Source organism: Picosynechococcus sp. NKBG042902, from assembly GCF_963864045.1.
In the GTDB taxonomy this organism is placed as follows: domain Bacteria; phylum Cyanobacteriota; class Cyanobacteriia; order Cyanobacteriales; family MRBY01; genus MRBY01.
This window is the reverse complement of sequence record NZ_CAWLTV010000056.1, coordinates 1-42,394: the sequence shown is the minus strand read 5'-3', so window position 1 is coordinate 42,394 and position 42,394 is coordinate 1. Positions and strand designations below refer to the sequence as shown.

Sequence of the window (42,394 nt, the reverse complement as noted above, 5' to 3'; positions counted from 1 at the left end):
TGAAGTTTCGTCAGGCTGTGGCCTATGGCATTGATCGCCAGCGCATGGTGAACAATATTTACCGGGGTTTGGGGGAAGTGCAACATTCGCCGATTTCGGTGCAATCTCCTTTCTATAATGATCAAATAAAAACCTACGATTACGACCCAGACAGGGCCAAGGCGCTTCTCGAAGAAGCGGGTTTTTCCTACAACGCCCAGGGACAATTAATCGATGCCGACAATAATCTTGTGCGTTTTTCCTTGATTACCAATGCGGGCAACAAAATTCGCGAAGCAATGGCGACTCAAATTGAGCAGGATCTCGAAGCCCTGGGAATGCAGGTGGACTACAGCCCGATTGGTTTTAATATTCTCGTCGATAAGTTGAGCAACTCCCTCGATTGGGATTGTTTCTTGTTGGGCTTAACGGGGGGCAATGAACCCAATGGGGGCGCAAATGTGTGGTTCCCGGAGGGGAATTTGCATATGTTTAACCAAGCGGCGCGGCCAGGCACCACCCCCCTGACGGATCGGGTGATCAATGACTGGGAACAAGAAATTGCGGATCTCTACATCCAAGGGGCCCAGGAGCTGGATCTCGACAAACGCAAGGAGATTTATGCTAAAACCCAAGAACTTGCAGCGGAATATTTACCGTTTATCCATCTGGTAAACAATTATTCCCTCGCGGCGGTGCGTGACAAAATTGAAGGGGTACAACATTCGGCCCTGGGTGGCCCCCTCTGGAACCTAGAAGATTTAACGATTGCGGCTGAAATTAAGGAGTAAAGATCGATGACGACCCTCACCATGCAACAAATTACCGATGCCCTCAAGGGGGCGATCGCCACCCATCAAGAGGCTGTGGACTACCTAGAAATTCGGGTGCAGCAGAGTGAATCTACCAGTCTGGCCTTCCGGGGGGCGCAGTTCGACGGCAGTAACCGTAGTTTTGCCCTCGCCGGCGGGATTCGGGCCTGTCACCAGGGGGGTTGGAGTTTTGTCACGTTCAATGGCCTTGCCGAATTAGGCGATCGCGTTGCAGAAGCGGTTTCCCAGGCGAAGTTGGTGGGCAAAGAATCAACTCAGTTGGCTCCCAGTGGGGCCATCGAGGACTATGTACCAGTAGAGATTAAAACCGACCCCCGCACCATTTCCCTCAAGGAAAAACGGGATCTACTGGCGAAATATAACCAAATTTTGCTGGATTATGACCCCCGGATTCAAACGACGATGGCTAGCATTAGCGATAGTTTTGTCACCACCTACTTCGTCAATTCCAATGGCAGTTGCATCATCCAAGAACGCCTCGATGTGAATGGTAGATTTGGGGCGATCGCCAGGGGAGAAAATGGTGTCGTGCGCCAGGGCTTTGAATCGATTAATTCCCGCTGTGATTTCGATGCGCTCATTGGGATCGAAGACCGTGTTAAAGGTGCCGCAGAACGAGCGATCCGTCAACTAGAAGCCAAGCCCGTCAAAGGCGGACAATATACCGTCGTCCTTGATCCTTACCTCGCAGGGGTCTTTATCCACGAAGCCTTTGGCCACCTATCTGAAGCCGATTTTGTCTACGAAAATCCCCGGATGCAGGAACTCCTAACCATCGGCAAACCCCTCGGCATTTCCCAACTAAATGTGATCGATGATGCCACCCTCCCTGATCTGCCCGGCACGATGAAATACGATGATGAAGGGGTGCCCGGCCAACGCAAATATTTAATCAAAGACGGTGTGCTCACCCAACGACTCCACTCCCGGGAAACCGCAGGGAAAATGAGTGAAGCGCCCACAGGGAATGCCCGCGCCATTCAAGCTGGTTATCCGCCCCTCGTGCGCATGACGAATACGGCCATTGAACCGGGCGATACGCCCTTTGCAGAAATGATCCAAGATATCCAAGAAGGGGTCTATGCAGTGCGGATGATCGGTGGTCAAACCAATGGTGAAATGTTTACCTTTGCGGCGGCGGAAGGCTACATGATCCGTGATGGCAAAATCGCCGAACCTGTCAGTGATGTCACCCTCTCTGGGAACGTCTTCCAAACCTTAAAGGACATTGAGGCGATCGGTAACGACACCCTCTATACCAACGGCGGCTGTGGTAAAGGTGGCCAAGGAGGTTTACCTGTCAGCGTTGGCGGCCCGCACTTGCGCATTAAAAATGTTGTCGTCGGTGGCCGTTAAATAGAATTTAAAATCTCAAGCTATCTGCAATCTGCGATGCCCTGCTTAAATATAGAGAAAATTAGCAGGGTTTTTTGTTGGTTTTATTTTGAAAGCTCAGGCAAGAGTGTCAATAGTTTTGATGATGAAGCTCGTGAGCTGTGTTTAAACTTTTGCAGCGAGCATGACGATTGTAGAAGCTATATAAAGAGTCCGTTATTCGCACTTGAGCAGAGCATCTAAATCCGCTGCGACAATTTTTTCTAAATTGCGGGTAATTTTCTCGATCTCCCAATCCCACCAAGCCACTGATAGTAAGGTTTTAATCACTTCATCGGTAAAGCGTTGTCGAATACATTTGGCGGGGTTGCCGCCCACAATGGTATAGGGAGGAACATTGTTAACCACGACTGATTTGGCGGCAATAATCGCACCATCTCCCACGTGTACACCGGGCATAATCACGGCTTCATAGCCAATCCAAACATCATTGCCGATGACCGTATCGCCTTTGTAGGGGAAGTCACTAGGTTGCAGAGGAAGTTTGTCCCAACCATTGCCAAAAATCTGAAATGGATAGGTGGAAAAACCATCGATTTTGTGGTTGCCCCCGTTCATGATGAACTTGACCCCCCTGGCCAAGGCGCAAAACTTGCCAATGATTAGGCGATCGCCAATAAAGGGAAAGTGATACAAAACATTACGCTCAAAGTTTTCTGAATCCTCTGGATCATCGTAGTAAGTGTAATCGCCGATGATGATATTCGGATTTGTCACCGTGTTGCGGATAAAACAAATCTGTGGGAATCCTGCCATGGGATGCGGATCATTGGGGTCGGCTCCATACACAGCCAAGTGCTCCTATTGCTAAAAAAATTCGTAGTTCCTTGAATCTTAGCGAGGAATTGAGAGCGAAGTTACAGCAAATGCGCAAAATCTGTCCAAACTTAATCGCTTTGCCAAAATTCTTTAGCGGCTCAACTGCCAACCGGCGATCGCCAAACAGATCTAGCCAATCAAAAATGCTGCCCCACCGAGCGGTGTAATGGCCCCCAAGATTTTCACTCCACTTAAACTCAAGGCATAGAGGCTACCGGAAAAGAGCACAATCCCGACAATAAAGGCAATGCCAGCCCCATTGAGCCAACTTTTGGGGAACGATCCCTGGACAGAAAATAGGCCCACCAGCAGTAAGGCGATCGCCTGATACATTTGGTATTTAGCGGCAGTTTCCCAGATATCAAGGGCATTGGCGTCGAGGGTTCCTTTAAGGCCATGGCTGGCAAAGGCACCAGCAGCAACGGCGAGACCAGCAAGGATGGGGGCAATAACTAAGAAAAAACGGGTCATAGTCTTTGTTTAATTGAGTTGTAGAGTCGCTTTAACCACTTCAAAATTTTGGCGCTTGAGGGTAAAACCAGCTTTTTCTGAAACCCGCTGCATCCCTTTATTTTCTGAGAGAATGTCGGCGGTAATGGCAGTCAGCCCTTCATTGCGACCAATTTCCACCAGACGCCGGAGTAATTCGGTACCGAGTCCTTGGCGTTGGATCGGGTCGCTGACAATCATCGCAAATTCCCCCTCCGTGGTGCCGTGGAGTTGACTCAAACGGGCCACAGCATAGACTTCTTTTTCTTGGGTATCAGGGTCGGTGTATTCGGCAACCAGCGCCATTTCCCGGTCGTAATCAATGAAACAAAGCCGCGTTAACCGTTCGTGGGCGATGCGACTTTGCAGGGTGACGAGGTGAAAATAACGAAAATAAACGCTTTGTTCAGACAAAGTTTGGTGAAATTTGACGAGCATTGGCTCATCTTCGGGGCGGATCGGGCGAATCATAAACTCCCGTCCATCGGCGCTTGTCCAGGGTTTTTCGTACTGCAGCGGGTAGGGGCGAATGGCCGGTTTGGGTAAATCTTTTTCGGCTAAGTCGAGGGGATGCAGCACAATCCGCGCATCGAGGGCAACGAGGCGATCGCCGGAGGCAAAGAGGGGATTAATATCCATTTCTTTGATCCAAGGTTGCTCGACAATTAAACGGCTAAAACGGATTAAAATTTGCTCTAGTTCGTCTAAATTGACCGCTTTTCGCCCCCGGACTCCCTTGAGAGCTTTATAAATTTTGGTTTGCTCCATCGTACGGCGGGCGAGGGTACTATTTAGCGGCGGCAAGGCGATCGCCCGATCCTGAAAGACTTCGACGAGTTGTCCACCACTGCCAAAAACTAACACTGGCCCAAACTGCCCATCGATACTGCTGCCGAGGATTAGCTCATAACCGTCCTTGAGGTTGAGCATCGGTTGCACTGTCACCCCGTGGAAATGCTCTGCACCGACTTTTTCGGTGACGCTCTGGCAAATCCGCTCAAAGGCACGCTCGACACTCGCCGCACTGTTTAAATTGAGTTCCACACCCCCCACATCGGTTTTATGGGTGATCGTGGTGGACAGTAATTTTAAAACCACCGGATAGCCAATTTCATCGGCAAGGGCGATCGCCATTTCTGGGGTACTGGCATTGCCCGTTGGCACAATGGGAATGCCGTAGGCGGCGAGGACTTTTTTCGACTCGGATTCCGTCAGGAGTGTCCGCCCTTCGGCGCGAATAGAATCAAGGATCACTTTGACATTGTGGCGATCAATAATCCCATCGGTATCGGGGGCGAGGGTCGGCGTTTCGTAGATGCCCTCCAGGGTGTATTTATAGCGCCAGAGCAATTGAAATAAATAGGCGGCAGAATCAGGGTAACGGTAGGTGGGCACTTGAGAGCGATTTAAAAACAGCTCCCCCTCGGTCACTGCATCACCCCCCATCCAACTAGCCAGCACGGGTTTATCGGTTTTTTCGACACACTTCTGTAAGGCGATCGCCGTGGCGGTGGGGTCAGTCATCGCTTGGGGGGTCAGGATCACCAGAAATCCGGCACTGTTCGGGTCAGCGATCGCCACATCAAGGGTTTTGGCGTAGCGTTCCGGTTCCGCGTCTCCCAAAATATCAATCGGATTACTGTGGCTCCAGTGGCTCGGCAAAAATTCATCCAAGGCGGCGATCGTTTCCGGAGCCAATTCCGACAGTTCTCCCCCCCGCTGAATAATTGCATCGGTCGCTAAAACCCCAGGCCCCCCCGCATTAGTGATAATTGTTAACTTCGGTTTTTTCGGTAAACGGGGCTGTTTCGCGAGAATTTCCGCCAAATTAAATAATTCTGAAATGCGATCCACCCGCAACACCCCGCAGCGTCGAAATGCCGCATCTAGCACCGCATCACTCCCCGCCAAGGAACCCGTATGGGAAGCCGAAGCCTTTGCTGCCGCCTCCGTCCGTCCCGCCTTAATCACAATAATCGGTTTAGTAATGGCCACCTCCCGCGCCGCCGAGAGAAACGACCGGGCATCCCCCACCGACTCCATGTAAATCACAATGCTTTTGGTGTTCGGGTCATCGCCGAGGTAGGTGATCAAATCACCCCAGTTCACATCCAGCATCGACCCCAGCGAGATAAAGGCACTAAAGCCCACATTCTCCGGAAAACTCCAGTCCAACACCGCCGTACAAAACGCCCCACTCTGGCTGATAAACCCCACATGACCCGGTTGCGCCATCGCGTGGGCAAAGGTGGCATTTAACCCACTATGGGGATTCATTAACCCCAAACAGTTCGGCCCAATAATCCGCAACTTCCCAGCGGCGATCGCCATAATTTCTTGTTCCAGCGCCTTCCCTGCCTCACCAATTTCCTTGAAGCCCGCCGAGATAATAATTGCGGCTTTTACCCCCACATCAACACATTCTTGAACCACTTGGGGCACAAACTGTGCTGGAATTGCAATCACTACTAACTCCACCGTTTCGGGGACTGCGGAAATATTGTCGTAGGCTTTAATCCCCAACACACTATTGCGCTTCGGGTTCACCGGATAGACCGTCCCGCCAAAGGGATGACTAATCAAATTCCAGAGCAACGTCCGCCCCACGCTACCCTCTTTGTCCGTGGCACCAATGACAGCAACAGATTTGGGATTAAAAAAATAACTGAGGGGTTGTTTTTCCGAGCGAAGAATATCGTATGCCGGATCAATCGTGATCGTCAGGGGAGAGCTTGCCATGGGAACTCGCTAAACTGCTGTTGCCGCTATGCTACTGTGAACCATCCAAATTTTTACGGTTTTTTTACAGAATATTTCTCCAGGAAAATTGAGCAATAAAAAACCCCACCGACTGGCAGGGTAATTCTAAAATTTTATGTTCTCAGTATTCAGCTTTTAAAGATTGAGACTGAATATGGCCTAGCGGATATATTCTTTCAGGATGCTGTTGCGGTTCGGGTGACGCAGTTTACGCAGCGCTTTTGCTTCGATCTGACGAATCCGTTCACGGGTTACGTTAAAAATTTGGCCAATTTCTTCGAGGGTTTTCATGCGGCCATCATCCAAGCCATAACGGAGACGGAGGACATCACGCTCACGGGCACTGAGGGTATCAAGTACATTTTCAAGATCTTCCCGCAGGAGGCTCTTGGAGACTTGATCCTCGGGGGTTTCCCCATCGGCTTCGATAAAGTCACCCAAGCGAGAATCTTCTTCTTTACCAATCGGCGTTTCGAGGGAGATCGGTAACTGGGCAGACTTGGCGATGAAGCGCAGTTTTTCGATGGTCATTTCCATGCGCTCAGCAATCTCTTCCTCGGTGGGTTTGCGGCCTAATTCCTGGGAAAGAATCTTGGTGGTTTTTTTGATGCGGGAAATGGTTTCGTAGAGGTGAACAGGCAGACGAATGGTACGGGATTGATCGGCGATCGCCCGCGTAATGGCCTGACGAATCCACCAGGTCGCGTAGGTAGAGAACTTATAACCCTTTTCGTGATCAAACTTTTCGGCAGCACGGATCAGACCCAAAGAACCCTCTTGAATCAAGTCCTGAAACGAAAGGCCGCGGTTCATATACTTTTTCGCAATGGAGACCACCAGACGGAGGTTTGATTGCACCATTTTGTCTTTGGCACGGCGACCATGGAACAAGCGACGCCGAAAATCTTTGAGGGGCATCCCCGCGGCTTCGGCCCACTCTTTGTCCGTAGGAACACGAGACTCATGCTCGGTGAGTTGTTCCCGCATCCGCTCTAGTTCGAGCAAATCAGCAATTTTCCGGGCCAGCTCAATTTCTTCTTCAGCCCGCAGCAGACGAATCCGGCCAATTTCTTGGAGGTAAATCCGAATCGAGTCTTCGGTGTAGGGTTTTTTCTTGGTGGCAGTTTCCTTACGACGACTGGTTTTTGCTTTCCGACTTTTTTTCGTGGGGAGGGTAAGTTCTACATAGTCGGTACCTTCTTTAATTTGCGCTTCCGCAAGGGCACTGTAATCAATATCACCCTCATTCCGAGTCTGATCCAGTACGGGGTTCGTCGCTTGGGTCATGCCTATTTCCTCTTGTTCGTTTAAAAAAGCAACTAAATGGACATTCAATGGGGACTTCTAGCAAACAGAATGATTCTGTCGAAGTCGAGGTTTTCCCTACCAAAGGCTATGTTTGATAGAAAAAAACTGTGGGTTTTGATTGTACTAGTAGATGGGAACTTTCCTGCTACCTTTTGGGGGTTTTATTCCGTCTCTAAAACTAGTCAAAATCTGTAATGAGCTTCTCCGACGAGATAGCTTGGAGCAAATCCTTAGCCATTTTAGTGAATTTGTCTTTTATTGCCCACATGGTTATAGCAAAATCTGTAAACTTCGCCTACCCATAGGTTTTTGTTAAGTACAAATGTTCTAGTGCCCAAGTAAAGCGACTGATGGATGGCGATCGCCTCTAGCATCGCCAGTCGCAAAAACTACTCCAGGTGGGATGCAACCTTTGTCAAGGGCTATCCAGAAACTTGATGCTAATAGGTTAACTGATCTTTTCTGAAAATGTTCACCATGGGCAAAATTTTCTGCGCTAAAGGTTTTCAAACCGAGACATCTGTGTTTTGGTAATGCGATCGCCGCAAGATTTCCATGCCAATGATTCACAGCCTCCAGCATTTTTGATCATCCACTCAAGAAAGGTATGCTGCAAAGCCCGTCTCGAAGCGATCGCCCCATGTTGGTGGGGAAAGATTCTGCTATGGTATTAAACCAGTTTAACCATCAAAACTTCTGGTTGACGGTTTTCCCAGATCCCTATTTCTAAAAACATCTCAGGCCATATGAAATCCTATCTCGCGGCAGCGATCCAAATGACCAGTAAGCCCGACTTAGACCACAACTTGGGCGAAGCAGAAGACTTGATTCAGTTGGCTGTCAACCAGGGGGCGAAACTTGTGACGCTTCCGGAAAATTTTTCTTTCCTCGGCGAAGAAGCCGCTAAGCTTGCTCAGGCCGATGTCATTGCCCAAAAAAGCGAGAAATTTCTCAAAACTATGGCCCAGAGATTTCAAATCACCCTCCTCGGTGGTGGTTTTCCGGTGCCTGGCGGTGACAATAAAGTCTTTAACACGGCCCTGTTGATTTCCCCTGATGGCCAAGAATTGGCCCGCTATCACAAGGTGCATTTGTTTGATGTGAATTTGCCCGACGGAAATACCTACAAAGAATCAAGCACAGTCCAGGCGGGCGATACGCTCCCCCAAATCTTTGCTTCGCCGGAGTTGGGCAAAATCGGTTTATCCGTTTGTTATGATGTGCGCTTTCCGGAGCTATATCGTTCGTTATCAAAGCAAGGGGCGGATATTCTTTGCATTCCCGCCGCATTTACCGCCTATACCGGTAAAGATCACTGGCAAACCTTGATTCAAGCCAGAGCCATTGAAAATACCTGTTATGTAATCGCACCAGCACAAACAGGCAACCATTACGGCATGCGTTATTCCCACGGCCACGCGATGATCGTCGATCCTTGGGGAACTGTGCTGAATGATGCGGGCGTTCACCCAGGGGTGGCGATCGCCGAAATTAATCCAAATCGCCTAGCCCAAGTGCGCCGTCAAATGCCCTCCCTCGAACACCGGGTTTTCGGTTAGGCTGCAACCAAGACAGCGGTGGGCTTTGGTAAAGTTTCTCCTGCCGCTTCGTAGTCTTCAATTAAGCTTTCTAGGCATTCAACACCATTTTGAACAGCTTCTTGATAACTCTCACCATGGGTACGCCAGGTTTGACCAATAAAATCCGGAAAGCCAACCAGATAACAATTATCAGGGTCACTCCACTGAATTACCATTTGATATTTGAGTTTATCCATCGTCTTTTGCTTCGTTAACCTGTTGAATGGCATCTAGAATAGTTTGTTCCTGATAGGGCTTTGCGTCTGTTCCATCTTTTCCGGCTAAGGTGATCCTGCCTGCATATTTTGGATGTGTCCAGTTGGTATGACTTCCTTTGCCAGGTCGCATCGTAAATCCAGCCCGACGCAAGAGTTTTTTTAACTCACGAATCTTTTTAGGCATCCTTCACTGCTTATATTTTAGGTGTCAGCATAATCAATTGTCTGGCCTGGAGCGATCGCCCTAGATCGAGTCCGACTCCCAGAGCTTGGGAAATTTCACCAATCGTTTTTGTGCCGTCGCAAGCCTGCATAAACTGAAACTCAGTGTCGTTGAGGCTAACGAGTTGGTAGTCGTAGTCAAAGAGAGACTGGCTAGGCCAGCCATTCAGACAAGGATGAACCTCTGCTGTTGCTTCGGTAAGAGTTTGATCGTCAGACCAATCCATTTTTTTCAGGGGCGGTTTGCAGAGGAAAAATTCGTAGTGGCTAATGGTGGTATCCAACAATTCGATTAAACGATAACGGGAACGTTCATCTAAGTTTTTTGCCCGCTCGATTAACTCTGGTTCCTTGCCCACGAGTCGCTCTAGATCCCAAAACTGTGGATTAGAAAAACCAACAAATTCTAGTCCTGACGCATCAATGAGTTCAAATAAAGTCTTGATGTTGTAGTCCACTTCCTGGGGATGAACATACATATCTGCAAAGGATGCATCCCGGTGATTTTCTAGAGACCAGCGTTCTTTGTCGTATTGAACGAGGCGATTATTTTCTGGTAGATTCGCGAAAATCTGGCGGCCTACTTTAACTCCGTCAATATAGTCACCGCGCTTATCAGCCTGCAAAATGGCGATCGCCTCTTGCATCAGTTGAATTTCCCAACGGCCCAACTCAGCATAGACAAAAATATGGAAAATGCCGCCGGGGGCTAGTTTTTGCGCGAGGGCTTGAATTCCCTGAATTGGGTCGGGCATATGGTGCAAGACGCCGACGCAATTAATTAGATCAAATTCCCCTTCTAGTTCCGTTGCTTGTTCAATGGGTAAACGCTTAAAGGTGACTGGTGCGGTGTGGCGATCGCGTACCCCAGACTGTTGACAGCGTTTTTCGGCGACTTCTAAGGCCCCTTCACTGAGGTCAATGCCGACAATTTCAGCGGCTGGGTTTAAATGAATTAAATATTCCGTACCGACTCCCGTACCACAACCAGCATCGAGGATGCGAATTTTATCGGTGCTCGGTTTACGTCCAGTGCAAAAGTTGTAGGCGGCCTGCCAATGCCAACGCCAGTTATACCCTGGGGGCGGTTCATCCAACAGCGGCTCCGGCGGAAAAGGATAGGTATTGTAGAGATTTCGGACGGCTTGTTGGCGATCGCTAGGGTGAGTCATAGGGGGAAGGTCGCAAATAGATTAACTGGCTTGAAAACAGTACAGGTCACATTGTGCAACCTTGATCCCCAGTTTTTCTGAATTTTTGACATACTTCTTAATAAATTTCGTGTCCGGGCCGGAAACGTTCTACCCTAAAGTCTAGCTAACTGATAAACATCTCATTTAATAAAGCATTTGGGAGAAGCGATCGCCAAAGGGAACCCGAAAACTCTTGCTGACTTTCTCCCCAATTTCGCTATAAATTGAACATTTTTGATTGGAGATAGTTGAAAATCCATGACGATTAAGGCCAGCGGTGGAAGCTCTTTAGCTCGCCCCCAGTTATATCAAACCGTTCCCCTCTCCAACATTTCCCAGGCAGAGCAACAGGATCGCTACCTGGAATCTGGAGAACTAACGGCACTGAAAACGTTTTATGACTCTGGACTCAAGCGTTTGGCGATCGCCCAAGCGATTAAACTGAGTTCCCAGCTCATCGTCTCCCGTGCCGCGAACCGGATTTTTGCCGGTGGGTCCCCCCTTGCTTACCTCGACCAACCGGAAACCGATACCGATGACAGCGATCTCGGCGTTTCCATGGCCGTCGGGGATGCCAGTGGTGCCACAGGGATCTTTGGTGGTGTCAAAAATTTGTTTCTCGGTTCTGGTGGCGGTAAGATTCCCGCTGGTTTCCGGCCAATCAGTGTTTCCCGTTACGGCCCCCGCAACATGACCAAGTCCCTGCGGGATATGGCTTGGTTCCTCCGCTACACTACCTATGCCATTGTGGCCGGTGATCCGAGTATCCTCGTGGTCAACACCCGTGGTCTAAAAGAAGTCATCGAGAATGCTTGCTCCATTCCGGCGACCATCGTGGCGATCCAGGAAATGAAAGCGGCTTCTTTGGATCTGTTCCGGGGCGATCGCGAAGCCCAAGAAACCGTGGTTCAGTATTTCGATGTGTTAATCACTGAAATGCAGACCCAAGTGCCCAACGATAAATTGCGCCAACGGCCTTCCATCGATGCCCAGGGTTTACAACTGCCCCAGAGCTACTTCAACGCCGCCGAAAAGCGTCAGAAGTTCGTGATGAAGCCTGGCTTGTCTGCCCTAGAGAAAAACTCAGTCGTCAAAGCCGCCTATCGCCAAATCTTTGAACGAGACATTACACGGGCCTACAGCCAATCCATTTCTTACCTTGAATCCCAAGTGAAAAATGGCGACATTTCCATGAAGGAATTTGTCCGTCGCTTGGCGAAATCCCCCCTTTATCGGAAGCAATTTTTTGAACCTTTTATCAACAGCCGAGCTTTAGAACTTGCTTTCCGTCACATTCTCGGTCGTGGCCCCTCTTCCCGCGAAGAAGTCCAAGAATACTTTGCCATTGTCTCTAGTGGTGGTTTAGCAGCGCTGGTCGATGCTTTGGTCGATTCCCAAGAATATGCCGATTATTTCGGGGAAGAAACCGTGCCTTACCTCCGTGGTTTAGGCCAAGAAGCCCAGGAATGTCGCAACTGGGGCATGCAACAGGATCTGTTTAAATACAGCGCACCTTTCCGCAAAGTCCCTCAATTTATCACGACCTTCGCCAGCTACAATCAGCCCCTACCGGATCAGCACGTATATGGCTCTGGTAACGATGCCTTAGAAATTCAGTTCGGGGCAATCTTCCCGAAAGCAACCCGGAGTCCCAGCGCCAGCCCTGCTCCCTTTAATAAAGATACCCGGCGGATCTTGATTCACCGTGGCCCTGGCATTAACAACCAACTGGGTAATCCCCGCGCCCGCGCTACGCAACCCGGCAGCCTTGGAGCCAAGGTATTCCGTCTCAATAACGAATTACCATCAGGTAAGACTACCAACGTTAGTTTCTCGGAAAGTGCGACCCAAAAGGTCATTGAAGCGGCTTACCGTCAGGTCTTTGGTCGGATGGTCTATGCTGGCCAACGCCAGAAAGTGGCAGAGATCAAGCTCGAAAATGGTGAAATTACCCTGCGGGAATTCATCCGGGCCTTGGCAAAATCTGATGTTTTCCGGAATACTTACTGGTCTTCTCTATACGTAACCAAGGCTGTGGAGTACATCCACCGTCGTCTGTTGGGTCGTCCCACCTATGGTCGTCAAGAAATCAACAGCTACTTTGATACCTGTGCGAAAAAAGGTTTCTATGCCCTCGTTGATGCGATCATTGACAGTAAAGAATACGAAGAAGCTTTCGGTGAAGATACAGTTCCCTACGAACGCTATCTGACTCCCGGTGGTTATTCGCTGCGTCAGACTCGCCCCGGTGCGCTCCGTGAAGATGTGGGGGCTAAGGTTCAGGTTGAGAAGACAGCTCGCTTTATTGAGTTGGGCACTTCTAGCACGAAGAATCTACCGGTGACGGATGTGGATGCTCGCCTCAAGCAAGGGGTTAACGTCCAACGTCAGCAAACGAAGGCCTTTAAACTCACGGATACCTTCAACAAGGTCGAACTGAAAACGGCGATCGCCGCGGCTTACCGTCAGATCTTTGAGCGGGACATCGAGCCCTATGTTGTCGATGCGCAATTTACTGCCCTCGAAAGTAAGCTGGGCAACCGCGAGATCAACATGAAGGAATTCATCGAAGGTCTGGGTTGTTCTGAGCTGTACCAGAAGGAATTCTATACTCCCTACCCCAACACGAAGGTGATTGAAATGGGAACGAAGCATTTCCTTGGTCGAGCTCCCTTAGATCAGCAGGAAATCCGTAAGTATAACCAAATTCTTGCTTCCCAAGGTCTGAAAGCCTTTATCGGCGCGATGGTTAACAGCATGGAATACCTCGATAACTTCGGTGAGGATACGGTACCCTTCCGTCGCTTCCCGACTTTACCGGCGGCAAACTTCCCCAATACGGAACGACTCTACAACCAACTCACGAAGCAAAATCGTGATCTTGTGGTACCGAGCTTTGAGCCTGCGGTAAAACGCTAAAACACGAAAATTCGGTTAAGACCATAAAAACTGCCCCCCTTTCAAAATTAAGAGAGGAGGGCAATTTTTTAATTAGTTTTTTAGAAGATTATTTTGGGAAACCGACGGTTGTTGATGCTACTGGGAAATTTGTAAAACGTAGGGAGCGCGACCCGCATTACCAGCCTGTTCAAAGTTGCCGATAAAGACTTGGTAGCGGCCTGGATTCCAAACACCACCAATTTCGGCAGGAATCCCGCTAAAAGGATCGGCGATCGCACAGAACGGATCTGCACTGGGATCATCGGCATTTTTGATCAGAAGCGTAAAGGGTCTGGAAACGCCACCGTTAGGATCGACGACGCTGAGATTGAGAGACATCAGGCCATTGCCATTAATGCGAAAGGTGTGGTTGGGGCGATTCGCAATCCAGCCACAAAAGTTACTATTGGTTGGCCCCCCAGCCTGGCCGGTGATTGTCCCGTTAAAAACTTCATTGGAGGTAATGGCTCCGTTAGCGGCGATCGTAAAGGTTTCCGGGCCGGCGATCGCCCCTTGAATACCACCAAGACCAGCGGCAATGGTCAGGAGCGTTGTTGCCCCAATAATGGTCGGTGCATAAAATTTTGTCATGGCTGTCCCCCTCCCCAGTTGGGTTATACCGTCAGAGGCTCCCTCGATAAAGTGAGCGTCTAGGCTCTATGAAAGAAAAGATTCCAGGAAAGTTCCACTACTGCTGTTTTATGAAGGCTTGTTAAGCAAAAAGGCCCTAAAACAACGATGGCGATCGCCACCCTTAAGATCGATACCAAGCAAAAATAAACCATGGTTGAACATGGGAAGATTCGCAATTTGCCAATCGAGCGGTACCATTTTAAAGGGTTTGAGCGAAATTTCCCGTCACCTTATCATAAACAATTTGATCACCCTCCCCCAAAAGGAGCCGATTAGTAAGCATCTAAGGAGAAAGTCCATGAGTCGCGTGTATGTCTTGCTGTTTAATGCCCGGACGGAAAATGAAGGGATTCACACACTCCAAACTGGCGATCGCAACAAGATTTTAATGTTTGAAGACGAAGATGACGCCACCCGGTTTGGGCTAATGTTGGAGGCCCAGGATTTCCCGCCCGTCTCCATCGAAGCCATGGATGAAGAAGACATTATCGAGTTTTGTCGGGATGCAGATTATGATTGGCAACACGTTGCCGCTGGCGAATTAGCCACGCCCCCCGAAGCAAATGTGACAGATTTAGCTTGGGATCCAGAGGGAAAGCAACAGCCAGCAGAGCAAACCACAGCGTCAGAAAACGATTTGTCGGATACAGAATTAGACCGCATTCGACGTCAATTAGAAGGGCTTTTGTAGTGTATTCGGAATGGATTAGATCGATAGCATCTTAATGCCCAGGGCGATCAAAACTCCGCCGCCAAAAAACTCGACCTTTTCACCTAAGTGCCCGGAAATGAGTTTGGCACAAAATAGGCCCCCATAGGTGGCACAAAAAGCAGCCAAGCCAATGCTGAGGGAGTAGGGCACAAGCGGTTTACCAATGAGGCCGAGGGAAACGCCCACCCCCAAAGAGTCGATGCTGGTGATACTAGAAATAAACAAAATTTTCCACAGGCTATGGATTTTGACGGATTCACCATCGTCATCGCCTGGCTTGGCTCGCATTTCTTGGTAAGCGTTGTAGCACATATGTCCACCCACCAAAACCAATAGGGCAAAGGCCACCCAATGATCGTAGGCCATAATTATAGTCTGGGCAAAGCGTCCCAAAATGAAGCCGATGGCGATCGCCACCCCTTCAGAAAGCCCCGAACTGAGCGCAAAAAATAAAGCCCGTTTTCCAGAAAAGTGGCGAATACCAAGAGCTAAGGCAGCGGAAAAAGAGTCAATACTGAGGACAAGGGCGAAAATAATAATGTCTAATTCAAAACCCATAAATGCCGTGGCGATCGCCAACTCGAAAAGAATGCATTTATTACTATAAACGAAAAATCGTGGGTCGATTTATCATAGTTTTTTCATTGTTCCCAAGTTTCACAAAATTATTTAAAAAATTCTTCCCAAAAAGTAATTATCTACAAACAAATCCTAATTCTCGTGAAATTGAGCGAAATAACAATCTGCTTTTTACTTGGAAAATGACGACTTTAGATTCACAAAAACTGAGGCCAGATAACTGTTAAACTGAGAGCATTTTAAGGCCCATAGCAATCAGAATGCCACCGCCAAAAAACTCTACCTTTTCCTTCAATTGACTAGAAATTAATTGTGCGCAAAATAAGCCCACATAAGTAGCAAAAAAGGCGGAAATTCCGATCCCCAGGGAATAGGGAATTAAAGGTTTGCCCATTAAACCAAGGGAAATACCAACCCCCAAAGAATCAACACTGGAAATGCTGGAGACCAAAAGGATTTTCCAAAGGCCATGAATTTTTCTGGATTCATCATCATCGCCTGGGAGTTTTTGCATTTCTCGGTAGGCGCTGTAGCACATGTGAACACCGATGAGAATCAAGAGAATAAAAGCAATTCCTTGATCATAGAAGGTGATGTATTGGGCAAAATTACCCAGGAGAAAACCGAGGGAAATAGCGCCGCCACCAGAGAAACCTGAACTGAGCGCAAAAAATAAGGCCCGCTTGCGGGAAAAATGGCGTGCTCCTAGTGCAAGGGCGACGGAAAAACAGTCAATACTCAGCACTAGGGCAAAGAGAAGAATATCTAAGTCAAAGTCCATGAAATCCCCTATGGGTACTCCCCTAAAAAGATTATGGCGATCGCCATCAACAAAAAAACAAAAAATTGAATTATTTGATCCTTATTTCCTACGATTCTTAAACTTTAAAAAGCGGCTTTTAAATTCTCAGACAGATAATCTGCTGTAGCTTCAACTAAGGCGATCGCATTTTCATAGAACATCCGCGTCGGGCCAAGCACCGCAACACTACCAACGGGCGTTTTTTCTTGGTAATAATATGTGGAAATAAGGGCGCAGGTTTTCATGGGTTCTAGGGGATTTTCGGTGCCGATGTGAATGAGTGTCGGGCGATCGCCTGGTAAACCACTAAAAACCACCGGGAGTAGCTGTTCTTGTTTCGCCTCTAGCAAGTGTAATAGGGTTTGTAACTGCTCAATTTGGGAAAACTCAGGTTGCCGCAGCACTTCCGAAATGCCCCGTACTAGAATCGGCGTCGCAATCGTATTAGGCACAATCTGGGCAATCTTACCCAAAATCGTCTCCAATAACAGCTGACAATGGTGAAAGTCTTCGTCTAAAGCCTGGGGATCAAGGCTGGCAATTTCTTGGAGCGATCGCCCCTGGAGATGGTGATTCAAAAAATTCGATAAAATCTCTAGCTCATCGGGGTCACAGTCCAGGGTCAAGGACAACGATTGGGGTTGATAGCTATCCGTCACCACGATCATCATCACCTTCTGATCCCCCAGGGGGAGCAACTGCAGATAGCGTAGGCGAGCATGGTTTTGATGGGGCACCGTGATTAGAGCAATATAACCACTTAACGTCGCCAGGATTTGCGTTGCCCGCTGGAGGGTCGCATCTAGTCCCCAATACTCTGCGGCAGTCTGTTCCTGTAACGTTTGGCTCGCTCGTTTGCGGGTCTGGGAATTGGGGGTGACGAGCTCGTCCACATAGAAGCGATAACCGGAATCAGAGGGGACTCGTCCCGCCGAGATGTGGGGTTGATACAAGAAACCTGCCTTTTCCAACTTGCCCATCACATTACGAATGGTGGCAGAACTGACCTGAAAGTCATATTCCTCCACAAGGGTTTTGGAGCCTACGGGTTCCGCTGTGGAAATGTAATGGTTGACCGTTGCTCGAAAAATATTTTGGTGACGGGGATTAAGAATTTTCTGAGCAACCATACGCCGACAGTAGTGCTTTCAATAACTAAGAAATATAAAAAAATAGTAAAAAAACTTGGCTTAACTTAAGAAAGATTTAAGGTCTAAGTTTGGGTTAGTATAGCTCATTCTTCCCTAGTAGCGCGGTAGGCTTTGATCCACAGAGAGGGTGTAAAGGTGAATCCCACCTTCAATATTGATCACTTGGGTAAAACCTTGTTGTTGCAGCCAATAACACATTTGCGCCGAACGCACACCATGGTGACAAAGCACATAGGTTTCTGCCTGGGGGTCAAAGTCCACGGCAATGCGGGCAGCCCATTGTTCAAATTGACTCAGGGGTAAATTGGTAAAGCCTGGGAGGGCGACAATCTCTAGCTCATCGGGCTCACGCACATCAATGAGTTGCAAAGATTCGGTCGTGGCGACGCGCTGGGCAAACACCGTGGGACTGACGGCCTGGAGTTGTGGGTTAGAACTAGGGTTGGTCATGGTCAAGCTACTGATAAAAAGTTAAGAAGTGAGCATTTCTAGCATTTTCTGGCTGCGTTTGGGAATGCCAAGGCTGAATTGCTAGGGGATCTTCACCTTAGGGGGGGTCAAAGTTAAGGAGTATTGCAGTTCCCCCGGAGAGTCGGTCAAGAAAATTTGGGAATGGTACAAGTAACGTTAGAGGCGTTAGATCTTCTGTCCCACTTTTTTGAAGATGGTACAGGGTAAAGCATTCTGCTTGGCGATCGCCTTTATTCTGCGTTAATGATTTATAAATATTGCATTTTTTAAGAAACAGCCATTAATTTTTTTGAGTTTGTATGAACTTTGCAAATTTTCCGTGGTTATCCACGATTATTTTATTTCCCATTATTGCGGCATTATTTTTGCCCCTCATCCCCGACAAAGATGGGAAAACAGTGCGCTGGTATGCCTTGACCATTGGCTTAATTGACTTTTTGATCATCGTGACGGCCTTTTACACGGGCTACGATTTTGGCAACCCGAATCTGCAACTGGTAGAAAGCTACACCTGGGTCGAAGCAATCGATCTGCGGTGGTCAGTGGGGGCCGATGGCCTTTCCATGCCCTTGATTCTTCTCACGGGTTTTATCACAACTTTGGCGATCTTGGCGGCCTGGCCCGTAAGCTTTAAGCCAAAGCTATTTTATTTCCTGATGCTGCTGATGTATGGCGGTCAAATCGCTGTCTTCGCCGTGCAGGATATGCTGCTGTTTTTCTTTACCTGGGAACTAGAACTGGTTCCGGTTTACCTGATTCTGTCCATTTGGGGTGGCAAAAAACGGCTCTATGCCGCAACGAAATTCATCCTCTACACCGCTGGCGGTTCGTTATTTATTCTGATTGCCGCCCTGACCATGGCCTTTTATGGGGATACGGTCACCTTTGATATGACGGCGATCGCCCAGAAAGACTTTGGCATTAACCTCCAACTGCTGCTTTATGGTGGCCTGCTTATCGCCTATGGGGTAAAGTTACCGATTTTCCCTCTGCATACCTGGCTCCCCGATGCCCACGGTGAAGCCACGGCCCCGGCCCACATGCTCCTCGCCGGAATTCTCCTAAAAATGGGCGGCTATGCCCTACTGCGGATGAATGCGGGGATGCTCCCCGATGCCCATGCCCTGTTTGGCCCAGTGCTCGTGATCCTCGGAGTCGTCAATATCGTTTATGCGGCCCTCACTTCCTTTGCCCAACGTAATCTCAAACGAAAAATCGCCTATTCCTCCATTTCCCACATGGGCTTTGTACTAATTGGGATGGCTTCGTTTACCGATTTGGGGACGAGTGGTGCCATGTTGCAGATGATTTCCCATGGGCTCATTGGGGCGAGTCTCTTCTTTATGGTTGGTGCCACCTATGACCGTACCCACACCCTGATGCTCGATGAAATGGGTGGGGTCGGCAAAAAGATGAAGAAAATTTTTGCGATGTGGACGACCTGCTCGATGGCTTCCTTGGCACTGCCGGGGATGAGTGGGTTTGTTGCTGAATTAATGGTGTTCGTCGGTTTTGCGACCAGTGATGCCTATAGCCCTACTTTCCGGGTGATCATTGTTTTCCTCGCAGCAGTGGGCGTCATTTTAACGCCGATCTACCTGCTTTCGATGTTGCGAGAAATCCTCTACGGCCCAGAAAACAAAGAGCTTGTGGCGCATGAAAAACTGATCGATGCCGAGCCTCGCGAAGTCTTTGTGATTGCTTGCTTGTTGATTCCGATTATTGGGATTGGTCTGTATCCGAAGGCTGTGACCCAGATCTATGCTTCTACTACGGAAAATCTAACGGCGATCCTGCGCCAATCGGTGCCGAGTCTTCAGCAAACGGCACAGGCACCCAGTTTAGATGTTGCGGTTCTGCGTGCCCCAGAGATTCGCTAATCATTCAAACTGGAGTCCATAATTTTTGCAAGGCGGTGTGTTAATGGGCACCGTCTTTTTTGTTAAGAAGATAGCGACGGCAATGGCAGCCTAACCACTCACAGAGAAGGTATCAGTTTCGCCGTACCAACCCGCTAAACTCTGGCCAGAAGCGACGGTATAGGGAAGTGGGCAACCCTCTAGGGCTTCGCGCTCCGTTAAGGGCGTTTCGTCGATGAGGCTATAGTCTGGCTTCACATAAGCATGTTTTGTTTCGTCGTAGGCTAACACTTCGCCATTTTCGATGTTGTAGATCCAGCCATAGATTTTCAGCTTACCCTGGTGGAGACGCGATCGCACCACGGGATAGGTTTTGAGATTATCAATCTGAACAAGGACATTTTCCGCAACGAGGGTTTCAACCAGTTCTTCCCCTTCGCAGTGGGGGTAAGTATCCCGGACGAGGCGACGGGTGGCTTCGGCGTGCTTGAGCCAATCGTAAACCAAAGGCATATCGGCTTGGAGTTTGTTTAACTTAAGCAGCCCTTTCATCGCACCACAGTGGGAATGGCCACAGACAATAATTTGCCGAATATCGAGGCCTTGGAGAGCATATTCTAGGGTGCCCCCTTCGCCACCATTGGCCGCACCATAGGGAGGAATAATATTTCCGGCATTGCGGATGACGAAGATTTCACCAATATCCGTTTGGGTAATCAGCGCCGGGTCAACGCGGGAATCGGAGCAACAAATGAACAGAACGCGGGGCTTTTGGCCGTGGGAAAGTTGTTCAAAAAGATCCTGGTGGCTCGCAACATAGCTTTGCTTAAATTTGTCCAGGCCGCGAATAAGTTTTTTCACTGTTCGATCGTCTGATGTCAAAACGAGGTGACTACTGAGGGATCATAGTAAACCAAAACAATCCATTTAGATAAATGAGGATGGCACATATTTTTCATAAGGTAGACCAATCATCTGGGGAGATTTTTGGCGATCGCCGACTCAATAATCCCGATAATTTCACCCCTAGATGCCGCTAAAATAAGCTTGATTTAATCGGTCGAGCCTATGCCGGATTTAGCCATCCCCATCCTCAACGTTCAACATTTGACCCGGCGCTTCGGGGGCTTGGTGGCGGTACATGATGTGTCTTTTCAGGTGGCCCCAGGGGAAATTTTCGGCTTGATTGGGCCGAATGGGGCAGGCAAAACAACTTTTTTTAATCTGTTGACCGGGATGATTCCCCCTTCCCAAGGAAACATTCTGTACCAAGGCCGCAAGATTCACGGTCTAGCTCCCCACCAAATTGCGGCCTCTGGTATTGCGCGGACATTTCAGAATCTGCGCTTGTTTGGAAATTTGTCGGCCCTGGAAAATGTGGCGATCGCCCGCCATCTGCACCAAAAAAACAATATTTTTGAAGGAATTTTAGGTTTACCCAAAGCGAAAAAAGCTGAGCAAGAAACCTACGACCGGGCGAAGGAATTGCTAGATTTGGTCGGTTTAACCGGAAAATACCGTCAACAGGCGAAAAATTTTTCCTATGGTGATCAGCGGCGTTTAGAAATTGCCCGCGCCTTGGCCCTAGAACCCCAGCTTTTACTCCTCGATGAACCCGCTGCCGGGATGAACCCCAACGAAAAAGGCGCTTTGAGTGATTTGATTCGACAAATTCGGGCGCAATTTGACCTGACGATTCTGTTGATTGAGCACCATATTCCCCTGGTGATGGGACTGTGCGATCGCCTGGCGGTGTTGGATTTTGGCGAACTGATTGCCCTCGGTTTACCAGAGGATGTAAAGGCAGATCCAGCGGTGATTGAAGCGTATTTGGGGGATGAGTAAATGTTGGAACTCATTGATGTCTCAGTCAATTACGGTGGTATCGAAGCCCTGAAAAATATCCACTTATCGGTCAATGCCGGGGAAATTGTCACCCTGATCGGCGCGAATGGAGCAGGAAAAACCACCACTCTCAAGGCCATTTCGCGGCTGGTCAATCTCCGCCAAGGCCGAATTCTGTATCACGGCACCGAGATCACCAAAAGTGCCCCCCATGCCGTTGTCAGGGCTGGCATTGCCCATAGTCCAGAGGGAAGACGAATTTTAGCGCGGCAAACAGTTTTAACGAATTTGGAATTGGGGGCCTACACGCGCCAGGATCGGTTAGGGATTAAAGCAGATCTCGAAAAACAATTTGCCATTTTCCCGCGCCTCGCAGAACGGAAAAATCAAATTGCGGGCACCCTCAGCGGTGGGGAACAACAAATGTTGGCGATCGCCAGGGCGGTGATGGGGCGGCCAAAACTTTTACTCCTTGATGAACCGAGTCTGGGTTTAGCGCCCCAAATTGTGAAGGAAATTTTTCAGGTAATTCAACAACTCCACGCCGATGGCACCACGATTCTTTTAGTCGAACAAAATGCGAGTCTGGCCCTCGAATGTAGCGATCGCGCCTATGTTTTAGAAGCGGGTTACCTTAAAATTAGCGGCAACGCCCGGGATCTACTCACCGATGAACGGGTTAAAGCAGCCTATCTTGGCTAAGTGCTCACTTCTTCCCTGCGGTACCAATTGTGAAAGCTGTTCGTTTTGTTCCCCTGCGCCCCAAGGCCTGGCAGAAGGTCATTCGTTTATTTTTCGCCACGGCGATCGCCTTGATCTTGGTGCGAAATGCGTTGCCTTTGATCAGACAGATTAGCTTTTTTGGCCTGTACCAAGTCGCCACCCCAGAGAAAGTTGTTGCTTTGACCTATGATGATGGCCCGGCACCGCCCTATACCGAAGCCATTTTAGAGATTCTCGACGACTACCAAGCGAAGGCCACCTTCTATGTGGTGGGGCAAAATATCGAACTCTATCCAGACACCGTCCGCCAAACCATCGCCGCTGGCCATGAACTGAGTAACCATTCCTACGAACACAAATACATGGCCTTCCGTTCCTGGGACTACATCACCAACGAAGTGGACAAAACGGATCAACTGCTGCGGAATTTGGGGGTCACGGGCCAGATCGACTTTCGGCCGCCCTGGGGTCGTCGTTTTCTTCTGCTTCCCCTCTATCTCCATCAGCAACAGAAACGCCTCGTGATTTGGGATGTGGATTCTTTTGATTGGGAAATTGAGGCTAGTCCTGCGGACATTGCGGCACGGGTTATTGGGGCTGTACAGCCCGGATCGATTGTTCTGATGCACGATGGCGGCGGCGATCGCCAACGCACCGTAGAAGCGACAGATTTGATTTTGAGTCAGTTGACCGAAGCTGGCTATCGCTTTGTAACCGTGGCTGAACTCTTTGAATTGTCCTAAAAAATTAAGCCGATTGCACCGAATCTATTTCCCCCTGCAAAGGACAAACGCAAGTCTCCTGTTCCAACCATTGGGAGCCAACTTGGTGGAGGGCGGTCATCACCGGCTGAATTTCCCGTCCCTTTGCTGTTAACGAATATTCCACCCGGGGGGGAATCTCTGCGTAAATGCGCCGTTCCACCAGGCCATGGGCTTCTAGTTCTCGCAGGCGCACCATTAACGTTTTGGTACTGATCCCCGGTAAAGCCTTGAGCAGTTCATTGGTGCGGCGATCGCCTGTAAAAAGCTCCCGTAACACTAAAATTGACCATTTATTTCCCAACAAATCCACCACAAATTGGATCGGACATTGGAAATTAACATCATTACAAGGGTTGGGGTCAGTCATTGGCCAAACATACTTCATTGCTAAAACTTTAACATTTCTTCAATGTCCCTGGAATCCTAACAAAGGCAACATTTTTTTACCCCAGGTAACTATAGGCTAGCCGGAGAAACCCTCTTGAAACTTCAGGATAATTCCGAAAAGATGAATCCCAGAAAGATTTAAAAAACACCTTTTAATCAGCCTATGGTTACGCTCACTGACCAGCCGAGTCCAGAACTTCTCAGACCAGGGGTTAAAAAACCAGTTCAAGAAACCCTCCTAACACCCCGCTTTTACACCACAGATTTCGATAAAATTGCCAACATGGTGCTCTCTTCCCACGAAGAAGAAATTTTGGCTGCCCTCGAAGAATTGCGGGCCGATTATAACCGCAACCATTTCATCCGTGACGAAAGTTTTGAGCAATCTTGGGATCATTTTGATGAAAAAACCCGCAGCATTTTTATTGACTTTTTAGAACGTTCTTGTACTTCTGAGTTTTCTGGCTTTCTTTTATTTAAAGAACTGTCCCGCCGCCTCCGCGATCGCAGCCCGATTTTGGCCGAAGCGTTTCACCTGCTAGCCCGGGACGAGGCGCGCCATGCGGGATTTATTAACAAATCGATGGTGGATTTTGGCCTTTGTTTAGACCTGAAATATCTCACCCAAAAACGAACCTATACTTTCTTTCCGCCGGAGTGGGTAATTTATACCGTTTACCTGTCAGAAAAAATTGGCTATTGGCGCTATATCCTCGTGTATCGTCACCTGGAGAAACACCCAGAGCACAATATTTATCCGCTGTTTAAGTATTTTGAAAGCTGGTGCCAAGATGAAAACCGCCATGGAGACTTTTTTAAAGCCCTATTGCGATCGCAAAAATCCCTCTGGAAAACTTGGCAATCTCGCTTGTGGTCGCGCTTTTTCTTGTTAACGGTATTTGTCACCCATTCCCTGACAACCCTGGAACGGTCTGATTTTTACGAGATGATTGGCCTTGATGCCCACCAATACAATCGGGACGTGATTCGCAACACCAACGAAACGTCTCTACGGGCTTTCCCGGAAGTGCTCGACACAAACCATCCGCAGTTTTTCACCCGCCTAGAAGCCTGCGCCGCCGCCAATGAACACCTCAAGGCGATCGCCACCAACGGGAAACCGAAAGTAATTCAGTTTTTCCAAAAAATCCCCTGGATCACCAACATTGTTTGGAATATGGCTTTGATCTTCTTCACCAAGCCTGTGGATGCCGAAGCCCTACGGGCCGAGGTTCACTAAAAATTCCCCTCAGCATTTTTCCGCTTATTTACCCCATGGAGTAGCCATGACGACCCTATCCCAACGCCTCCGCTTTGGTACCCAAACCTCCCATACCCTCTCAGAAAATACAGCTTTTATGAAGTGCTTTTTGAAAGGCATTGTGGAGCGGCAACCCCTCCGGAAATTGATGGCCAATTTGTATGCGGTCTATTACGCCCTGGAGACGGCTTTTGAACAGTACAAAGACCACGAAATTCTAGGGGAAATCTATTTCCCGGAGTTGAACCGAGTGCCCCATCTGGAAGAGGATCTTGCCTTTTATTACGGTGAGCATTGGCACAGGCAACTGGAACTACTCCCGGCGGGTAAAGTCTACCGAGCGCGCTTACAAGAACTGGCCGCCACTGATCCGCTGCTCCTGATTGCCCATGCCTATGTGCGCTATATGGGGGATCTGTCTGGGGGTCAGAGTTTAAAAAATATTATCCGCTCAGCCTTAGCGTTACCCGATGGCCAGGGCACCAGATTTTATGAGTTTGACTCTTGGCCGACCCCAGGCGATCGCCGCAATTTCAAGTTGCAATATCGAGACGCCCTGGATCGGTTGAATCTAGACGAAGTAACGATCCAGAAGATTATCAACGAAGCCAATTATGCCTTTGCCCTCAACCGGGATGTGATGCACGAGTTGGAGCCGGACGTAAAGGCTGCCATCGGCGAACATACCTTTGATTTGTTAACTCGCCAAGACCGTCCGGGCAGTACCGAAAACCGCGATCGCCAGCCCGATGATCCGGCCCTTATCGCGTCTTCCTAGAACCAGTTTTAATCCTCTATTCCTACGAGTTTCCCTGAGCACTTTTAAGTGTCGTTTGAAAGCATTATTTCTCACTGAGATTAGGAGTGCTAGGGGATTTTTTTGAAAAATCAACTTTAATTAATCTCTTTTTCCGATGAATTTAGCCAGTCAAAATGTCCGCTTTAATGGGCCGCTCCTCCAAAAATATAATCAATCGGTTCCTCGCTATACCAGTTACCCCCCCGCAACGGAATTAACCCCTGATTTTGAGGGGGCTCTTTTCCGCCAGGCGATCGCCATGGGAAATTATAAAAAAACGCCCCTTTCTCTCTATTGCCACATTCCTTTTTGTGAAAAGCCCTGCTATTTCTGTGGCTGCAATACAATCATCACCCAGTACAAACCCGCCGCCGCCACCTACCTGGATTATCTCATCCGCCATATCCAGCAGGTTGCGCCTCTAGTATCAGGCGATCGCCTGGTGCAACAACTCCACTGGGGTGGCGGCACGCCCAATTATTTAAACTTGGAGCAAGTGACGCGTCTGTGGCAAACTCTCCAGGACAATTTTCAATTTGCGCCCGATGCGGAGATTTCCATCGAGATCAACCCCTGCGAGGTGAGTCGCGAGTATATTTTTGCCTTGCGACAACTGGGTTTTAAGCGGATCAGCTTTGGCATCCAGGATTTTAACCCCCAGGTGCAAGCGGCGGTCAATCGCATCCAACCGGAGGAAAAACTCTTTGAGGTGATGGCCTGGATTCGGGAAGCAGGTTTTGAAAGCGTTAATGTGGATTTGATCTACGGTTTGCCCTACCAGACCCTGGCGACGTTTACGGAAACTGTCCAGAAAACGATCCAACTGAACCCCGACCGGATCGCCGTCTTTAGCTTTGCCTATGTGCCCTGGTTGAAACCTCTGCAAAAACGGATGCCTGAAGCTGCGATGCCCCCCACCGCCGAAAAGCTGGAAATCCTCAAGATGACGATCGCCAACCTCACCTACCACGGTTATGTGTTCATCGGCATGGATCACTTTGCCAAGCCCAACGATGAATTGGCGATCGCCCAACAGGCCGGGGAACTGCACCGGAATTTCCAAGGCTACACCACGAAGCCGGAATCCGACCTTTTAGGGTTTGGCATGACTTCGATCAGTATGCTCCAGGATGTGTATGTCCAAAACCACAAACGCTTGAAAGATTTTTACGCAGCCATTGATCAACGGGTTCTCCCCATCGAAAAGGGTGTCCAGCTCACCCAGGATGACCTGATTCGCCGCACCGTGATTATGGAATTAATGTGCCAGTTTCGCCTGTCGGCCCCGGCGCTGGAGAACAAATATCACCTGGGCTTTGATTTGGACTTTAACGACTATTTCCAAGCCGAATTGAGTGCTTTAAATGATTTGGAAGCCGACGGGTTGATTCACCGTTCCGGGGATGGCTTCCAGGTGACGCCCAGCGGTCGGCTCTTGATCCGCAATATTGCGGCGGTGTTTGACACCTACCTACAGCACAAAACTGAGAAAACTTTCTCCAAGGCGATTTAGCGATCGCCACCGTTTCCCCTGGGGCGGATCATCAACCGGGTTCGCCCCATTGTCTTGTTCTATTATTTGAGAATTCATGACCCAATCTGTGCAACAACTCCCCCAAAAACCAACCCTAGACTGGGTTGCCGTGTTCTTTTTTGGCGCGGTTCATCTCCTGGCCCTTGGTTTGGCCCCCTTCTTTTTCTCTTGGTCGGCGATCGCCGTTTGTCTGTTTCTCCACTGGCTCTTTGGCAGCATCGGTATTTGCCTTGGTTACCATCGCCTCTTGAGCCACCGCAGTTTCAAAGTCCCGCAATGGCTGGAATATACCCTGGCGTTTATCGGTGCCCTGGCTCTCCAGGGTGGCCCTATTTTTTGGGTGGCAGGCCACCGGTTACACCATGCCCACACAGAAGATGAAGTTAAAGACCCCTATTCCGCCAAACGGGGTTTTTGGTGGAGCCATATGCTCTGGATTTTCTACCCCGATCAACAATTTTTTGATGCGGATCAATACAGCCGCTATGCCCAGGATCTCGCGAAACAGCCCTTTTACCGTTGGCTAAACCGCAATTTCCTACTGCTACAAATTCCCTTGGCGATCGCCCTTTATCTCCTCGGCGGTTGGTCTTGGGTCGTGTATGGGATGCTAGTGCGGGCGGTGTTGCTATGGCATAGCACCTGGTTTATCAACTCTGTCACCCATGTGTGGGGCTACCGCAGTCACGCAAGCGACGACAATTCCCGTAATCTCTGGTGGGCGGCAATTCTCACCTATGGCGAAGGCTGGCATAACAACCACCATGCCTATCCTAATGTGGCGAAAGCCGGTTGGCGCTGGTGGGAAGTCGATGTTACCTGGTGGGCCATCTGGCTCCTACAACGGCTTGGTCTCGCCACGAAAGTTATTTTGCCGCCAGCCGTCGTCACAGAATAAATTTGCGTTTGATCATTACCGCCAATTCAAAAAATAACCCCCCATTTTCCGTTTGGCATGGGGGATTTTTGTAGCATTATTAATCGTGGTTAGCCTAGCGAATCCCAAGCAATTCCACATCAAAGATCAAAGTTGCATTGGGGGGGATCACACCACCAGCACCACGGGAACCATAGCCCAGTTCTGCAGGAATAATCAGCGTGCGCTTACCACCAGGCTTCATGGTAATGACACCTTCGTCCCAACCTTTAATCACTTGTCCAACACCGATCACAAAAGAAAAGGGTTCATTGCGCTTGACGGAGCTGTCAAATACATCGCCGTTCGTCAGTTTGCCAGTGTAATGAACCGTCACCATTTCCCCTTCCATGGGGGACGCCCCTTCACCGACAACTTCATCGATGTACTGGAGGCCGGATTCGGTTGTGACTGCTTTTGATAAATCAATATCCATATCTTTGAGTTCCTCGGTGGGATTGGCGGCAATTTGTACCACTGGACTGGTCGAGTCGAGTTCAGCGGCGATCGCCGTTTGACTGGCCCCATTAAAGACCGCAGACAAGATTAACATAACCCCACAGATAACGATGACTCCAAAACTAAGCCAAATTTCTCGCATGGATGTTTATTCACTCCCAGATTTACAAACAGTGTGCATTGCTTTCCTATCTTACCGGGCCTATCGCCACTGCTTATTTTCCAGTTCGCGCACCTGCCGCTCTAAACGATCAATACGACCGCGCAGTTCATCCATTTCCGACTGACGAGGCACCCCAAGATCCCGCAAGATATTCCGCACCTGCCGCTCAAAGTAGGCTTCTGCATTGCCCTGTTCGAGTTTGAGTTGGTTCATCATGTCATCGAGCATTGTTTTGGCCTGCTCTGGGTTGATCGTCCCTTCTTTTACCCACTGGTCACTGGCTTCTTTGACTTTTTCGGCGACGATCGAGGTGGTCCCAATCCCAATCATCAGCATTTGTTGCAGGAAATTGTTGTTGTCCATGGTGTAGTCTGTCTCGTCTTCAGTATGGGTTTCCCTAAATGGTTTCAACCTTAAGCTAGAATAGCTTAGCGAATTTGAACCTAGTTATATTCTAATGATGCCTGCTTCTTCTGAGTCCCCCCGGATTGCCACCGTTGCCCGGGTGACGGGTGAAACCAATGTGAAAGTAACGGTAAATCTGGATGGGACTGGCAAGTGTGAGGTGAATACTGGGGTGCCATTCCTCGATCACATGCTGCATCAGCTTTGTTCCCATGGTCTATTGGATCTGCACATCCAGGCCCAAGGGGACTATGAGATTGATGACCACCACACCAACGAGGATGTGGGCATTACCCTGGGGATGGCGATCGCCAAAGCCATTGGTGAGCGCAAAGGGATTCAGCGGTTTGGTCATTTTGTCGCGCCCCTCGATGAGGCCTTAGTACAGATCGCCTTAGATTTTTCTGGTCGGCCCCACCTCAGCTATGGTTTAGAAATCCCCACGGAACGGGTCGGCACCTACGATACCCAACTGGTGCGGGAATTTTTTGTGGCGATCGTCAACCATGCCCAAATGACGATCCACGTGCGCCAACTAGACGGTATTAATTCCCACCACATCATTGAAGCGACTTTTAAAGCCTTTGCCCGGGCGATGCGCATGGCCCTGGAAATTGACCCCCGTCGAGCGGCAACGATCCCTAGTTCTAAAGGGGTTCTTTAGGGTCTTTTTTAAAATTTTTATTCCCAGACATTTGCAAGCAAATTTTCACAGCTAAAGTGTATTGGGGCATTGCTTCGCTCCTCTCCCCTTGCGGAAAGGTTAAGGTACACTTTTCTGAAGAATTGGCTCATTTAATCAAGAATGCTCACGGAAAACCCACCCACCTCTAGTCCGAAAGCTACCCGTCGTCTTTGGCTTGCGGCGATTAAACCCCCCATTTATACGGTGGCGGTGACCCCTGTGATCGTGACAACGGCAGCGGCCTATGGGGAATTTGGGGTGTTTGACCCGGTGCGGTTTGGGCTTTTCCTGGGGGCGGCAATTTGCTTAATTGCCTGGATGAACCTGAGTAATGATGTGTTCGACGCGGACACGGGCATTGACGTCAATAAGGCGACTTCGGTGGTCAATCTAACGGGCGATCGCCCATTGGTTTTTGGCATTGCCCTCGGTTTTTTGGGTCTGGGAATCACCGGAATTGCCCTAATCAGCTACCTCCAGCAGGATTGGACGGTGTTTAATTTGTTGCTCCTGGCAACGGCGATCGCCTATACCTACCAGGGGCCACCGTTTCGGTTGGGTTATCTCGGCATTGGCGAGTTTGTCTGTTTTCTCGCCTATTGGATTACGGGGTTGGGAGTCTTTTATAGCCAAGCCCAAACCCTCACGCTCAATGCGGTCTGGGCCTCGACTTGGGTTGCTTTGACGACGAGTATTATTTTGTTTTGCTCCCATTTTCACCAGGCCGAAGATGACCTAGCCGCCGGGAAAAAATCACCCATTGTCCGCCTCGGCACCTACCAAGGGGCGCAGGTATTGACCTACAGTTTGGGAGCCGTTTTAGTTTTGACCTGCCTATTAGTGGCTGTCGGCACCTGGTCACCCTGGATGCTCCTCACGTTTGCCAGTGCCCCCTTTGCCCTGAGTCTGATCAACCATGTCCGCCTGAACCATGACCAACCCGACAAGGTGAGTAACTGCAAATTTTTTGCGGTCAAGTTTCACTTTGCCAGCGGTCTATTGTTGGCGATCGCCTATGTTTTGTCCTATTACAACCTAGAATTTCTCAGTGTTACGGGCTTGGGTTATTAGCGATAGTTCGTAAACTGAATCGGCATCGGGAAATCTAAATCCCGCACCGCCTGCATTACTGCCTGGAGGTCATCTTTTGACTTGCTCGAAATGCGGACAGCATCCCCTTGGATCGAAGCCTGCACCTTTTTAAAATCTGTTTTGACCATCTTGGTGATTTTCTTCGCGTCATCCTTAGAAATGCCCTGGCGCAGGGTGATCACTTGGCGCACGCGGCCACCACTGGCGGATTCTGCCTCACCATAATCAAAAAGCTTCGGTGACAGGTTCCGTTTAACGGCCTTAGTGACCAGGATAGTTTGCACTGCATCGAGGGTAAAATCGCTGGCAGTATTAATTGTGATGGTGTTTTCTCCCAGCTCAATGGTAGTCTTGGTATCCTTGAGGTCATAGCGCGTGTTGATGTCCCGGAGAGCTTGATCAATGGTATTGACCACTTCCTGACGATCAAAATCACTCACCACATCAAAGGAATTTGTAGAAGCCATAAAGATACTTAGCTGAATTCAACAGATAAAAATTTCAAGGTTCACATTGGCCTGTAAACGTTGTGCGAGGCTCTGGGGATTTTCCTAGAGGCTCTGGACGGCGATCGCACTCAAGGCAAAAAGCGTAATGTTGGCGATATTCCCCACGGCAAACATCATCGAACGCAATACTGGAATGTTGAGGATATAAAACAACGGGTAGAGGGTTCTCGCCACCAAAAAGGCGATCGCCGCAATTTTTGCCCAGGGAGAATCCACCCCCGTTACCAACGCAGACAAACAAGCAACACCATAAACCGCCAACGCTTCAAAAGCATTTTGGTGCGCCCAATTGGCCCGCTGCGCATAATCTGGCAATAGATCTACCGTTGCCCTAGGCCGCCGAAACATCTCCAGGCGATCGCTCATTTGACCAGCCAGTTTAACCCGCGCATAGCCCACCACCCCATAGGGTAGATAAACCAGAAATACCGCGCCGATCAACGAATAGATAAGGACAGCAGAAACAGACAGATTCATGGATTAATCCTAAACAACTGGGCAAATGGGTAGCACAAAAAATTAATCGAAATAGAAGAGGGTGACAAGTTTTCGCTGTTCTTCTGCTTCTTGGCAGGTTTGCAGGAGGGTGTCACTGTCATGGAACGCAAAACAGATTAGTTGTTGGCAGCGGGAGATAATTTCACTATTACACAGGCTGCTGGCTTCTCCCAGAGAAAGTTCATCATTCTCGGGATGTTCGACCAAATGCACGACCTTTTCGAGTTCCACACGGGATTCACGGGGTTGCTTTTCGAGGCTCTGGGGCAGAATTACAGTTAAAAGGCTCGAATCAGCCCGCATTACACCCTTAATCGCCGCTGAATTTGTCCCCGTTGCGCCGGAGGTGATAATTCGATTTCCCCCTAGGGCTAGGGCATAGCTCATCATTTCGATCAGATGCTGGTGGGTAATCGGGACATGCCGAGAACCGAGAAGAGCAATGCGCTTAGAGCCAGTTTGTTGAATGGCAGCTAGCTCCTGGGCCAGGGTGTCAAGGGTCGGAATATCTAAAGATTGACTCAAAGATCGTAAGGGGACTCGATAGCCTGAATAATCGATGCCATTTTAATCAAACATCCCTGATAAAGCAATCCTTCTGTTTTTCTTTGCCGAGATGCTTGCATATTTTTAAATGCTAATGCTACATTTATATACTGTTTGCAACCCGGACGTATAGCTCAGTTGGTTAGAGTACATCGTTGACATCGATGGGGTCACTGGTTCGAATCCAGTTACGTCCATACCCAAGAAATAACCCCTAGCCGTTTCCCGGCTGGATGATGGCGAGTTTAAGTCGGGAAATGCCCTGTCTCGTTTTTCTAGCCCATTAGCGCTATGATTTTACGGCACCTAGGGGGCGATCGGCGATCGCCTATGGTCTTTCCCGGTGATTGAGCCGCTGTCTGGCCGATACTGATTCAACCGGAGGAGCTAGCTGCGCCCATTGACTTGAGGTTGTGAAAATGGGACTGGTAATTCTAATTCTCAATGCTCTAAATACTGGGGCAAAAATACCGGGATTGACAACATTAGGCTATATTTCTGCATAACAAAATTAGAAAACTCCTTTATTATTCCTTAAGGTCAGGCTCCACAACTGTTGCGTCCCCTTAGCTTTTGATTTACTGCTTTATGACGTTTCTCCAGCATTCTATCCAGGCACAAGCATCGTTGCTCGATATCCTCAATGAGCGGGCACACAGCCAACCCAATGCCCAAGCCTATGTTTTTTTAGAAAATGGAGAAACTGAATCTGGTCACCTTACCTATCAAGAATTAGCAACCCAGGCAAAGGCGATCGCCTCCCATCTGGCCCCCTGGCGCGGGGAACGGGCTTTATTGCTGTATCCGTCTGGGTTGGCGTTTATCACAGCATTTTTGGGGTGTCTTTATGCCGGGGTGATTGCGGTGCCTGTCTATCCGCCGAAGCGCAACCAAAAATTATCGCGCCTGTTGGCGATCGCCGATAATGCCCAGGCCGAACTTGCCCTAACCACCGAGGCCTTGTTAGGAGATATTCAACAAAGATTTGCCCAAGCAGAGCAGTTTCAGGATCTAACCTTTTTGGCGACGGATACTTTAGAACAAGCTCCCCAAGGCTTCAAGCCCCAGGAGATTCAGGGGGATGATCTAGCATTTCTGCAATACACTTCTGGCTCCACGGGGACACCAAAGGGCGTGATGGTTTCCCACCGGAATATCCTCCACAACCAGCGACTGATTCAAACCGCCTTTGGCCATAGCGAAAAGAGTGTCGGGGTCGGTTGGCTGCCCCTTTTCCATGATATGGGTCTCATTGGCCATGTACTCCAGCCGCTTTACGTGGGCTTTCCCAGTATTTTGATGCCTCCGGTGGCGTTTTTAACTAATCCTCGTCGCTGGCTCCAGGCGATCGCCAAGTATCGGGCTACGACCAGCGGTGGGCCAAATTTTGCCTATGATCTATGTGTTGATCGCCTAACGGACAGTGATCTAGCCGATCTAGATTTAAGCAGTTGGAATCTTGCTTACAGCGGTGCAGAACCAGTGCGGGCGGCGACCCTCGAAAAATTCAATCAAAAATTTGCCCCCTGTGGTTTCCGGCCAGAGGCCTTTTATCCCTGCTATGGCATGGCGGAGGCGACCCTATTCATTACGGGGGGTGATAAGCAACAAGCCCCGATCACCACCAGTTCGTCCGAAGAGTCAGACAATTTATTTGTTAGTTGTGGCCAACCCTACCATGACACCCAGGTGGCGATCGTTGATCCGGAATCTTTTGCCCCTTGTCCTGAAGGGACGACTGGGGAAGTGTGGGTGCGGGGGGACAGTATCGCCCAGGGTTATTGGAATGCCCCCATTGCCACCCAAGAAACCTTTACGGCAACTCTCAATCACCATCAAAAATCTTTCCTGCGCACTGGTGATCTCGGTTTTATCGCCGCAGGAGAACTGTTCATTACCGGTCGCCTCAAGGATTTAATTATCGTCCGGGGAAAAAATCACTATCCCCACGACATCGAGCTTACGGCCCAACAATCCCACCCAGCTCTCCGGGAAAATTGCGGAGCGGCCTTCACGGTAGAAATTGACGGTACAGAACGCCTAATGCTGGTGCAAGAGGTAAAACGAACTTTTCTCCGAAATCTGGATGTCGAGGCGATCGCCCAAAAAATCCGCCAGGCGATCGCCGCAAACCACGAACTACAAACCTATGGCATCATCCTGATTAAAACCGGTAGCATCCCAAAAACGTCCAGCGGTAAAATCCAACGACACCGTTGCCGTCAGGCGTTTCTGGCCGATGAGTTGATGGTTGTGGGCCGCAGCGTCCTGGGTGAAATAAATCACGCTTCCGCCCAAAGTTTTAATCCTCCCCAGAAACAACAATCCTCCCAGCCGACCACTGACTTAATTAAACCCCTCCGCGAACAATTGGCCCAAGCCCTCTCGTTGCCCCTTGATACCATCCAAGACGATCAGCCCATCGCCGCTTTGGGCCTAGATTCCGTACAAGTTGTTGAAATCAAGCATTACATCGAGCAAAAATTCGATTTAATAGTGCCCCTTGAAAAATTTTTTGAGGATCTTACCGTTGCCCAACTCGCCCAAGATATCCTGACTCTAGCTAATCTTCCCCAAGAATCCCAACATCACCAAAACGGACATCTCCCCCAAGCGACTCAGCTAGAAGCAGAGGGCATCGATCTCGACCAACGGTTGCGCCTCGCTTATAAACCAAGCCGCAATGTCCTCGATAAAGCCAGGGAGTTTAACCTGCCGGATCAATTGCGAGCCAATGATCTACTGCCCTATTTCCGAGCCCTTGAACGCAATGAAGGGGCCACCTGTATTTTTGAAGGGCGACAACTAATTATGTTGGGCTCCAATAATTATCTGGGGCTGACTGCCGATGTCCGAGTACGAGAAGCCACTGCCAAGGCCGCTCTAGAAGAAGGGCCGAGTTTAACGGGATCACGATTGCTCAATGGTTCGACCCGCCAACACCGAGAATTTGAGCGAAAACTTGCCGCCTTCGTCGGTCATGAGGATGCTTTAGTCTTTACCACGGGATATCAAGCAAATTTGGGCTTTATTTCCGCCTTGATGAACGAAAATACAACGATGATCCTCGACAGTGAGGCCCATGCTTGCATTTACGATGGGGCGTTTATGAGTCGCTGCCGGGTAGTTCAATACCAGCACAATGACCTGCAAGATTTAGAACAAAAATTGATCCAGGTGACGCCAGAGTCCGCAACAATGGTCACGATTGATGGTCTGTATTCAATGACGGGGGATATTGCTCCCCTACCAGAAATTCGGCAATTATGCGATCGCCATGGGGCAACTTTAGCTGTAGATGATGCCCATGCTCTGGGTGTTTTGGGAAAAACGGGCCGGGGGACGGAGGAGCATTTCGGGATGATCGGCAGCAGTGATATTCTCTGTGGGACTTTTTCCAAAAGTTTGGCTTCCATTGGCGGTTGGGTCGCCGCCGAAGCAAAGGTGATTGATTGGATTCGTTTTAACGGGCGGTCTATGTTATTTTCTGCTTCCATCCCCCCCACCTCCTTGGCTGCGGCTGCCACGGCCTTGGATATTTTGATCGCCGAGCCCTGGCGGGTGCAAAAGCTCCATGAAAATGCCCAATATTGGCAACGGGGGTTACAGTCCCTTGGCTTTACTGTGGGTACCGCCCAAACGCCGATTATTACGGTACATATTGGCGATGATTTTAAATGTATGCAGTTCTGTAAGGCGCTGCTAGAGGCGGGAGTTTATGTGAATGCGGCGGTATATCCGGCGGTGCCTCGTAATAAAGCCGCCCTCCGCACCAGTGTGATGGCGACCCACACCCAGGAACATTTAGACAAAGCCCTCGCAATTTTTGCGGAAGTCGGTCAGCAATTTCTGGCTGGGGCTGAATAGATGCGACACGCAATTATTACGGGGGGATCGAGTGGGATTGGTTTGGCGATCGCCTGTCAGTTAGCTCAACAGGGGAATGTCAATCTTTCAATCATTGCCCGCAGTCCCACTAAGCTCCAGGTAGCGCAAACTCGGATTCAAGAAGCTTTTGCCGATGCCCAGCAGCAATGTTTAACCCTCACGGCGGATGTGGCCCAACGGTTGGAAATTGAACAGGCGATCGCCACAGCCATTGAAAAATTTGGAGCGCCGGATTTATTAATTACCTCAGCAGGAATGGCCCACCCTGGTTATTTTCAGGAACTGCCCCTCGAAATTTTTGAACAAACCATGACGGTAAATTATTTCGGCACGTTGTATGCGATTCGCGCTGCTCTCCCAGCAATGCAGACCCAAAACCAGGGCCAAATTGTAATGATTTCCTCTGGAGCGGGTCTAGTGGGTTTGTTTGGCTATACCCCCTACAGTCCGAGTAAATTTGCCCTGCGGGGTCTGGCGGAATCTCTCCGGGGAGAACTCAAGCAACACGGAATTCAGGTGGCGATCGCCTATCCGCCCGATACCGATACCCCCCAACTGGCCGCCGAAAATTTGACAAAACCGCCGGAAACCAAGTTAATTACAGAGACCGCCCAAATGTGGACAGCAGAACGGGTTGCCGCCACCATTCTCCGGGGTATTCAGCGACAACAATTTGTTATTACCCCTGGCTTGGAAATGCAACTGCTCTATCGCCTCCATAGCCTGCTGGCCCCCGTCCTGCAATGGTATTTTGATCGACTGGTGGCCCGCGCCCGCCAACACTAAATCTTTGTCCTTTTCCTTTACCCTGACCCCATGGGATCGCCCACCATGACCCATTCTGCGAAAACCATTGTTGATCTGCTTCGTCACCGCGCTGACAGCACCCCCGACCGCACCGCCTATCACTTTATTTCAGGCGAAGATAACCTCACAACCCTGACCTATGCCCAACTAGAGCACCAGGTAAAGGCGATCGCCGCCCATTTGCAAACCTTTATCGAACCAGGCGATCGCCTTTTGTTAGTGTTCCCCTACTCGGCGGGCCTCGAATTCGTCGCTAGTTTTTACGCTTGTCTCTACGCCGGGGCGATCGCCGTCACCATTAACCCCAGTCGCAGTGATGACGCCCTCGAAAAGCTCATGGAACGGGTAGAAGATTGTCAGGCCAAGGGAATCCTCACAACCCGCGCCCTCATTGACTATTTCCAAAAGAAACTCACTAAAGCCCCCCGCCAGGCCGCTGGTCTTGTGCGTAAATTTAGCCAAGTCAAAGTAATTGCGATGGATGAAATTCCCGCAGATCTCGCAGTAGACTGGCAAACCCCCAACATTACCGACGACACCCTCGCCTTTTTGCAATACACCTCCGGCTCCACAGGGAAACCCAAAGGGGTAATGGTCACCCATGGTAATGTGCTCCATAACTCCGCCGTGATCTACAAATCCTTTAGCCACAGTCCCGAAACCCGGATGGCCAGTTGGCTCCCCATGTTTCACGATATGGGCTTGATTGGCGGCGTCCTCCAGCCCTTCTACGGCAACTTTGAAGCCTTTCTAATGTCTCCCATCGAGCTGGTGCAAAAGCCTGTCCGGTGGCTAGAGATCATCTCCCAGCACCGCATCACCACCAGTGGTGGCCCGAACTTTGCCTATGATTTGGTTGCTCGCCAAGTTACCCCCGAACAACTCGAAACCCTCGATCTCAACTCTTGGGATGTGGCCTATAGTGGCGCTGAAACTGTCCGGGCTAGTACCCTCGAAAAGTTTGCCCAGACCTTTGCCCCCTGTGGGTTTCGTCGCGAAGCCTTTTATCCTTGCTATGGCATGGCCGAAGCGACTCTGTTCATCAGTGGTGGCTCCAAGGCAAAAGCGCCAGTGGTGCAATATATGGCCCCCGAAGCCCTCGAACAACACCAGGCGATCATCAGCACCGATGGCAGTCGCGGTATTGTCAGCTGCGGCTGGACTTGGTTAGGAGATGAAGTAGTGATCGTTGATCCAGAGACCAACACCAAACTCACCGAAGGTCAGGTGGGGGAAATTTGGGCTGCTGGCAAAGGTATCGGCAAGGGCTATTGGGAGCGACCAGAGATAACACAAGAAACCTTCCAAGCCTATGTCGATGGCCAAGGGCCCTATCTTCGTACTGGAGATTTAGGCTTTTTAAAAGATGGTGAGCTCTTTGTGACCGGACGTATTAAAGATGTAATGATCCTCTGGGGCCGTTATCGCTACCCCCAAGACATTGAACTAACTGTTGAGCAATGCCACCCTGCCCTCCGCCCCTGTGCCGGTGCTGCTTTTTCCGTTGAGGCCGCCGATGAAGAACGCCTTGTGGTGGTTCAAGAATTGAAGCGGAGCTATGTCCGTAACTTTGATCTAGAGGAAATTGTTGGGGCAGTTCGTCAGGCTGTTTACGAAGAACACACAGTGGAAGTTTACGGTATTGTCCTCTTGCGAACAGGCAGTATCCCCAAAACGTCTAGTGGTAAAATTCAGCGGCAAGCCTGTCGTCAGCAGTATCTGGCGGGAACATTGAATGGTCTTGGGAAATGGCAGTTGGCGATCGCCGATAGTGATGTCACGGCCCTGGCCAATAGCCTCTAAAGGGTGGCGATGAAAATTGCGATTATTTCGAGTACCTTTTTGCCCTCCCACGATGGGGTGAGCATCACGTTGTTAGAGCGTTTAAAAGTCCTATCTGCCCAGGGACATCAGGTGCTCTGTTTGGTTTCCAGTTACCAGGAAGTCGCCGCTATTTATCCCCGTTGGGCTGATTATGTAGGCGATTTGTTTGCGAATGTCGCAATTGTGCCGTTGCCCAGTGTGGCCTGGTTGGGGATTCCCCAGGAACGCAATCCCAAGCGGAGTAGTTTAAGACGCATCGAAACAGAATTAGCACAATTCCAGCCAGATTTGATTCAAGTCGAAGAACCAGAACGGCTTTGGACGACGCTTTTCGCCTTACCGGGGTGGAATTATGCCCAAGCGCGAAATATTCCCTATATCGGCTGTTACCGGACGAATTTTGTCGATTATCTCCAGGACTATGCCCCAGCTTGGTTAATTGGGCCAGCGAAATGGGCCGCTTTAGCCCTAACCCGTCGGCTCTATGGCAAATGTTCTGTCACCCTGGTGGGCAGTTATTTTATTGAACAGCGCCTAAAGCAATGGCAACTAGAAAATGTGGTTTATATGCCCGTAATTGGCCCGCCGAAAATTGCGAATCCCCAGGCCCTAAAACAGACCAATTTTTTTCAGCAGCATTATGGCTTACCAGACCTGGATCAGCGGGTCAAAATTCTTTTTTTGGGGCGACTGTCTCCCGATAAAAATTGGGCTTTTATTCTGAAGCATTTACCGGAACTTGGTCGAGCAAACATTACTGAAAATTTCACACTACTGGTAGCAGGCCGGGGAGAATTAGCAGAGGCGATCGCCGAAAGTGAATTTGCCCAAACCTTACCGACGGTGATCCTGGGGGAGGTGCCCCACGAGCAGGTGCCAGCCCTCTTAGCGAACGTGGATCTTCATGTGACTGCTTCCCTTAAAGAAACCTTTGGCCGCACAGTGCAAGAATCTCTCTATGTGGGGACACCCGTTTTAGCCCCGGACTGTGACTGGGCGCAGAATCTGATTGAACCAGGGGTCAATGGTTGTTTGTTTCAACCTGAAGACGGAGAAGATTTTATTCAGCAGCTAGCTCAGTTGATCGACTCTAAAGGCGATCGCCAACGGCTGCAAAACAATATCCAAAAGCAAAACCAAAATCGAGAGGTGCAACTTGATCCCAGTGAACAATGGGTTCGTTATTTAGAAACCCAAATCCAATCAACGGGTTAAATATTCCGGCGTTGGTGTCGAACGTCGTTGCACTTCCCGCCACGTACAGAATAAATTCAGTGAAAACCCAACACCATTGGCAATGAGAGTCGCCATACCCGCCCCCAAAGCTCCGTAATAGTAAGCCAAAACCACCAGTAACGGCAGATAGAAAAGAAGAATGGCGGTGGCATTATTTCGCAGTGAGATATGGGGCATTTCCATCGCAAACAGGGCTGGTTCAAGCAGATAGTTCCCCATCATCAAAATACCGCCGATAATCAACAAAACTAAGGTGCCATAGGCCGCCGTAAACTCTTCTCCCATCGCGTAGTAGAGTAACCCTTTGCCCCCCAACAAAATGGCAATCAGCAAAATAAAACCAATCCCCTGGAGCACCCGTCCTAGTTTCCACAGCAGCTTTTGAAATTTGCGCCAGCGTCCTTGGGTACTCAAATGGGCCAATTCAGGATAAACCGACTGGGTAAAAATTAAAGCGAGTTCTCGAAACGGGGTCGAAAATTCGTAGCCAGCCCGAAACAAGGCCACAGCACTGGGGGTTGCCACCGCGCCGACAATCAGCGGACTCAGGGTGATCGCCAGGGGTAAAGAAGAATTCAGATTAGAAACAAAGCAAAATTTTAGGATCCGGCGATCGCCAAACAAAAAATCCGGCAAAGACCAATCCAAACGAAGCAAAATTTGTTTTCTGTGCGCTTGCCACAAACCCAAAGCCAACAGCGAAAGACCATTAAGTGCCTCCCCACACAACCAAGCCAGAAGATAGCCCATCAAAGGAGCATCGAGCCAGAGGGCAATGAGGGTGCCCACAAGACGGGTAAGCGGTGGCACCAATTGTTGGGCCGCGAGTAGATCAAAGCGATCATCGAGTCGCAGTAAACCAATAGGGGTTGAGCCAAGGGTACAAAGCATTAAAATACTGGCCTGCTGCACAGCATGGATCGTCTGCGGCTCCCACCCCACGATTGGCCCGACCCACGGCGCCGCCGCAACAGCAACTAGATACCCCCCCAAAGAACCCAGAAGATCCAGGCCAGTGGTTAATTTAAATAACTCGCACAAACCCTTAGAATCCTTGTTCTTTACATAATCAGCGCCATAGCGAATCAACGCTTGCCATGACTGAAAAGTCGTCAAGCCAATCAAAAGCTCAATGTAGGCCCGGAGTAAAATTAACCTCCCAAAAGTCTCAACCCCAAGGGCATGGGCCGTGAGACTGAGATAACAGAAGTTGATGATCGCCGTCAGGATTTGACCACAGAGCAACCAACTGAAATTTTTTAAGATTTTGCGGAGAATGCGGTCTGCCCAAAAAAATTTAGCCATTGATTCGTGACGGAAAAAAATTACGGCCTTCACTGTTGAGACCCAAAGGTTTGCCGGGACAACTATAATACAAAAGTTCACAAATGTTCCCTGGCCCAATCATGGCGAACCGCAAGGGTTGTAGCCAACATAGCCTGTTTACTCTATTGAAGTTTTGCGTGAACTGCAAGTGTGACCTATGGAAATTTTGTTGCCTTTACTCATCTTCAGCCTGGCCTTTATCTTCGGTAGTTTTCTGGAATATTGGATTCATCGAATTTTCCATGCTTCCCCCAAGCATCCCCTGAAGCGCATTTTTCCTAAACTGGGCCAAGGCCATGCCCAACATCATGTTGGCGGTACTGGCCAGGGTTTTCTTTGGGAGTTTCGCAACTATGTTTTCGGGATTAATGTTGTGATGTTGCCTTTTTTTCTCCATTCTCTGACCCTAGGAATCAGTTGGTTTCTGGGCTGTTTTTTCTACGCGGCCTTTGCTGCCTTCGCCCACCAATTGCAACATGACAACCCGGTTAAATGTTTTTGGCTACCGATGCCCGTCCATTACGTTCACCATAAATACAATCAGTGGCACCATAATTTTGGGATCGGTGTTGATTGGTGGGATCGGCTTTTTGGCACCTATCGTCCGATGCCCGCTTGGCTCACAGAAAAGGAACAGCGCACGGCAGACCAGAAATTTTGGCAGATTAAATGGCTCTAGAGAATATGTAGTCTGAGCAGCATTTATTCGGACAAAAAAATGGGCTACTTAGAGCCCATCCGTTTCAGATTATTTTCCTAAATTTATGGTGCTAACCCAAGGAGG

At 49.4% G+C, this 42,394-nt stretch carries 40 protein-coding genes and 1 tRNA gene; 21 read left to right on the top strand and 20 right to left on the bottom strand.

Going from position 1 to position 42,394, the window contains the following annotated elements; all coding sequences use genetic code 11:
• Together AACR41_RS03015 and AACR41_RS03010 are read left to right on the top strand one after the other, a co-directional pair.
• A partial coding sequence (locus tag AACR41_RS03015) for an ABC transporter substrate-binding protein (protein ID WP_030007879.1) occupies positions 1-770 on the top strand: 770 nt, incomplete at its 5' end.
• 6 nt (positions 771-776) lie between these two features.
• Positions 777-2,168, top strand: a complete 1,392-nt coding sequence (locus AACR41_RS03010) for a TldD/PmbA family protein (protein WP_030007878.1) — start codon at positions 777-779, stop codon at positions 2,166-2,168.
• 195 nt (positions 2,169-2,363) lie between these two features.
• Here the strand turns inward: AACR41_RS03010 and AACR41_RS03005 are convergent, their stop codons facing one another.
• The 4 genes from AACR41_RS03005 to rpoD all read right to left on the bottom strand — a co-directional run bounded on the left by AACR41_RS03005 (position 2,364) and on the right by rpoD (position 7,562).
• Entirely contained in the window at positions 2,364-2,996 is a 633-nt protein-coding gene (locus AACR41_RS03005; protein ID WP_030007877.1) for a Vat family streptogramin A O-acetyltransferase, read from the bottom strand.
• 159 nt (positions 2,997-3,155) lie between these two features.
• On the bottom strand, positions 3,156-3,497 hold the full coding sequence (locus AACR41_RS03000; RefSeq protein WP_030007876.1) for a DUF423 domain-containing protein: 342 nt from the start codon (positions 3,495-3,497) through the stop codon (positions 3,156-3,158).
• Between the two features lie 9 nt (positions 3,498-3,506).
• Positions 3,507-6,254, bottom strand: a complete 2,748-nt coding sequence (locus AACR41_RS02995; protein ID WP_030007875.1) for a bifunctional acetate--CoA ligase family protein/GNAT family N-acetyltransferase — start codon at positions 6,252-6,254, stop codon at positions 3,507-3,509.
• A gap of 180 nt (positions 6,255-6,434) precedes the next feature.
• Complete coding sequence (rpoD, locus tag AACR41_RS02990; RefSeq protein WP_012307623.1) at positions 6,435-7,562, bottom strand: RNA polymerase sigma factor RpoD; 1,128 nt, start codon at positions 7,560-7,562, stop codon at positions 6,435-6,437.
• 767 nt (positions 7,563-8,329) lie between these two features.
• On the opposite strand from rpoD, the gene AACR41_RS02985 reads away from it, so the two are divergent.
• The gene (locus AACR41_RS02985; protein WP_012307621.1) at positions 8,330-9,142 is read left to right on the top strand and encodes a carbon-nitrogen hydrolase family protein; all 813 of its coding nucleotides are present in this window, start codon (positions 8,330-8,332) and stop codon (positions 9,140-9,142) included.
• Here the strand turns inward: AACR41_RS02985 and AACR41_RS02980 are convergent.
• Genes AACR41_RS02980 through AACR41_RS02970 form a run of 3 tightly spaced genes read right to left on the bottom strand, consistent with a single transcriptional unit; the run spans position 9,139 to position 10,775 of the window.
• The gene (locus AACR41_RS02980) at positions 9,139-9,360 is read right to left on the bottom strand and encodes a type II toxin-antitoxin system HicB family antitoxin (protein ID WP_030007874.1); all 222 of its coding nucleotides are present in this window, start codon (positions 9,358-9,360) and stop codon (positions 9,139-9,141) included. The two genes, AACR41_RS02985 and AACR41_RS02980, sit on opposite strands and share 4 nt — an antisense overlap.
• The gene (locus tag AACR41_RS02975) at positions 9,353-9,565 is read right to left on the bottom strand and encodes a type II toxin-antitoxin system HicA family toxin (protein WP_030007873.1); all 213 of its coding nucleotides are present in this window, start codon (positions 9,563-9,565) and stop codon (positions 9,353-9,355) included. Before AACR41_RS02975 ends, AACR41_RS02980 begins: the two co-directional genes overlap by 8 nt.
• Before the next feature lie 10 nt (positions 9,566-9,575).
• Positions 9,576-10,775: a class I SAM-dependent methyltransferase gene (locus AACR41_RS02970; RefSeq protein ID WP_030007872.1), complete on the bottom strand. Its 1,200-nt coding sequence runs from the start codon at positions 10,773-10,775 to the stop codon at positions 9,576-9,578.
• A 279-nt stretch (positions 10,776-11,054) separates the two neighbouring features.
• On the opposite strand from AACR41_RS02970, the gene AACR41_RS02965 reads away from it, so the two are divergent.
• A complete protein-coding gene (locus AACR41_RS02965) occupies positions 11,055-13,715 on the top strand; it encodes a phycobilisome rod-core linker polypeptide (protein ID WP_030007871.1) in 2,661 nt (886 codons plus the stop codon).
• A 117-nt stretch (positions 13,716-13,832) separates the two neighbouring features.
• Here AACR41_RS02965 and AACR41_RS02960 read toward each other — a convergent pair whose 3' ends face one another.
• Positions 13,833-14,327, bottom strand: coding sequence for a hypothetical protein (locus tag AACR41_RS02960; RefSeq protein WP_012307617.1), 495 nt, complete (start codon positions 14,325-14,327; stop codon positions 13,833-13,835).
• A gap of 340 nt (positions 14,328-14,667) precedes the next feature.
• Between AACR41_RS02960 and AACR41_RS02955 the strand changes: the two genes are divergently transcribed.
• Positions 14,668-15,060 (top strand): DUF3110 domain-containing protein, encoded by a 393-nt coding sequence (locus tag AACR41_RS02955; RefSeq protein ID WP_012307615.1) that lies wholly within the window; start codon positions 14,668-14,670, stop codon positions 15,058-15,060.
• A gap of 15 nt (positions 15,061-15,075) precedes the next feature.
• On the opposite strand, the gene AACR41_RS02950 is transcribed toward AACR41_RS02955, so the two are convergent.
• The 4 genes from AACR41_RS02950 to AACR41_RS02935 all read right to left on the bottom strand — a co-directional run bounded on the left by AACR41_RS02950 (position 15,076) and on the right by AACR41_RS02935 (position 18,063).
• Positions 15,076-15,660: a manganese efflux pump MntP gene (locus AACR41_RS02950; protein WP_084150024.1), complete on the bottom strand. Its 585-nt coding sequence runs from the start codon at positions 15,658-15,660 to the stop codon at positions 15,076-15,078.
• Positions 15,661-15,883: 223 nt separating this feature from the next.
• Positions 15,884-16,441: a manganese efflux pump MntP gene (locus AACR41_RS02945; RefSeq protein WP_030007868.1), complete on the bottom strand. Its 558-nt coding sequence runs from the start codon at positions 16,439-16,441 to the stop codon at positions 15,884-15,886.
• 104 nt (positions 16,442-16,545) lie between these two features.
• Positions 16,546-17,592, bottom strand: a complete 1,047-nt coding sequence (hrcA, locus tag AACR41_RS02940) for a heat-inducible transcriptional repressor HrcA (RefSeq protein WP_030007867.1) — start codon at positions 17,590-17,592, stop codon at positions 16,546-16,548.
• Positions 17,593-17,706: 114 nt separating this feature from the next.
• Positions 17,707-18,063: a rhodanese-like domain-containing protein gene (locus tag AACR41_RS02935; protein WP_030007866.1), complete on the bottom strand. Its 357-nt coding sequence runs from the start codon at positions 18,061-18,063 to the stop codon at positions 17,707-17,709.
• Positions 18,064-18,383: 320 nt separating this feature from the next.
• On the opposite strand from AACR41_RS02935, the gene AACR41_RS02930 reads away from it, so the two are divergent.
• The gene (locus tag AACR41_RS02930; RefSeq protein ID WP_030007865.1) at positions 18,384-19,964 is read left to right on the top strand and encodes an NAD(P)H-quinone oxidoreductase subunit 4; all 1,581 of its coding nucleotides are present in this window, start codon (positions 18,384-18,386) and stop codon (positions 19,962-19,964) included.
• 90 nt (positions 19,965-20,054) lie between these two features.
• Here the strand turns inward: AACR41_RS02930 and AACR41_RS02925 are convergent, their stop codons facing one another.
• The gene (locus tag AACR41_RS02925) at positions 20,055-20,804 is read right to left on the bottom strand and encodes a carbonic anhydrase (protein ID WP_012307606.1); all 750 of its coding nucleotides are present in this window, start codon (positions 20,802-20,804) and stop codon (positions 20,055-20,057) included.
• Positions 20,805-21,011: 207 nt separating this feature from the next.
• Here AACR41_RS02925 and AACR41_RS02920 point away from each other — a divergent pair, with 207 nt between their 5' ends.
• The 3 genes from AACR41_RS02920 to AACR41_RS02910 are packed head-to-tail and all read left to right on the top strand — an operon-like array spanning position 21,012 to position 23,254.
• Entirely contained in the window at positions 21,012-21,788 is a 777-nt protein-coding gene (locus tag AACR41_RS02920) for an ABC transporter ATP-binding protein (RefSeq protein ID WP_030007864.1), read from the top strand.
• Positions 21,789-22,490: an ABC transporter ATP-binding protein gene (locus tag AACR41_RS02915; RefSeq protein WP_030007863.1), complete on the top strand. Its 702-nt coding sequence runs from the start codon at positions 21,789-21,791 to the stop codon at positions 22,488-22,490.
• Positions 22,491-22,519: 29 nt separating this feature from the next.
• A complete protein-coding gene (locus tag AACR41_RS02910; protein ID WP_030007862.1) occupies positions 22,520-23,254 on the top strand; it encodes a polysaccharide deacetylase family protein in 735 nt (244 codons plus the stop codon).
• A 4-nt stretch (positions 23,255-23,258) separates the two neighbouring features.
• Here AACR41_RS02910 and AACR41_RS02905 read toward each other — a convergent pair whose 3' ends face one another.
• Positions 23,259-23,660 carry a winged helix-turn-helix transcriptional regulator gene (locus tag AACR41_RS02905; protein WP_030007861.1) on the bottom strand — a complete coding sequence of 134 codons (402 nt, stop codon included), beginning with the start codon at positions 23,658-23,660 and terminating at the stop codon, positions 23,259-23,261.
• Positions 23,661-23,825: 165 nt separating this feature from the next.
• Here AACR41_RS02905 and acsF point away from each other — a divergent pair, with 165 nt between their 5' ends.
• The 4 genes from acsF (at position 23,826) to AACR41_RS02885 (ending at position 28,154) form a co-directional block, all read left to right on the top strand.
• On the top strand, positions 23,826-24,902 hold the full coding sequence (gene acsF / locus AACR41_RS02900) for a magnesium-protoporphyrin IX monomethyl ester (oxidative) cyclase (RefSeq protein WP_030007860.1): 1,077 nt from the start codon (positions 23,826-23,828) through the stop codon (positions 24,900-24,902).
• Positions 24,903-24,948: 46 nt separating this feature from the next.
• Positions 24,949-25,701, top strand: a complete 753-nt coding sequence (locus AACR41_RS02895; RefSeq protein ID WP_030007859.1) for a biliverdin-producing heme oxygenase — start codon at positions 24,949-24,951, stop codon at positions 25,699-25,701.
• Positions 25,702-25,837: 136 nt separating this feature from the next.
• Positions 25,838-27,235, top strand: coding sequence for an oxygen-independent coproporphyrinogen III oxidase (gene hemN, locus AACR41_RS02890; RefSeq protein WP_030007858.1), 1,398 nt, complete (start codon positions 25,838-25,840; stop codon positions 27,233-27,235).
• Positions 27,236-27,311: 76 nt separating this feature from the next.
• Positions 27,312-28,154, top strand: coding sequence for an acyl-CoA desaturase (locus AACR41_RS02885; protein WP_030007857.1), 843 nt, complete (start codon positions 27,312-27,314; stop codon positions 28,152-28,154).
• A gap of 94 nt (positions 28,155-28,248) precedes the next feature.
• On the opposite strand, the gene AACR41_RS02880 is transcribed toward AACR41_RS02885, so the two are convergent.
• Both AACR41_RS02880 and AACR41_RS02875 read right to left on the bottom strand, forming a co-directional pair.
• The gene (locus AACR41_RS02880) at positions 28,249-28,773 is read right to left on the bottom strand and encodes an FKBP-type peptidyl-prolyl cis-trans isomerase (RefSeq protein ID WP_030007856.1); all 525 of its coding nucleotides are present in this window, start codon (positions 28,771-28,773) and stop codon (positions 28,249-28,251) included.
• A gap of 60 nt (positions 28,774-28,833) precedes the next feature.
• Positions 28,834-29,157 (bottom strand): phasin family protein, encoded by a 324-nt coding sequence (locus AACR41_RS02875; RefSeq protein WP_012307595.1) that lies wholly within the window; start codon positions 29,155-29,157, stop codon positions 28,834-28,836.
• A gap of 97 nt (positions 29,158-29,254) precedes the next feature.
• Between AACR41_RS02875 and hisB the strand changes: the two genes are divergently transcribed.
• Both hisB and menA read left to right on the top strand, forming a co-directional pair.
• Positions 29,255-29,863, top strand: a complete 609-nt coding sequence (gene hisB, locus AACR41_RS02870) for an imidazoleglycerol-phosphate dehydratase HisB (RefSeq protein WP_445260564.1) — start codon at positions 29,255-29,257, stop codon at positions 29,861-29,863.
• Positions 29,864-30,004: 141 nt separating this feature from the next.
• Positions 30,005-30,955, top strand: coding sequence for a 2-carboxy-1,4-naphthoquinone phytyltransferase (gene menA, locus AACR41_RS02865; RefSeq protein ID WP_030007854.1), 951 nt, complete (start codon positions 30,005-30,007; stop codon positions 30,953-30,955).
• Here the strand turns inward: menA and AACR41_RS02860 are convergent.
• The 3 genes from AACR41_RS02860 to AACR41_RS02850 all read right to left on the bottom strand — a co-directional run bounded on the left by AACR41_RS02860 (position 30,952) and on the right by AACR41_RS02850 (position 32,508).
• Positions 30,952-31,443: a YajQ family cyclic di-GMP-binding protein gene (locus tag AACR41_RS02860; RefSeq protein WP_012307592.1), complete on the bottom strand. Its 492-nt coding sequence runs from the start codon at positions 31,441-31,443 to the stop codon at positions 30,952-30,954. The genes menA and AACR41_RS02860 overlap by 4 nt on opposite strands.
• Positions 31,444-31,527: 84 nt before the next feature.
• Entirely contained in the window at positions 31,528-31,962 is a 435-nt protein-coding gene (locus tag AACR41_RS02855; RefSeq protein WP_012307591.1) for an MAPEG family protein, read from the bottom strand.
• Positions 31,963-32,004: 42 nt separating this feature from the next.
• Positions 32,005-32,508 (bottom strand): hypothetical protein, encoded by a 504-nt coding sequence (locus AACR41_RS02850; protein WP_012307590.1) that lies wholly within the window; start codon positions 32,506-32,508, stop codon positions 32,005-32,007.
• A 144-nt stretch (positions 32,509-32,652) separates the two neighbouring features.
• Here AACR41_RS02850 and AACR41_RS02845 point away from each other — a divergent pair.
• From AACR41_RS02845 to AACR41_RS02825, 5 genes are all read left to right on the top strand, one after another.
• Positions 32,653-32,726: transfer RNA gene (locus AACR41_RS02845), tRNA-Val, on the top strand.
• 391 nt (positions 32,727-33,117) lie between these two features.
• A complete protein-coding gene (locus AACR41_RS02840; protein WP_030007853.1) occupies positions 33,118-36,396 on the top strand; it encodes an aminotransferase class I/II-fold pyridoxal phosphate-dependent enzyme in 3,279 nt (1,092 codons plus the stop codon).
• Entirely contained in the window at positions 36,397-37,203 is an 807-nt protein-coding gene (locus AACR41_RS02835) for an SDR family oxidoreductase (RefSeq protein WP_030007852.1), read from the top strand.
• A 45-nt stretch (positions 37,204-37,248) separates the two neighbouring features.
• Complete coding sequence (locus AACR41_RS02830; protein WP_030007851.1) at positions 37,249-39,027, top strand: fatty acyl-AMP ligase; 1,779 nt, start codon at positions 37,249-37,251, stop codon at positions 39,025-39,027.
• Between the two features lie 9 nt (positions 39,028-39,036).
• Complete coding sequence (locus tag AACR41_RS02825) at positions 39,037-40,263, top strand: glycosyltransferase (RefSeq protein WP_030007850.1); 1,227 nt, start codon at positions 39,037-39,039, stop codon at positions 40,261-40,263.
• On the opposite strand, the gene AACR41_RS02820 is transcribed toward AACR41_RS02825, so the two are convergent.
• Positions 40,252-41,589, bottom strand: coding sequence for a lipopolysaccharide biosynthesis protein (locus tag AACR41_RS02820; RefSeq protein ID WP_030007849.1), 1,338 nt, complete (start codon positions 41,587-41,589; stop codon positions 40,252-40,254). The genes AACR41_RS02825 and AACR41_RS02820 overlap by 12 nt on opposite strands.
• A 178-nt stretch (positions 41,590-41,767) precedes the next feature.
• Here AACR41_RS02820 and AACR41_RS02815 point away from each other — a divergent pair, with 178 nt between their 5' ends.
• Positions 41,768-42,289 carry a sterol desaturase family protein gene (locus AACR41_RS02815; RefSeq protein ID WP_030007848.1) on the top strand — a complete coding sequence of 174 codons (522 nt, stop codon included), beginning with the start codon at positions 41,768-41,770 and terminating at the stop codon, positions 42,287-42,289.
• Positions 42,290-42,394 lie beyond the last annotated feature (105 nt).

Excerpts from the sequence above, each read along its gene's own strand:
- AACR41_RS03010 (WP_030007878.1), top strand. The coding sequence starts at position 777 with ATGACGACCCTCACCATGCAACAAATTACCGATGCCCTCAAGGGGGCG.
- AACR41_RS03000 (WP_030007876.1), bottom strand. The coding sequence starts at position 3,497 with ATGACCCGTTTTTTCTTAGTTATTGCCCCCATCCTTGCTGGTCTCGCC.
- AACR41_RS02995 (WP_030007875.1), bottom strand. The coding sequence starts at position 6,254 with ATGGCAAGCTCTCCCCTGACGATCACGATTGATCCGGCATACGATATT.
- rpoD (WP_012307623.1), bottom strand. The coding sequence starts at position 7,562 with ATGACCCAAGCGACGAACCCCGTACTGGATCAGACTCGGAATGAGGGT.
- AACR41_RS02985 (WP_012307621.1), top strand. The coding sequence starts at position 8,330 with ATGAAATCCTATCTCGCGGCAGCGATCCAAATGACCAGTAAGCCCGAC.
- AACR41_RS02980 (WP_030007874.1), bottom strand. The coding sequence starts at position 9,360 with ATGGATAAACTCAAATATCAAATGGTAATTCAGTGGAGTGACCCTGAT.
- AACR41_RS02975 (WP_030007873.1), bottom strand. The coding sequence starts at position 9,565 with ATGCCTAAAAAGATTCGTGAGTTAAAAAAACTCTTGCGTCGGGCTGGA.
- AACR41_RS02970 (WP_030007872.1), bottom strand. The coding sequence starts at position 10,775 with ATGACTCACCCTAGCGATCGCCAACAAGCCGTCCGAAATCTCTACAAT.
- AACR41_RS02965 (WP_030007871.1), top strand. The coding sequence starts at position 11,055 with ATGACGATTAAGGCCAGCGGTGGAAGCTCTTTAGCTCGCCCCCAGTTA.
- AACR41_RS02960 (WP_012307617.1), bottom strand. The coding sequence starts at position 14,327 with ATGACAAAATTTTATGCACCGACCATTATTGGGGCAACAACGCTCCTG.
- AACR41_RS02955 (WP_012307615.1), top strand. The coding sequence starts at position 14,668 with ATGAGTCGCGTGTATGTCTTGCTGTTTAATGCCCGGACGGAAAATGAA.
- AACR41_RS02945 (WP_030007868.1), bottom strand. The coding sequence starts at position 16,441 with ATGGACTTTGACTTAGATATTCTTCTCTTTGCCCTAGTGCTGAGTATT.
- hrcA (WP_030007867.1), bottom strand. The coding sequence starts at position 17,592 with ATGGTTGCTCAGAAAATTCTTAATCCCCGTCACCAAAATATTTTTCGA.
- AACR41_RS02935 (WP_030007866.1), bottom strand. The coding sequence starts at position 18,063 with ATGACCAACCCTAGTTCTAACCCACAACTCCAGGCCGTCAGTCCCACG.
- AACR41_RS02930 (WP_030007865.1), top strand. The coding sequence starts at position 18,384 with ATGAACTTTGCAAATTTTCCGTGGTTATCCACGATTATTTTATTTCCC.
- AACR41_RS02920 (WP_030007864.1), top strand. The coding sequence starts at position 21,012 with ATGCCGGATTTAGCCATCCCCATCCTCAACGTTCAACATTTGACCCGG.
- AACR41_RS02915 (WP_030007863.1), top strand. The coding sequence starts at position 21,789 with ATGTTGGAACTCATTGATGTCTCAGTCAATTACGGTGGTATCGAAGCC.
- AACR41_RS02905 (WP_030007861.1), bottom strand. The coding sequence starts at position 23,660 with ATGAAGTATGTTTGGCCAATGACTGACCCCAACCCTTGTAATGATGTT.
- acsF (WP_030007860.1), top strand. The coding sequence starts at position 23,826 with ATGGTTACGCTCACTGACCAGCCGAGTCCAGAACTTCTCAGACCAGGG.
- AACR41_RS02895 (WP_030007859.1), top strand. The coding sequence starts at position 24,949 with ATGACGACCCTATCCCAACGCCTCCGCTTTGGTACCCAAACCTCCCAT.
- hemN (WP_030007858.1), top strand. The coding sequence starts at position 25,838 with ATGAATTTAGCCAGTCAAAATGTCCGCTTTAATGGGCCGCTCCTCCAA.
- AACR41_RS02885 (WP_030007857.1), top strand. The coding sequence starts at position 27,312 with ATGACCCAATCTGTGCAACAACTCCCCCAAAAACCAACCCTAGACTGG.
- AACR41_RS02880 (WP_030007856.1), bottom strand. The coding sequence starts at position 28,773 with ATGCGAGAAATTTGGCTTAGTTTTGGAGTCATCGTTATCTGTGGGGTT.
- AACR41_RS02875 (WP_012307595.1), bottom strand. The coding sequence starts at position 29,157 with ATGGACAACAACAATTTCCTGCAACAAATGCTGATGATTGGGATTGGG.
- hisB (WP_445260564.1), top strand. The coding sequence starts at position 29,255 with ATGCCTGCTTCTTCTGAGTCCCCCCGGATTGCCACCGTTGCCCGGGTG.
- menA (WP_030007854.1), top strand. The coding sequence starts at position 30,005 with ATGCTCACGGAAAACCCACCCACCTCTAGTCCGAAAGCTACCCGTCGT.
- AACR41_RS02860 (WP_012307592.1), bottom strand. The coding sequence starts at position 31,443 with ATGGCTTCTACAAATTCCTTTGATGTGGTGAGTGATTTTGATCGTCAG.
- AACR41_RS02855 (WP_012307591.1), bottom strand. The coding sequence starts at position 31,962 with ATGAATCTGTCTGTTTCTGCTGTCCTTATCTATTCGTTGATCGGCGCG.
- AACR41_RS02840 (WP_030007853.1), top strand. The coding sequence starts at position 33,118 with ATGACGTTTCTCCAGCATTCTATCCAGGCACAAGCATCGTTGCTCGAT.
- AACR41_RS02835 (WP_030007852.1), top strand. The coding sequence starts at position 36,397 with ATGCGACACGCAATTATTACGGGGGGATCGAGTGGGATTGGTTTGGCG.
- AACR41_RS02830 (WP_030007851.1), top strand. The coding sequence starts at position 37,249 with ATGACCCATTCTGCGAAAACCATTGTTGATCTGCTTCGTCACCGCGCT.
- AACR41_RS02825 (WP_030007850.1), top strand. The coding sequence starts at position 39,037 with ATGAAAATTGCGATTATTTCGAGTACCTTTTTGCCCTCCCACGATGGG.
- AACR41_RS02820 (WP_030007849.1), bottom strand. The coding sequence starts at position 41,589 with ATGGCTAAATTTTTTTGGGCAGACCGCATTCTCCGCAAAATCTTAAAA.
- AACR41_RS02815 (WP_030007848.1), top strand. The coding sequence starts at position 41,768 with ATGGAAATTTTGTTGCCTTTACTCATCTTCAGCCTGGCCTTTATCTTC.